Below are 55,312 nucleotides of genomic sequence, written 5' to 3'. Positions count from 1 at the left end.
GGCACCGGCCAGGTGTCGCGGGGCACGGGCGGCGGCTTCTCGCTGACCGACCCCTGCCGGGACTGCAAGGGCCGCGGCCTGATCGCGGAGAACCCCTGCGAGGTCTGCCACGGCAGCGGCCGCGCCAAGTCGTCCCGCACCATGCAGGTCCGCATCCCGGCGGGCGTGTCCGACGGGCAGCGGATCCGGCTGCGCGGCAAGGGCGCACCCGGTGAGCGGGGCGGCCCGGCCGGTGACCTGTACGTGGTGGTGCACGTCGGTGCGCACCCGGTCTTCGGCCGCAAGGGCGACAACCTCACCGTCACGGTGCCGGTGTCGTTCGACGAGGCGGCGCTCGGCGGGGAGATCAGGGTGCCCACCCTGGGCGGGCCGCCGGTCACGCTGAAGATCCCGGCCGGTACGCCCAACGGCCGTACGATGCGCGCCCGGGGCAAGGGCGCGGTGCGCAAGGACGGTACGCGCGGGGACCTGCTCGTCACCGTCGAGGTGGCGGTGCCCGAGGACCTCAACGACAAGGCGCGCGAGGCCCTGGAGACGTACCGTCAGGCGACGGCGGACGAGGATCCGCGAGCTGAGCTGTTCCAGGCCGCGAAGGGGGCTTGAGATGGACGGACGTCGACGCAACCCGTACGAGCTGACCGATGACACGCCGGTCTACGTCATCTCGGTGGCGGCCCAGCTGAGCGGGCTGCACCCGCAGACGCTGCGGCAGTACGACCGGCTCGGCCTGGTCTCGCCGGACCGTACGGCGGGCCGCGGCCGGCGCTACTCGGCCCGCGACATCGAACTGCTCCGCCAGGTGCAGCAGTTGTCGCAGGACGAGGGCATCAACCTGGCCGGCATCAAGCGGATCATCGAGCTGGAGAACCAGGTCGCCGCACTCCAGGCCCGGGTAGCCGAGCTCAGTGCGGCGGTCGAGGGTGCGGCGGCGGCGATGCGCCAGCGCGAGGCCCAGGTGCACGCCTCCTACCGGCGCGACCTCGTGCCGTACCAGGACGTGCAGCAGGCGAGCGCGCTGGTGGTGTGGCGTCCGGCGGCCAAGCGCGGCGAGCAGTGACGTCTTCTTCCCCGGGCCCCCTTCGTCGTACGAAGGGGGCCTTCGGGCTGTGTACGGCGCTGGCGGCCCTGGCGGCCCTCACCACGGCCTGCGACGACGAGACGGGCAGTGCGCCCCTCCCCACCCGTACGAGCGCCTCAGCGGCACTTCCGTCGCCCTCGGCGCCTCCCCCCGGTTCGCGGGCGACCGGGGCCCCGGCGGACGGCGGCGGCGGCGCGCCGTGCCCCGGATCCGGCGTCCGCGTCATGACGGGACCGGTCAGCGCGGCGATGGGGGTGCGCGGCATGGGGGTGTTCCTGCTCAACTGCGGCACGGAGCCCTTCGGGGTGAGCGGTCACCCGGTGCTCGAAGTCCTCGGCGAGGAGCGGGAGGAGCTGGACGTCGCCGTGCGGCTCGGGACCGGCACGGACGGCGGCGCGCGGCGCCCGGCGTTCGTGCTGCGGCCGGGGGAGCGGGCGGAGGCGTCGGTGATCTGGCGGAACACGGTGACCCGTACGGACGTCGTGGCGACGAGCGGCGCGTACCTGCGGGTGACGCCCGCGCCGGGTGTCGCGGCGCAGACGGTCGCGCCGGACGACGGCCCGCTGGATTTGGGGAACACCGGAGCGGTGGAGGTCACGCCTTGGGCGCGGCCGCGTGACTGACCCTCCGGCCGGCCCCGGTCAGTGGTCCCGTTCGAGGAGGCCGGACCGGGCGATCAGGTAACCGAGCTGGGCGCGGCTGCCGCTGCCCAGCGCGGAGGCGAGCTTGGCGATGTGGGCCCGGCAGGTCCGTACGTTCATGCCGAGGCGGCGGGCGATGGCCTCGTCGACGTGGCCCTCGACCAGCAGCTTGGCGATGGAGCGCTGCACGCCGCTGATGCCGTGGGGGTGGGGCTCGTAGGTGACGGGCTCGTCCAGCGGGATGGCCTGGAGCCAGAACTGCTCGAAGACGCCGACCAGGTACTCCACCAGCCCGGGGTGGCGCAGTTCCAGGGCGACCTGCCGGTCGCGGCTGGCGGGCACGAAGGCGACCTTGCGGTCGACGATGATCAGCCGGTCGATGATCTCCTCCAGCGTGCGCACCTCGACCTCGGGGCCGATCCGCTCCAGGTAGGACAGGGTGATGGGCTGGTGGCGCGCCGTGTGCTGGTAGAGGGTGCGCATCCGGATGCCCCGGCCCAGGAGCGGGCGGACCCGGCGCAGCGCCTCGCCGAAGGTGTGCGCGCTGCGGCCGCTGCCGGGCTGGACGGTGAGCAGTTCCACCGAGCAGTCCCCGACGGCGCGGTCCAGGCTCGCGTTGATCCGTTTCAGGCCTTCCAGCACGCTGATCGCGTGGGTGGTGGACGGATCGTGCGCGCTGACCGCCATGAATGGCTCGAAAGCGTCGGCAAGAGCGACGGTGAGCCGCCTGCGCTCCTGTATTTCCTTCTCGATCGGCAGTATCAACTGCGCCAGGGCCGCCGACGGCGGTACGGGCCGCAGCCACTGCGCGTCGTCCGGGTCCGGTCGCAGCAGGTCGAGGTCGAGGAGGCAGGGTGCCGGCGCGACTTCCGCGCGGGAGATGCGCCCGGCCCGTAGAGCATCCGCGTAGAGCTGAGAACCGGTCTCGCAAAGCTCCATGTGGCTATGGGGATGTCCCTGTTCATCCCTATCCGGTTGCATATGTACACCCCCAGGCTTTTCCGATTCAGGAACATGATGCATTGAGCCAGTGGTGGAAGCGTGGGGAGTGAGCCATCGTCATGGCTGCGGGGGAGCGGGATGTATTACCTTCAAGTGAGGTTGCTCGGTCATGGCCAAGAAGCTCATACGCACCGTTGTCGGTGTCGCGCTCTTCGCTGCTGCGGCGGTGGGAACCGTGGCGTCCGCCGGGGATCCTGGCTGGGGCGCGAGGACGCCGCACGTCGCGGAGGCCAAGGATCCGGGCTGGGGTGTGGCGACGCAGAGCGTCACCGCGGTCCAGGACCCGGGCTGGGAGTCGGCTCCCAGCGCCGCCGATCCCGGCTGGGGGTCCGTGGGGGCATGACAGTTCCCGAAGACCCTCGCTTCCGGCGTGAGATGGCATCCGCCTACCGCTCGGGGTGGCACTTCATCGACCTCGTCACGGCTGTGCCGCACAGTGGCGATTCGTTGATGGTCACCCTCTTCGGGGAGCCGATCGTCATCACGCGCGGCGACGACGAGGACATCCGCGCCTACCGGTGTCTGCGCCGTCCCCGGGGAGCCCCGCAGCCCGTCCGGTGCGCCATTCGTTACGGCATGATTTTCGTCAATCTCGACCAGCGCGATCATCAGCTCGTCGAGGTGGAGACCACCACCGCCACCCCCCGCAGCGCCTGAGCGGTTCCCCCGTCGTTGTAGATCGCTCAGGTGCTTCCCCCACACAGCGGCACCATCGCGGACCTGAAACGCGATGGTGCCGCTGTGCTGTGCGCGCACGGGCGCCCGGCGCCGGCGCACCGGGTGGCTACGCCCGCCCCATCGCCCGCGTCAGCGCGATCTCGATGACGACCCGGTCCGGGTTGGGCGCCGGCGTACGGCCGTAGCGCTCCGCGTACCGGGCGACCGCGTCCGCCACGGCGTCCGGTTCCGTGCGGATCCGCGCGACGCCCTCCAGCGTCGCCCAGCGCCCCTTGTCCACCTGGCAGACCGCGACCCGCGCGCCGTCCGCGCCCGCGGCCAGGACGTTGGCCACCTTCCGGCTGTGCCTGTTGGTGATGACCCGGGCGATGCCCTTCTCGCCGCCCTCGGGGTCGTAGGTCACGCCGACCGCGACGACGTGCGGAGTGCCGTCGGGACGGGGCGTCGTCAGGGTGCACATGTGGTACTCGCGCCAGAAGCCGAGGTACGAGTCGCCGGGGTTCCGCAGGTCTATGGCCATGGGCCGGAACCTACCGGGGGCCGCTACCGCCCACCACCTTGAGTGGAATAGACTCAACTTTGTGTACGTTGGATGAGTAAAGGCTTCTCAAGGGCTCAGAAGGAGGAGAAAGCGAACGTGGACGCCGAGCTGACCAACCGGAGCCGGGACGCCCTCAACGCCGCCACCAGCCGCGCCGTGTCCGAGGGACACCCGGACCTGACCCCCGCGCACCTGCTGCTCGCGCTGCTGGAGGGCCAGGACAACGAGAACATCATCGACCTGCTGGCCGCCGTCGAGGCCGACCAGGCCGGCGTGCGCTCCGCGGCCGAGCGGCTGCTCGCCGCCCAGCCCAGCGTCACCGGCTCCACCGTCGCGCCCCCGCAGCCCAACCGCGACCTGCTCGCCGTCGTCGCCGACGCCTCGCAGCGCGCCAAGGAGCTCGGCGACGACTACGTGTCGACCGAGCACCTGCTCATCGGCATCGCGGCCAAGGGCGGCCAGGCCGCGGAGGAACTCGACCGGCAGGGGGCGAGCGCCAGGAAGCTGCTGGACGCCTTCGAGAAGGCAAGGGGAGGACGCCGGGTGACCACACCCGACCCGGAGGGCCAGTACAAGGCCCTGGAGAAGTTCGGCACCGACTTCACCGCCGCCGCGCGCGACGGCAAGCTCGACCCGGTCATCGGCCGGGACCAGGAGATCCGCCGCGTCGTACAGGTGCTGTCCCGCCGCACCAAGAACAACCCGGTGCTCATCGGTGAGCCCGGCGTCGGCAAGACCGCCGTCGTCGAGGGGCTCGCCCAGCGCATCATCAAGGGCGACGTGCCCGAGAGCCTGAAGAACAAGCGGCTGGTCGCGCTCGACCTGGGCGCCATGGTGGCCGGCGCGAAGTACCGCGGCGAGTTCGAGGAACGGCTGAAGACCGTCCTGTCCGAGATCAAGGACAGCGACGGACAGATCATCACCTTCATCGACGAGCTCCACACGGTCGTCGGCGCGGGCGCCGGCGGCGACTCCGCCATGGACGCGGGCAACATGCTCAAGCCGATGCTCGCCCGCGGCGAGCTGCGCATGGTCGGCGCCACCACCCTGGACGAGTACCGCGAGCGCATCGAGAAGGACCCCGCCCTGGAGCGCCGCTTCCAGCAGGTCCTGGTCGCCGAGCCGACCGTCGAGGACACCATCGCCATCCTCCGCGGCCTCAAGGGCCGGTACGAAGCCCACCACAAGGTCCAGATCGCCGACTCCGCGCTCGTCGCGGCCGCCACGCTCTCCGACCGGTACATCACCTCACGGTTCCTGCCCGACAAGGCCATCGACCTCGTCGACGAGGCCGCGTCCCGGCTGCGCATGGAGATCGACTCCTCGCCCGTCGAGATCGACGAGCTCCAGCGCGCCGTCGACCGCCTCCGCATGGAGGAGCTGGCGCTGAAGAACGAGTCCGACCCCGGCTCCGTCCAGCGCCTGGAGAAGCTGCGCCGCGACCTCGCCGACAAGGAGGAGGAGCTGCGCGGCCTGACCGCCCGCTGGGAGAAGGAGAAGCAGGGCCTCAACCGCGTCGGCGAGCTGAAGGAGCGGCTGGACGACCTGCGCGGCCAGGCCGAGCGGGCCCAGCGCGACGGCGACTTCGACACCGCGTCCAAGCTGCTGTACGGCGAGATCCCCGCCCTGGAGCGGGAGCTGGAGGCGGCCAGCGAGGCCGAGCAGGAGGCCGCCAGGGACACGATGGTCAAGGACGAGGTCGGCGCCGACGACATCGCCGACGTCGTCGGCTCCTGGACGGGCATCCCGGCCGGCCGGCTGCTGGAGGGCGAGACGCAGAAGCTGCTGCGCATGGAGGAGGAGATCGGCCGCCGGCTCATCGGCCAGGGCGAGGCCGTACGGGCGGTGTCGGACGCGGTGCGCCGCACCCGCGCCGGCATCTCCGACCCCGACCGGCCCACCGGATCGTTCCTCTTCCTCGGCCCGACCGGCGTCGGCAAGACCGAGCTGGCCAAGGCGCTCGCCGGCTTCCTCTTCGACGACGAGCGGGCCATGGTCCGCATCGACATGAGCGAGTACGGCGAGAAGCACAGCGTCGCCCGGCTCGTCGGCGCGCCCCCCGGCTACGTCGGGTACGAGGAGGGCGGCCAGCTCACCGAAGCGGTCCGTCGCCGCCCGTACAGCGTGGTGCTGCTGGACGAGGTGGAGAAGGCCCACCCGGAGGTCTTCGACATCCTGCTCCAGGTGCTCGACGACGGCCGGCTGACCGACGGCCAGGGCCGCACGGTCGACTTCCGCAACACCATCCTGATCCTCACCTCCAACCTCGGCAGCACCTTCCTGATGGACCCGCTGACCCCCGAGGAGCAGAAGAAGGAGCAGGTGCTGGAGGTGGTCCGGGCCTCCTTCAAGCCGGAGTTCCTCAACCGCCTCGACGACATCGTCGTGTTCACGGCCCTCGACCGGGACCAGCTCGCCCACATCGCGCGGCTCCAGATCGACCGCCTGGCGCGGCGCCTCGCCGAGCGCCGGCTCACCCTGGAGGTCACCCCCGAGGCCCTGGACTGGATCGCCGTGGAGGGCTTCGACCCGGCGTACGGCGCCCGCCCGCTGCGCCGCCTGGTCCAGACGGCCATCGGCGACCGGCTCGCCCGGGAGATCCTCGCCGGCGAGGTGAAGGACGGCGACACGGTCCGGGTGGACCGCGCCGGCACCGAACTGATCGTCGGCGTCACCCGGTAGGCGCAGCGGATCCGCCGGACACCGGCGGATCCCCGCGGCACGGGCTTGCCACCGACGGCCCGGGATGGGAGAGGATGGCCGCAATCGTACGAAGGGAAATTCACGGTGAGCATCGACCCGTCCTCCATTCCGAATTTCGGGGGCCAGCCCCAGCCGCAGCAGGCCGCAGGACCGGCGGGCCCCGTCGTCCCCGACCAGGACCTCGTCAAGCAGCTCCTCGAACAGATGGAGCTGAAGTACGTCGTCGACGACGAGGGCGACCTCGCCGCGCCGTGGGAGGAGTTCCGCACGTACTTCATGTTCCGCGGCGAGGGGGACCAGCAGGTCTTCTCGGTGCGGACGTTCTACGACCGGCCGCACCCGGTCGAGAACAAGGAGCGGATCCTGGAGACGATCGACGACTGGAACCGCCGCACCCTGTGGCCCAAGGTCTACACGCACCTGCACGAGGACGAGCAGGGCGGCGCCACCGTCCGGCTCATCGGCGAGGCGCAGATGCTGATCGGCACGGGCGTCAGCCTGGAGCACTTCGTGCAGTCGACGGTCAGCTGGGTCCGCGCGTCGATCGAGTTCGACAAGTGGCTCGTGGAGCAGTTCGGCCTGGAGGGCGCCGGGGGTTCCGAGGGCCCCGCGGACACCGACGGCGACGGCACCGCCTGAGTCACAGGGCCATGGTGGCGAGCGTCAGCACGTACGCCCCGTAGGCGAACGACAGCCCGGCCAGGGCGGCGATCACCACGACCGCCGCCCCGGGCCGGGCTTTGCGCAGGGCGCACGCCACCGGCAGCAGCAGCGGGAACGCCGGCAGCAGGAAACGCGGCTTCGACTCGAAGAAGCCCGAGCCGCCCACCACGATCGCCACCAGGACCGCCGTGTAGACCAGCAGCGGCAGCGGCGGCCGCTCCAGCAGGAACAGCGCGAACAGCACGACCCCCACCGCCGTCAGCGCCAGCGACATCGTGAAACCGAGGTCCATGGGCCGCGTCACCACGGTCCGCGCGAACCGCCAGGTCCCGGCGCCGAAGTCGAACCGCGACGTCCACCCGGTCTGCACCGCGAAGTAGCCGCCCAGCAGGTCCCCCGTGCGGGCCCCGACCCACAGCACGTACCCCGCCCACCCGGCCGGCGCCAGCGCGGCGCCCGCCCACAGCCGCCAGTCGCCGCGGCCCCGGTTCCCCGCCAGTTCGCACCCCGCCGCCACGACCACCGCCGCCGCCACCGCGACCCCGTTCGGCCGCGCCGCCCCGGCCAGCGCCGCCAGGGCCCCCGCCCACAGCCAGCGGCGGGTGAGCACGGCGTACAGCGACCAGGCCGCGAAGGCGGTCATCACCGGTTCCGTGTACGCCATGGACAGCACGATCGAGTGCGGCAGCAGCCCCCACAGGGCCACCAGCGCCGTCGCCACCGCCCGTCCGTACAGCCGGTCACCGATCCGGAAGACGCCCCACGCGGCCGCCCCCGCCGCCGTCCACGACACCAGCAGCCCCGCCGTGCCGCCCGCCACCGGCAGCACCGTCGTCACCGCCCGCACCAGCCCCGGGTAGAGCGGGAAGAACGCCAGATCGGACTGGACGGAGCCGTCCGGCCAGCGCAGCGTCCGGCCGTAGCCGTGCGCGGCGATCCGCAGGTACCAGTCCGAGTCCCACGACCCGGCCAGCAGCGCGCGCGGTGAGCGGCCGGTGTGCCACGCCCACACCGCCATCACCAGCATCCCGGTCAGCCGGGCGGCGGCGAACACCCCCAGTGCGGGCCCCGCGTGCTGCAGTGCGGCGAGCCGGCGCGGAAACTGCCGGCGCCGTGTCTGGATGCCCGTACAGGTCTCGGCGGACAGGGTGCACCTCCGTGCGCGCGGGAGCGTTCACCCCGACCCTCGGCGGGCCACCGCGGCCACGCGAGCGCAGGGGGCCCGCCCGGGTGGTCGCTCCCCGGGCGGGCCCCGCGCGCGCGTGTCGCCGTGACAGCGGCCCCGTCAGGCGTTAGGGGCGAGCCCCTTGAGCCGGGCGGCGGCCTCCTGGAGGATCTCCGTCCGCTTGCAGAAGGTGAAGCGCACGAACGGCGCGCCCTGGTGGCGGTGGTCGTAGAAGACCGCGTTCGGGATGGCGACGACCCCGCACCGCTCGGGCAGCGCCCGGCAGAAGGCCACGCCGTCCGTCTCGCCGAGGGGGCGGATGTCGGTGGTGACGAAGTACGTCCCGGCCGGCGCGTACACCCCGAAACCGGCCTGGGCCAGCCCCTGGCACAGCACCTCCCGCTTGGCGCGCAGATCGGCCCGCACGCCCTCGTAGAACGCCTCGGGCAGGCGCAGCGCCTCGGCGACCGCGTACTGCAGCGGCCCCCCGGACACGTACGTGAGGTACTGCTTCACCGACCGCACGGCGCCGACCAGCTCCGGCGTCGCGGTGATCCAGCCGATCTTCCAGCCGGTGTACGAGTACGTCTTGCCCGCCGAGGAGATGGTCACGGTCCGCTCGCGCATGCCGGGGAACCCGGCGATGGGCAGGTGCTCGGCGGTGCCGAAGACGAGGTGCTCGTACACCTCGTCGGTGACGACGAGCAGGTCCCGTTCGACGGCGAGCGCGGCGACGGCGGCGAGTTCGTCGCGGGACAGGACGGTGCCGGTGGGGTTGTGCGGGGTGTTGAGCAGGATCAGGCGGGTGCGGTCGGTGACGGCGGCCCGCAGTTCGTCCAGGTCGAGCGTGAAGCGGCCGTCCCGGGGCCGGAGGGTGACCGGGACCCGGGTGCCGCCGGCCATGGCGATGCAGGCCGCGTACGAGTCGTAGTACGGCTCCAGGGCGATCACCTCGTCGCCCGGTTCGACCAGCGCCAGCAGCGAGGCCGCGATGGCCTCGGTGGCGCCCGCGGTGACGAGGACCTCGGTGTCGGGGTCGTACGCCAGGCCGTAGCGCCGCTGCTGGTGCTCGGCGACGGCGGTGCGCAGTTCGGGGATGCCGGGGCCCGGCGGGTACTGGTTGCCGCGGCCGTCGCGCAGGGCCCGCACCGCCGCTTCCCGGATCTCCTCCGGGCCGTCGGTGTCGGGGAAGCCCTGGCCCAGGTTGATGGAGCCGGTCCGCACGGCCAGCGCGGACATCTCCGCGAAGATCGTGGTGCCGAAGCCGGCGAGGCGGCGGTTGAGCAGCGGTCGCAGCGGTCGTGTCATGGCGGCCATCCTGGGGCGAACCTCCGCCCGCCTCAAGTGCGCGCGGCGCCGGGTGCGGCGCGCCCGGGGCGGTGCGGTGCGGTGCGTACGGGCGGTGCGGTGCGTGCGGGTACGGCGAAACCTCTGGACTTCCTCAATTCCGATTAGCGCGTGCGGGGCCATGGGCATTCCCCTGTCACCACCGACACGGGGGAACGGACACGGGGGAAGGTGAGTGCGATGGGGATCGGTCTGGTCTTCGGCGTAGTGCTGATCGTGCTGGGTGTGCTCTTCGCCGGCGGTGTGGCGGGCGGCGGACGCCGGCGCCGGTCGCGCACCCGCGGTGGCGGCGGCTGGTGGGCCGGCGACGGCGGCTCCTCCTCCTGCGGAGGCGCCTCGTCCTGCGGGGGAGGTTCGTCCTGCGGAGGCGGAGGCGGAGGCGGAGGCGGAGGCGGAGGTGGTGGTGGCGGGGGCGGATGCGGTGGCGGAGGCAGCTGACACGGGGCAGCTGGTCCGCGACCACGGACGGCGCCCGGTGCGGGTGAACTCCCCCCGGGCGCCCTTTCGTTGAGCGGTTCCGCGCTCATCACCCCTTTTTTGGTTGAACAGTTGAACCGATAGGCCCCCTGGGGGATGGAAACCACGTCAAGTTGGGTAAAAACGCTGTGAGCCAGCCGCAGTTCGTGATTGCCTCGCTGTCGAGAACATCCAGCCCCCGGACCTCGCGTGTGGATTTCGAGACGGAGATCCCCCAGTCCGCCCCCTGAACGTCTCCCGGGACGCTCCCGGTCCACCCGTCAAACCCTGTTTGCGGAGCCGACCCATGCTCACCACGCTCAAGACCGCCTATACCGACACACGCGCCGCCGACCTGGCCTGGGCGCTGGGTCGCGAGGCACTGCCCGCGCTCGCCGTGCTCGATCTCGAACTGTCCGGTGCCACGCTCCAGCTCAGACTCCTCGGTGCGTCGCACCAGGTGCTGCTGGAGGAGGAGCAGGGCAGCTGTTCGGAGACCGTCGCCTGCATCCCGGGCAGCAACACGCCGCTGCCGCTGGGCGTGGCCAAGCGGATCGGGCCGTGGGAGTACGAGTTCGCCGCGCGCGTCGAGACGCTCTCCGAGGGCTCCTTCGCGGGGCGTGCGCAGGAGCTGCTGGCGCTCGTCGCGGACCACCCGAACGGCCTCGCCGGCACGTTCCCCGGTTCACCGCACGCCTTCACGGCGATGCTGGCGCAGCGGCACGAGGGGCAGGTGCGGTGGCGCACCTGGCATGCCTACCCGCAGGAAGGCCAGCTCGTCGTCACCAGGACGAGTGTGGGCGTCCGTATGCCTGCCGCACTGTAGTTGCACCCGTGTGGGTGACAAGGAGTCACCGAGGAGTGACGTAGCGTTATGGGGTGATCGAAGCGCCGCCCGTGCCCCTTCCCGTGCCGCCGTCCGCGCGGGGCGGGGCGCCGCTGCCGGTGCGGCAGCGCGCGGGGCGGTTCCTGGTGCTGCTGGCGGTCTTCGTCTGCGCCGCCTGCGGTCTGGTGTACGAACTCGAACTGGTGGCGCTCGCCTCGTACCTCATCGGGGACTCGGTCACCCAGGCTTCGGTCGTCCTGTCCGTGATGGTGTTCGCCATGGGCGTCGGCTCGCTGCTCGCCAAGCGGCTGCGCTGCCGGGCCGCGGTCGGCTTCGGGCTGGTGGAGGCCGCGCTCGCGCTGGTCGGGGGCTGCTCCGCGCTGGTGCTGTACGCCGCGTTCGCGTGGGGCGGGGACACCCTGGCGGCCGGTGGGCCGGGCGGAGGGGCGCGGCCCGTGCTGGTGGCGTTCTCGCTCGCCATCGGCGTGCTGATCGGGGCGGAGATACCGCTGCTGATGACGCTCATCCAGCGCGTCTCGCGGCGGCCCGAGCAGGACGCGGGCGGTACGGTCGCCGACCTGTTCGCCGCGGACTACGTGGGCGCGCTCGTCGGCGGACTGGCGTTCCCCTTCCTGCTGCTGCCCTGGCTCGGCCAGCTGACGAGCGCGCTGCTCACCGGGGCCGTCAACGCGGCGGCGGGCGGGGTGCTGGTGCTGTGGCTGTTCGGCCGCGACCTGACGGGCCGGGAGCGCTGGCTGTTGGTGGCCGTCAACGTGGCGGTCCTCGGGCTGCTGGCGACCGCCGCCGCCCTGGTCGACGACTTCGAGCGCGCGGCGCGGCGGGCCGTCTACGGCGAGCAGGTGCGCGTCGCCGTCCGGACCGGCGTCCAGGAGGTGGTGCTGACGGGCGGGGCGGGCGAGTCGCTGGAGCTGTTCCTGGACGGGCGGCTGCGGGTGAGCGGCCGTGACGAGCGGCGGTACCACGAGGCGCTGGTCCACCCGGCGATGCGCGGGCGGCACGCGCGCGTGCTGATCCTGGGCGGCGGTGACGGGCTCGCGCTGCGGGAGGTCCTGCGGTACGCGGACGTGGAGTCGGTGACGGTGGTCGAGCTGGACCCGGGCGTGGTGCGCCTCGCCCGCACGGACCCGGCGCTCGCCCGGCTCAACGGCGGCGCGTACGGCGACGCGCGGGTGCGGGTGGTGCACGGCGACGCCTTCCGCTGGCTGCGCGGGGCGGCGGAGCCCAGGGCGTACGACGTGGTGGTCTCCGACCTGCCGGACCCCGGCATCACCGCCAGCACCAAGCTCTACGCGGAGGAGTTCTACGCCCTGGCCGCGCGGGCGATGGCGGACGGCGGGCGCCTCGTCGTCCACGCGGGGCCGATGGCGTCCCGACCGCACACCTACTGGACGGTGGACGCCACGCTGCGGGCGGCGGGGTTCACCACCCGGCCGTACTGCGCGCAGGGCCGGCTGCCCGGCTTCCCCGCCGGGCCCGACCGCTCCGCGGGCCGCGGGGGCGCTCCCGAGGACCGGGGCTTCCTCCTCGCGGCGGTGTCCGGGCCGCTTCCGCCGCCCGTCGTGCCGCCCGCGACGGCCGGTCGCTGCGCCGTACCGGTCCCGCCGCGGGACCTGCCGTCCTCCACACTGGTGCACCCCCGGTACGCCGAGTGACGTGACGGCCGGGCGTCGGTAGGCTCGGCTCCCATGGAGCATGAGGTGTTCGTTCCGGTCACCGTGCAAGCCGTCCGCGACGTGCTGGCGGATCCCGCCCGCGTCGCCCGCTGCGTCCCAGGGCTCCAACAGGACGCCGACGCGTCGGCCGGCCCCCTGTCGGGCCGGCTCAAGGTGCGGGCCGGCGGGCACTCCATCACCTACCGCGGTGCGCTGCGCCTCGTCGCGCAGCAGGACGGCGCGTACGCCGTCGAGGGCGAGGGCATCGAGGTCCGCGGCTCCGGCTCGGTCAAGCTCGCGCTGACGGTGCGTCCCGCCGAGGCGGAGGGCGGCACCTCCCTCGCCTTCACCGGCTCCCTCCAGGCGGACGGACGCCTCACCGACCTCCCGCCGGAGACGGCGGCCGCCACGGCCCACCGCCTGCTGGACCGTTTCGCCGAGTCGCTGACGGCGACGGCCGCGTCCGCCGGCCCTGCCGTGGACGCGGACGCCGGCGCCGACCGCCCCGACAGGAGCGACCTGGGCGAGAGCCGTCTCGACGAGAGCGACGTCGACGACGACGGCGTGGACCAGGGAGCGGTCACGGGGACGGAAGCAGAAGCGGACACGGGGCTGTACGACACGCCCGTGCCGGCCCCCGGGCTGAGCCCCCTGGAGGACGAGGCCGACGACGACTTCCTCGCCGGCGTGGCTCCGGCCGAGGCCGCCCACGCCCGCCGGACGATGATCGGCCGCAGCGCCGAGGAGGTCGACCACGCCCCGCCGCGCGGGCGTTACGCGCCCACGCCGGGACCGGAGACGGCGTCGGCGACCGCCACCCTGCGCTGGCTCGCCCCCGCGGCGGCGCTCGCGCTGGCTTCCGCCGTCGTGGTGGGGCGGGCCCTGCGGCGGCGCAAGTAGTGTCGGTGCCGTGACGACTAGCAGCGCAGCGAGCGAGAGCGTCCGGCTCCTGGCCGGAGACGTGGAGTTGACCGTCCGTCCGGACAACGGATGCCGTATCGAGAGCCTCCGCATCGGTGGCACGGAGCTGCTCCGCCAGGGGGAGCGGTACGGCTGTTTCCCCATGGTGCCCTGGTGCGGCCGCGTCGCCGACGGCCGGTTCCTCAACGGCGCCACATGGCACCAGCTGCCGCTGAACTCGCCGCCGCACGCCATCCACGGCACCGGACGGGACGTCGCCTGGCACACCGCCCGGGCCGACAAGGCGGAGGCGGTGTTCACCTACGACCTCGCCGAGCCCTGGCCGTACACCGGGCGGGTCACCCAGATCTTCGAGCTGGCCGAGGACGCGCTCACCCTCCGGCTCGGCGTCGAGACGTACGACAACTCCTTTCCGGCGCAGGCCGGCTGGCACCCGTGGTTCAACCGCACGCTGGGCGACGGGGAGGCGGTACGCGTCGACTTCGACGCCGCCTGGCAGGAGGAGCGCGGGGAGGACCACCTGCCGACCGGGCGGCGGATCGACCCCCGTCCGGGCCCCTGGGACGACTGCTTCGGCATGCCCGACGGCGTCGACGTCACCCTGACCTGGCCCGGGCGGATGGAGCTGAAGGTCACCAGCCGGGCCGAGTGGGTCGTGGTCTACGACGAGCAGGAGGAGGCCGTGTGCGTGGAGCCGCAGTCGGGTCCGCCCAACGGTCTCAACACCCACCCCCGCCTGGTCACCCCCATCGAGCCGCTGGAGATCGCCGCCACCTGGACGTGGCGACGGCTCTGATCGGCGGCGCTTAAGCTCGTGGGCATGACTGACGTACGTGCCGAGCTGCTGCAGCAGATCAAGGACAAGGCCGTGGTGCACGGCAAGGTGACCCTCTCCTCGGGTCTGGAGGCCGACTACTACGTCGACCTGCGCCGGATCACCCTGGACGGCGCCGCCGCGCCGCTCGTCGGTCAGGTCATGCTCGATCTGACCGCCGACCTGGACTACGACGCGGTGGGCGGTCTGACCCTCGGTGCGGACCCGGTCGCCACCTCGATGCTGCACGCCTCCGCCGCGCGCGGCCGGCAGCTCGACGCCTTCGTCGTCCGCAAGGCCGCCAAGGCGCACGGCATGCAGCGCCGGGTCGAGGGCCCGGACATCAAGGGCCGGCGCGTCCTCGTGGTGGAGGACACCTCCACCACCGGCGGTTCGCCGCTCACCGCCGTCGAGGCGGTCCGCGAGGCCGGAGCCGAGGTCGTCGCCGTGGCCACCATCGTGGACCGGGCGACCGGCGCGGCGGAGAGGATCAGCGAGACGGCGGGGGTGCCGTACCTCTACGCGTACGCCCTGGACGAGCTGGGCCTGGACTGACCCGCAGGGCGCCAAGGAACTGCCCTGACCTGCGTCTTCCGAGAGGGGCGGACGGTTTCACGTGAAACCGTCCGCCCCTCTCGGCACGTGCCGGTGGAGCCCGCGCGCCGGTCTGGGATGATGAGTGCGACGATGACGTCGCCCCCAGGTCAGGGATAGCAACGAACGCAACCCGCACATCACAAGGAGCGGACACATGCCCATCGCAACCCCCGAGATCTACAACGAGATGCTCGACCGGGCGAAGGCCGGCAAGTTCGCCTACCCCGCCATCAACGTCACCTCGTCGCAGACGCTGCACGCCGCCCTGCGCGGCTTCGCGGAGGCCGAGAGCGACGGCATCATCCAGATCTCGACCGGTGGTGCGGAGTTCCTGGGCGGCCAGCACAACAAGGACATGGTGACCGGCGCGGTCGCCCTGGCCGAGTTCGCGCACATCGTCGCCGCGAAGTACGACGTCACCGTCGCGCTGCACACCGACCACTGCCCGAAGGACAAGCTGGACGGCTACGTACGTCCGCTGCTCGCCGTCTCCGCCGAGCGTGTCGCCAAGGGTGAGAACCCGCTGTTCCAGTCCCACATGTGGGACGGCTCGGCCGAGACCCTCGCCGACAACCTGGCCATCGGCCAGGAGCTGCTCGCGCAGGCCGCCGCCGCCAAGATCATCCTTGAGGTCGAGATCACCCCGACCGGCGGCGAGGAGGACGGCGTCAGCCACGAGATCAACGACGAGCTCTACACGACCGTCGAGGACGCCGTGCGCACCGCCGAGGCGCTGGGCCTGGGCGAGAAGGGCCGCTACCTGCTGGCCGCCTCCTTCGGCAACGTCCACGGCGTGTACAAGCCGGGCAACGTCGTGCTCCGTCCCGAGCTGCTCAAGGACCTCCAGCAGGGCGTCGCCGAGCGCTTCGGCAAGGCCGACCCGTTCGACTTCGTCTTCCACGGCGGCTCCGGCTCCACGGCCGAGGAGATCGCCACCGCGCTGGAGAACGGCGTCGTGAAGATGAACCTCGACACCGACACCCAGTACGCCTTCACCCGTCCGGTCGCGGACCACATGTTCAAGAACTACGACGGTGTTCTGAAGGTCGACGGCGAGGTCGGCTCCAAGAAGACCTACGACCCGCGCACCTGGGGCAAGCTGGCCGAGGCGGGCATGGCCCAGCGGGTGGCCGAGGCCTGCACCGCGCTGCGTTCGGCCGGTACCAAGCTGAAGTAGCACCCCGCCCCGCGGACCCGGGCCCGGCATCGCACTCGCGGTGCCGGGCCTGTGACACTGGGGGCATGGGTATCCACGAAAACCTCCTGGGGGGACCGCCCCCCACCCACCTGCCCGACGACCCCGAGCCGCGCGAGCTGCTGGCGTCGGGCACCGCGCCCGCCGACGTCGCCGCGAAGTACCCGGTGTCCTCGCTGGCCTGGGCCCAGCTCGCCGATGACGCGTTCGAGGGCGGCCGGGTCGTCGAGTCGTACGCCTACGCCCGGACCGGTTACCACCGCGGTCTGGACGCCCTGCGCCGCAACGGCTGGAAGGGCCACGGCCCGGTGCCGTGGGAGCACGAGCCGAACCGCGGCTTCCTGCGCGCCCTGCACGCCCTCGCCCGCGCCGCGCAGGCGATCGGCGAGCAGGAGGAGTACGAGCGCTGCTCGGCGTTCCTGCGCGACTCCTCGGCCACGGCGGCCGAAACCCTGGGCTGACGTCCGGCCCGTTCCGCACGCGCGCCCGCCCGCTGTCCCCGTACGGGGGCGGGCGGGCGCTCGCGTGGGGGCCGGCAGGCCCGTGCGGTGGGGCACAGCAAGCGGAGGGGTTCCCTCCGGGTGGCGTGAAAGTGATCTCAGCGGCAGGGGCCCGAGCCGCCGGTACGATCGCACACACCATCGAACCGGGGGGCATCTGCCGTGGGCAAGCGACGCAAGGACCGCCGCGCCCCGACGGTGCTGCTCGCGCTCGCCCTGGCCACCGCGTGTCTCGGCGGGGGCGCCCTGCTCGCCCACCGGCAGGGCGACGGCGAGCCGGCCGCCGCCGCACCGCCCGCGGCCCCGCCGGCCGGCGCCCGGGACACCGAGCCCGAGCCCGAGCGGTCCGCCTCCGGACCGCCGCCGCGCGGCAGCCGCGGCGCCCCGCCGCGGAGCGCACCCCCGGCCGTACCGTCCTCCGGCGCCGGAACCTTCACCACCGCACGCACCACCGGGGAGCGCACCGGCTCCGGACCACTGCGCCGCTACCAGGTCCAGGTCGAGGACGGCACCGGCGTCCCCGCCGCACAGGCCGCCGGGGAGATCCAGCGGATCCTCGCCCACCCGCGGGGCTGGGCAGCCCACGGCCGCGGCTCCTTCCAGCTGGTGACGGAGGACGCCGACTTCGTCATCCGCATCGCCACCCCCGACACCGCGGACGCGCTGTGCGGAGCCGAGGGGCTGGACACGGGCGGCGAGCTGAACTGCGAGACGCGTGACGGCGTCGTGGTCAACCTCAAGCGCTGGGCGCTCGGCTCGCCGACCTTCAGCGGTCCCCCCGCCGAGTACCGCCACCTGATCATCAACCACGAGGTCGGGCACGAGATCGGCCTGCGCGAGCACCTGGGCTGCTCCGGTCCCGGACGGCCCGCGCCGGTGATGATGCAGCAGATCAAGGGGTTGGACGGGTGCCGGTCCAACGCCTGGCCGTACGCGGAGGACGGCCGGTACATCACCGGGCCCGTCGTGTCATGATGCGTCTGGGGCCGCGCATCCGACGAACACCTGTGCGCGGCTCCGAGGGGACCGGGGCTCTCACCCGGCGCGAGGGGGCCGAAGGGACGCGGCAGGCGGCCCGGAGGCGATCCGAGCGCATGGGCGGAGGGCAGACCGCTACCCGGTAGCACGCATTGATGGAGACAGCGATGTCTACTGCCCCCAATGCCTCCGCGGCCGGTTCGGACACCCCGAACCTGGATTTCGCAGGCACGACACCGTACGAGGACTACGTCCAGGCGGATGTCCTCACCCACCTCCAGCACCCTCTCTCGGACGATCCGGGAGAGATGGTCTTCCTGGTCACCACCCAGGTCATGGAGTTGTGGTTCACCGTCATCGTCCACGAGTGGGAGACCGCGAGCCGCGCGCTGCGCGAGGACGACGTCCGTGTCGCGATGGACGCGCTGAAGCGCTCCGTCCGCGAGCTGGAGGCGCTGAACGCGTCCTGGACACCGCTCGCGCAGCTGACCCCGGCGCAGTTCAACTCGTACCGCAGCGCCCTCGGCGAGGGGTCGGGCTTCCAGTCGGCGATGTACCGGCGCATGGAGTTCCTCCTCGGTGACAAGTCCGCGTCGATGCTGGTGCCGCACCGCGGCGCCCCGCGCGTCCACGCCGAGCTGGAGAAGGCGCTCCACGAGCCGAGCCTGTACGACGAGGTGCTGCGGCTCCTCGCGCGGCGCGGGCTGCCGGTGCCGGCGGAGGTCCTGGAGCGGGACCTGTCGCAGAAGTACGAGCCGTCGCAGGCGGTCGAGGAGATCTGGGCTCAGGTCTACGCCGACCAGGACCAGAACGCCGAGCTGGTACGGCTCGGCGAGGCCCTGACCGACGTCGCCGAGCTGGTGTGGCGCTGGCGCAACGACCACCTGGTGGCGACGCGCCGCGCGATGGGTTCGAAGACGGGCACGGGCGGCTCCGCCGGCGTGGCCTGGCTGGAGAAGCGGGCCCGCAAGAACGTGTTCCCCGAGCTGTGGACGGCGCGCAGCCATGTCTGAGTTCGAGCGCAGGGCGCAGGTGCTGGACGCCAAGGACGTCCTGGCGAAGCAGCGGGAGCTGTTCGCGCTCGACGACGGTGTCGTCTACCTGGACGGCAACTCGCTCGGCGCGCTGCCCCGCCACGTACCCGCCCGGATGGCCGATGTGATCACCCGCGAGTGGGGCGAACTGCGCATCCGCTCCTGGGAGGAGAGCGGCTGGTGGACCGCGCCGGAGCGGATCGGCGACCGGATCGCCCCGCTCGTCGGCGCGGCGCCCGGCCAGGTGGTGGTCGGCGACTCGACCAGCGTCAACGTCTTCAAGGCGCTGGTGGGAGCGGTCCGGCTGGCGGACGAGGGCCGCGACGAGATCGTGGTCGACGCGACGACCTTCCCGACGGACGGGTACATCGCCGAGTCGGCCGCCCGGCTGACCGGCAGCCGTCTGGTGGCCGTCGCCCCCGGTGACGTGCCGGCCGCGGTCGGCCCCCGGACGGCCGCCGCGCTGGTCAACCACGTCGACTACCGCACCGGCCGGCTGCACGACCTGCCCGGCGTCACGGCGGCGGTCCGGGCCGCCGGGGCCCTCGCGGTGTGGGACCTGTGCCACAGCGCGGGCGCCCTGCCCGTGGACCTGGACGCGCACGGCGTGGACCTGGCCGTCGGCTGCACGTACAAGTACCTCAACGGCGGCCCGGGCGCGCCCGCCTACCTGTACGTGGCGGAGCGCCACCAGCGGCGCTTCGACTCGCCGCTGCCGGGCTGGAACTCGCACGCCGACCCCTTCGCCATGACGCCGGGCTACGCGGCCGCCGAGGGTGCGCTGCGCGGGCGCGTCGGCACGCCCGACATCCTCTCCATGCTGGCGCTGGAGGCGGCGCTGGACGTGTGGGACGGGGTGTCGGTCGACACCGTGCGGGTGAAGAGCCTGGCGCTGACGGACTTCTTCCTGGAGTGCGTCGGCGCGTACGTGCCCGAGGGCCGCGTGGCGTGCGTGACGCCACGGGCGCACGCGGAGCGCGGCAGTCAGGTCTCGCTCAGCTGCCCGGACGCGCCGGCCGTGATGAAGGAGCTCGTCGCGCGGGGTGTCGTGGGCGATCTGCGCCGCCCCGACGTCCTGCGTTTCGGCTTCACGCCGCTGTACGTCGGCTTCGCGGACGCCGAGCGCGCGGCGCGCGTCCTGGCGGAGGTACTGGGCTGACGCCGGGCCCGGACCGCGGGGGTGCCGGTCCTGGTACGGTCCCCGCAGTCCGGGCCGACTCGGCCCCGTCACGGAAAGGCTGAGCACCATGCCCGACCCCGCCGCACGCGCCGCGCGCGACGCCGCAGAGGAGGCGTCGGCCCTGTCGCACCCGGCCGTCGAGCCGGACTCCACCGCCGCGTACGGCGACCATCCGGACCAGGTGGTGGACTTCTACGCGCCGCGCGAGGGCGGGCCCGGCGGCCCGGGCGACCGGGTGCCGCTCGTCGTCGTGCTGCACGGCGGGGCGTGGCGCGCGCCGTACGACCGCCGCCACATCACGCCCTTCGCGGACCACCTGGCGCGGCGGGGGTTCGCCGTCGCCAACGTCGAGTACCGGCGGGGCGGAGAGATCCCGGCGCCGCGGACGCCCGAGGGGCCGGGGGCGGCCGCCGGCCCGGTCGCCGGTCGCTGGCCGGAGACGTTCGACGACGTGGCCGCCGCGCTGGACGCGCTGCCCGTTCTCGTCCGCACGCACCTGCCGCAGGCCGATCCGCGCCGCACGGTCGTCACCGGGCACTCGGCGGGCGGGCACCTGGCGCTGTGGGCCGCGGCCCGGCACGTCCTGCCGGCCGGCGGGGGCGGCTCGCGGTGGCGGCTGGACGCGGCGCCCGAGCTGCGCGGGGTCGTCGCCCTCGCGCCCATCGCCCACTTCGGGCGGGCGGTGGAGCTGGACGTGTGCGGTGGCGCGGTGCGCCAGCTGCTCGGCCCGCCGGAGGAGTTCGCGGCGCGGGCGGAGGTGGCCGACCCGTCGGTGCTGCTGCCCACCGGGATCGCCACGACCGTCGTCCAGGGCCGTGACGACACGGTCGTCCCGCAGGCCGTCGCCGAGGCGTACGCGGACGCGGCGGCGCAGGCCGGCGAGATGGTCGGCCTGACGCTGCTGGACGGCGTGGGGCACTTCCCGCTGATCGATCCCGCGGCCGACGCGTCCGCGGTGGTCGCGGAGGAGATCGCCCAGCTCGCCTGGTGACGCGGGAACCCTTGCGGACCGGCCCTGACCGCAAGGGTCCGTAGCGTCGGCCGCATGACGAACCGCAAGCACCCCACCGACCGTGTGAACCTCGTGACCGGAGCGACCGGAACCGTCGGCCGCCAGGTCGTCGCCGAGCTGCTGCGTCTCGGACAGCCCGTCCGGGCGCTCACCAGGGACCCCGCCACCGCCGGCCTCCCGGACGGCGTCGAGGTCGTCCGCGGCGACCTCACCGACCCCGGCACCCTCGCCCCGGCCCTGGACGGGGTCGCGGGCCTGCACCTGATCACCTTCGGCGGCGCGTACTTCGCTCCGCTGGAGACCGGACCGCGCATCGTGGAGCTGGCCCGCGAGGCCGGCGTCCGGCGCGTCACCGTCCTCAACGGCGGTGGCCCCACACCGCTGGAGGACGCCGTGCGGGCGAGCGGCCTGCCGTGGACGGTGGTCATGCCCGTGGAGTTCATGAGCAACGCCCTGGAGTGGGCCGAGCGCATCCGGACGCACGACGAGGTGCGCGAGCCCTTCACCGGCCGGCTCAGCGCCATGGTCCACGAGGGCGACATCGGCGCGGTCGCGGCGGTCGCCCTCACCGAGGACGGGCACGCCGGGCAGGAGTACCTGGTCACCGGTCCCGAGGTGCTGACCCTCCGGGACAAGGCGGACGCCATCGCGGCGGCCCGCGGTCGTGCGGTACGGCTGGTGGAGCTGTCCGAGGCGGAGGCGGTCGCGCAGTGGCGGGCGGAGGGCCGGCCGCAGGACGTCATCGACTTCCTGCTGCACGTCTACGGGAACACCCCCGTGGAGGGCCGTACGGTCCTGGACACCGTGGAGAAGGTCACCGGGCGCCCGGCCCGTACGTTCCGGCAGTGGGCGCGGGAGCACGCGGAGGCGTTCCGCGCCTGATCAGCGGCGTAGTACTCCAGGGGGACGCGGAAGAATCCGCATCCAAGGTGACGACCGCGTCCCCGCGTGTGCCTACCGTTGCCGACGTGACCGACACCAAGACCCGCAGCCCCGAGTACCGGATGGCGCACGGCATGTTCATGGGCATGCGCCGGGAACTGCTCGACGACGCCCTCGCCTACCGGCTCCTGCCGCCCATGAGGACCGACGGACCGGTGACCAGGCGGACGCCGCGGTTCATACGCGGGTACCTGGCCTGGTTCCCGCACGCCCTGGTGGCCGGGGCGGCCCTGATCGTCATGTCGCTGGGCTACACCGAGGGCCAGCCGGTCACCGGGCTCGTCCCGGCCGTCGCCGTCCTGCTGACCCTGGCCCGGCCGGTGGCCGCCTTCTGGCTGTCCCTGGCGACGGCCCCGTTCGTGAGCATCATGTCCGGCTACTGGGACGGCTGGCCCTGGGCCCCGACCAGCTTCGCCGGGCACCTCACCGTGATGACCGTGGTCGCGGCGCGCACCCGCCCCCGCACCGCCGCCTGGATGTGGGCGCTGACCGGTGCGTTCGGCTTCTTCTGCGAGACGGTCCTCAGCCGGGGGGCCGGCGCCCATACCGCGCCGCTGCTCGTCGTCTCCGCGCTGGTGCTGCTGTGCGTGACCGTCTTCCACACGCGGCGCCAGGCGAAGGAGGAGGTCACCGCGCAGCTGACCGTGACCGAGCGGGAGCGCTCCAAGCGCACGCTGCTGGAGGAGCGCACCACCATCGCCCGGGAGCTGCACGACGTGGTCGCCCACCACATGTCGGTCGTCGCCATCCAGGCCGAGGCCGCCCCGTACCGCGTGGAGAACCCGCCGCCGGAGCTGGAGCAGGCCTTCGTCACGATCCGCGAGAACGCGGTGGCCGCGCTGACCGAGCTGCGCCGCATCCTCGGCGTCGTACGGGCCGAGGACTACGAGGCGCCCGACGCGCCCCAGCCCACGCTCGCCGACCTCGACGGGCTCATCGCCAACGTCCGCGACGCGGGCCTGAGCGTGGAGGCCACGGTGACGGGGGCCGTGCGCGAGCTGCCGCAAGGCGTGGAGCTGTCCGCGTACCGGATCATCCAGGAGGCGCTGAGCAACGTGCTGCGGCACGCGCCCGGCGCGCCGGCGAAGGTGGAGGTGTCGTACGTGCTCGGCGGCCTCGGCCTGCGGATCGTGAACGGGCCCGCCAGGGGCCTGGTCAAGCCGTCCCCGGGGGCCGGGCACGGGATCACGGGCATGCGGGAGCGGGTGGCGATGCTGGACGGCGGGATGACGGCGGAGGCGACGGCGGACGGCGGCTACGAGGTGGCCGTGTTCCTGCCGGTGGCGCACGCGGGCCAGGGGGAGTCGTGACCATTCGGGTGCTGATCGTGGACGACCAGATGATGGTCCGGGAGGGTTTCTCCGTCCTGCTGAACGCGATGCCGGACATCGAGGTCGTCGGCGAGGCGGTCGACGGCCGCGAGGCCGTCGCCCAGGTCGCCGCACTGCGGCCGGACGTCGTGCTGATGGACATCCGCATGCCGGAGATGAACGGCATCGACGCCACGCGGGAGATCGTCGCCGCGGACGGCGACGCGAAGGTGCTGGTGCTGACGACGTTCGACCTGGACGAGTACGTGTACCAGGCGCTGCGCGCGGGGGCGTCCGGCTTCCTGCTGAAGGACGCCTCGGCGCGGCAGCTCGCGGAGGGCGTGCGGGTCGTCGCGGCGGGCGAGGCGCTGCTGGCCCCGACCGTGACCAAGCGCCTGATCACCGAGTTCGCGAAGGCCGCCGAGGCGCCGCGCCCGCCGGCGCTGTCGCAGGTGGGCGAGTTGACCGAACGCGAGACGGAGGTGCTGGTGCTGATCGCCCAGGGCCTGTCGAACGCGGAGATCGCCGCGCACCTGGTGGTGGCCGAGTCGACCATCAAGACCCATGTGAGCCGCATCCTGGTGAAGCTGGGGCTGCGGGACCGGACGCAGGCGGCGGTGTTCGCGTACGAGGCCCGGCTGGTGACGCCGGGATAGCGGGAGCGGCGGGGGCCCGGGGCCGGTGACGCGGGGACAACGGGACCGGCGGGGTCCGGGGCCGGTGACGCCGGGCGGGTGCGGCGGCTAGCGTCCGTCCATGGACTTCGACCCGTGGTCGCCCGCCTTCGTCGCCGATCCGTACCCCGTCTACGCCGCCCTGCGGGAGCGGGGCCGGGTGCACTGGTTCGAGCCGACACGGCAGTGGCTGGTGCCGCACCACGCCGATGTGTCCGCGCTGCTGCGGGACCGGCGGCTCGGGCGGACGTACCGGCACCGGTTCACGGACGCGGACTTCGGCCGGACGCCGCCGCCCGCCGCGCACGAGCCGTTCCACACCCTCAACGACCACGGGATGCTGGATCTGGAGCCGCCGGACCACACGCGGATCCGGCGCCTGGTGTCCCAGGCGTTCACCCCGCGGACGGTCGAGCGGCTGGTGCCCTACGTCCACCGGCTGGCCGCCGGGCTCGTCGACGCCCTGGTCGCGCAGGGCGGGGGCGATCTGCTGACCGCCGTCGCCGAGCCGCTGCCGGTGGCGGTCATCGCGGAGATGCTCGGCATCCCGGAGGGGGACCGGGAGCCGCTGCGACCGTGGTCGGCGGACATCTGCGGGATGTACGAGCTGAACCCGGACGAGGAGACGGCCGCCCGCGCGGTCCGGGCGTCGCTGGAGTTCTCCGCGTACCTGCGCGCGCTGATCGCCGAGCGCCGGAGGTCGCCGGGCGAGGACCTGATCAGCGCGCTGATCGCGGCCCATGAGGAGGGGGAGCGGCTCACCGAGCAGGAGATGGTCTCCACCTGCGTCCTGCTGCTGAACGCCGGCCACGAGGCCACGGTGAACGCCACGGTCAACGGCTGGTGGGCGCTGTTCCGGCACCCCGGGCAGCTCGCGGCCCTGCGCGAGGGCCGCGTGGAGTTGTCCACAGCTGTGGACGAGCTGCTGCGTTACGACACCCCGCTCCAGCTCTTCGAGCGCTGGGTGCTGGACGACATCGAGATCGGCGGTACGACCCTCCCGCGCGGCGCGGAGGTCGCCCTGCTCTTCGGGTCGGCCAACCGCGACGCGGCCGTCTTCGACCGCCCCGACAGCCTGGACCTGTCCCGGCGGCGGAACCCGCACATCTCCTTCGGCGCGGGCATCCACTACTGCATCGGCGCCCCGCTGGCCCGCATCGAACTGGCCGCGTCGCTGGAGGCGCTGCTCCGGCGGGCCCCGTCGCTCCGCCCCGTCCCGGAGCCCGAGCGCAAGCCGGGGTTCGTGATGCGGGGGCTCCACGGGCTGCCGGTCGAGGTCTGACCTCAGGTCAGGACGTCCCGGCGCCGCAGCCCCGCCAGGCCGGCCGCGACCAGTGCCGCCGCCAGGGCGGTCAGGAGCAGGACCGGTGCCCAGGCCATCTCCGCGCCGGGCAGCTTCGGCAGGTGCCCGTACGGCGACAGGTCCAGGACCGGCCGTGGCAGGTCCAGCGCCGGGCCGATCCAGCCGAGGGCCACGCACAGCCCGGCGACCCCCCACGCCGCCGGTGCCGCCTTCGGCAGGGCCCCGTGCAGCAGCACCGCCACGCCCCCGAGCACCCAGACGGCCGGCAGCTGGGCCAGCGCGGCGCCCAGGACCGGGGCGCCGTCCCGGCCGTACCCGAGGGCGAGCCCGGCCGCCGCCGCGGCCATGAGGGCGACCGCCCCGCCGAAGGCGACGACCAGGTGGCCCGCCGCCCAGCGCAGGCGCCCGACCGCGGCCGCGAGGACCGGCTCGGCGTGCAGCGAGGTCTCCTCGCCGTACAGCCGGAGCACCGATCCGACGACGTAGAGCGCCGCGACCATGCCGAAGAGGCCGACCAGGGCGGCGAGGAAGGTGTCCTCCGGGTCCGCCTGCCCGCCCATGCGCTCGAGGACCTGCCTCGTCCGCTCGCTCCCGCCGACCAGGTCGCCCGCGCCCTCCACCATGCCGCCGAGGACGACGCCCGCCATGAGGAAGCCGAGCGTCCAGCCGAGGAGGCCGCCGCGCTGGAGCCGCCGGGCGAGGCCGCCCGCCGTGCTGATGCGGCCCGCCGCCGGACCGGGGCGGGCGGGCAGGAAGCCCATCCCGACGTCCCGCCGCCCGGCGAGCGCGTACGCCACCGCGCCCTGGACGGCGACCGCCGCCGCCATCAGCAGGAGCACCCACCAGCGCTCACCGGCGAAGGCGCGCACGTTCTGCGCCCAGCCGACGGGGGAGGCCCAGGTCAGCGTCCGGGAGCCGCCCGTGTCACCGGCCGCCCGCAGGACGAACGCGAGCCCGAGGAGCGCCGCCGTCAGGCCCTTGGCGAGCCGGGCGCTCCCGGTGAACTGCGCGACGACCGCGGCCGTGGTGGCGAAGACCATGCCGGTGCCGCCGACGGCGAGGCCGAGTGCGAGCGCCCCGGCGGCGCCCTCGCCGGACAGCCCGGCGGTGACGACGAGTGCGAGGGCGGCGTCGGCGGCGAACGCGGTGAGCAGCGCCGCCGTCAACGGCGCCCGGCGGCCGACCCGGGCCGAAGACAGCATGTCCTGACGGCCCGTCTCCTCCTCCTCCCGCGTGTGCCGTACGACGACGACCAGGCTCATCACGGCGGCCAGCACCGCCGCGAACGCGGCGAACCGCCACGCCACGAGCGCGCCGGTCGAGTCGCCGAACACCGGCCCGTAGAGCGACCGCATCGAGCGGTTGGCGGTCATCGAGGCGGCGAGTCCGGCCCGCCGCGCGGGCGTGTCGTACAGGGCCTCCAGCGATCCCGCGCCGCTCGCGACCATGCCGCCGACGACCAGGATCCACAGCGGCAGCATCAGCCGGTCGCGGCGCAGCGCGAGCCGGACGAGGGCGCCGGTGCCGGTGAACGGCCCGGTGGGCGCGCTCATCGCCCGGCCTCCTCGTAGTGGCGGAGGAACAGCTCCTCCAGGGTGGGCGGCGTGCTGGTCAGCGACCGGACGCCGGTGGCGGCGAGGGACGTCAGCACGGCGTTCAGCCCGTCGGTGTCGACCTGGAGGCTGACGCTGCGGCCCCGTACGACGAGGTCGTGGACGCCCGGCAGGTGCGCGAGCCCGTCGGGCGGCCCGGCCAGCTCGGCGCGGACGCTCGTCGTGGTCAGGTGGCGCAGCTCGGCGAGCGAGCCGGTCTCCACGGTGCGGCCCTTGCGGATGATGCTCACCCGGTCGCACAGGCTCTCCACCTCGCTGAGGATGTGGGACGAGAGCAGCACCGTCCGGCCGCGCTCGCGCGCCTCGGTGACGCACCTCCGGAAGACCTCCTCCATCAGCGGGTCCAGGCCGCTGGTGGGTTCGTCCAGGATCAGCAGGTCCACGTCCGACGCGAAGGCCGCGACGAGCGCGACCTTCTGGCGGTTGCCCTTGGAGTAGGTGCGGCCCTTCTTGGTGGGGTCGAGCTCGAACCGCTCGACCAGCTCGGCGCGGCGCGCGGGGTCCAGCCCGCCGCGCAGCCGTCCGAACAGGTCGATGACCTCGCCGCCGGAGAGGTTGCGCCACAGCGTGACGTCGCCGGGGACGTACGCCACGCGCCGGTGCAGGGCCACCGCGTCGTGCCAGGGGTCGCGGCCGAGGAGCCGGGCGGTGCCGGAGTCGGCGCGCAGCAGGCCGAGGAGGACCCGGATGGCGGTCGACTTCCCGGCGCCGTTGGGTCCGAGGAAGCCGTGGACCTCGCCCGTCCCGACGGTCAGGTCGAGGCCGTCCAGCGCGTGCGTCCGCCCGAACGACTTATGGAGTCCGGAGACGGTGATGGCGTTCGTCATGCTTCGGAAAGTACGCGAGTTTCACAAAGTTGTGAAGTTAAGGAACCGTATAAAGTCGGGGGGTACGACGGACGAGGGGAGACGAGGGGCCCATGGGCAACGAGGAACAGGTGAGCCGCTTCGTGGAGCGCTTCGCCGCCGAGCTGACCGAGGCCGGCATGCAGCGCATGGCCGCCCGCGTCTTCGCGGCGCTGCTCGCCTCGGAGGGCGCCTCGCTGACCTCCGCGGAGCTCGCGGAGCAGCTGCGGATCAGCCCGGCCGCGGTCTCCGGAGCCGTTCGCTACCTCAACCAGGTCGGCATGGTGAGCCGCGAGCGGGAGCCCGGCTCCCGGCGAGACCGCTACGTCCTGCACAACGAGCTCTGGTACGAGACCTTCACCCGCCGGGACCAGCTCCTCGTCCGCTGGGAGACCGTCCTGCGCGAGGGGGCCCGGACGCTCGGGCCGGATTCGGCGGCGGGCGCGCGGGTGGCGGAGACGGCGGAGTTCTTCGAGTTCCTCCAGGAGGAGATGCACCGGATGCTGGAGCGCTGGCGCGAGCACCGCGCGTCCCGCCCGGGCCCCGGCCGCTCAGGCACCGGGCCCGCCTGAGATCCGCGTCCCGGGGGCTCAGGCCGGCGGGGCCGAGCGCTGGACCGGGACCGGGACCGTGAGCGACCACGCCTCCGCGCGGACCGTCCACGTCCGGTGGCCGACGGGCCCCGTCACGCGGGTGTCCGCGCGGTAGCGGTACGACGGGCCGGAGACGGTCACCGCCGTCGCCCGCGCCCGGACCGGCTGCAGCGGTCCCGCGGGGCGGACGATCACCTCCGCGATCCCGCCGCGCGAGCTCACCGTCACGTCCTCCACCGGCTCGTCCACGTCGCTCAGCAGCCTCCCGTCCGCCTCGACGCGCAGCCGGTGGGTGCGTATCGCCGGGCCGGGCGGGGCGGGGCGCACCAGCGTGCGCACCAGCGACCGGCAGGTGTCCCACACCGTGGGGACCGCCGCCGGCACGGCGGCGGCCGCGGGGATGCGCAGGGCTCCCACGACCACCCCGTCACTGTCGTCGACCAGCAGGTCCAGCCGCCGCGTCACCCCGTCCAGCACCGCCCGCGCGGCGGCCACCGAGCTCAGCGGCACGCCCAGTGACCCGGCCAGCTCCACCGCGCCGCGCGGCCCGACCGGCACCACGGACAGGGCGCCGTCGGCCAGCTCCCGGTATCGGTGCAAATGGGCCACGGCCCGCAGCAGCGCCCGGTCGTCCCCGATCACCACCGGGCGGCGCGATCCGCGCCGGGCCAGCACCCGGGCGAACTCCTCCGGCCCGTCCGGAAGGCAGATTTTCGCATCTGCACCCGCACACAGCACATCTTTCGCGATCCGCACGGACTCGCCGTCACTTCGGCGGGCGACCGGGTCGATGACCACCAGGAGCTGGTCGTGAGCCGACACCTCGGTCCTTCCTCGGGTAGTCTCTTTGTGCAAGAGCCCCTTGCGCTATTGCGCCAGGGGCTTCGTCTATTCCGGGGCACACCAGACAGGCGGCGTTCACGCCCCTGACCTTGGGCATGCCCCGCCCGGAAGGGGTGTACGCCTGTGCCCGCACTTGTGCTGCTCGGTGCTCAGTGGGGTGACGAGGGCAAGGGAAAGGCCACCGACCTGCTCGGTGGATCGGTGGACTATGTGGTGCGCTACCAGGGCGGCAACAACGCCGGCCACACGGTCGTCGTCGGCGACCAGAAGTACGCGCTGCATCTGCTGCCGTCCGGAATCCTCTCCCCGGGTTGCACCCCGGTCATCGGAAACGGCGTCGTCGTCGACCCGGCGGTCCTGCTCTCCGAGCTGAGCGGGCTGAACGAGCGCGGTGTCGACACCTCCAAGCTGCTGATCAGCGGTAACGCGCACCTGATCACTCCGTACAACGTCACGCTCGACAAGGTGACGGAACGGTTCCTCGGCAAGCGCAAGATCGGCACCACCGGCCGCGGCATCGGCCCCACGTACGCCGACAAGATCAACCGCGTCGGCATCCGCGTCCAGGACCTGTACGACGAGTCGATCCTCACCCAGAAGGTCGAGGCGGCGCTGGAGAACAAGAACCAGCTCCTGGCCAAGGTCTTCAACCGCCGCGCGATCGAGACCGACAGGATCGTCGAGGAGATGCTCGGCTACGCGGAGCAGATCAAGCCGTTCGTCGCCGACACCACGCTGATCCTGAACGACGCCATCGACGAGGGCAAGGTCGTCCTCTTCGAGGGCGGCCAGGGCACGCTCCTCGACGTCGACCACGGCACGTACCCCTTCGTCACCTCCAGCAACCCGACCGCGGGCGGCGCCTGCACCGGTGCCGGCGTCGGACCGACGAAGATCAGCCGCGTCATCGGCATCCTCAAGGCGTACACCACCCGCGTCGGCGCCGGCCCGTTCCCCACGGAGCTGTTCGACGAGGACGGCGAGGCGCTGCGCCGCATCGGCGGCGAGCGGGGCGTGACCACCGGCCGCGACCGCCGCTGCGGCTGGTTCGACGCGGTCATCGCGCGCTACGCGACCCGGGTGAACGGTCTGACCGACTTCTTCCTCACCAAGCTCGACGTGCTCACCGGCTGGGAGCAGATCCCGGTCTGCGTCGCGTACGAGATCGACGGCCGGCGCGTCGAGGAGCTGCCGTACTCGCAGACGGACTTCCACCACGCGAAGCCGGTCTACGAGTACCTGCCCGGCTGGTCCGAGGACATCAGCAAGGCGAAGACCTTCTCCGACCTGCCGAAGAACGCGCAGGCGTACGTGAAGGCGCTGGAGGAGATGTCCGGCGCGCCGATCTCGGCGATCGGTGTCGGCCCGGGCCGCACCGAGACGATCGAGATCAACTCCTTCCTGTAGGCGGCCCCGCGGCGGGCCCGGTCAGAACTCCTTGAAGTACTCGCCGGGCTCGCCGTCCGCGGCCATGCCGTACACCAGCAGCCGGTCCTTGCCCTCGAAGCGGTCGACGCGCAGGCTCTGCGACGCGCCCGCGCCGTACTCCTCGCAGCCCGCGTCCGAGCCGGTGTCCAGCGTCGGCGGACCGATGATCACCAGGTTCCCGGCGCCGCCGAGGAGGGCCGTGCTCGCGCAGTTCAGCGAGCCGCCGGCCGGTTCGCCGGTCCCCTCGTCCGTCTTCGGATAGCTGTCCGAGAAGTGCACGAGCGGTGCGCCGACGGGGCCCTGGCTGATGGTGATCTCCGAGGTGTACAGATCCCGCTCCGCTTCCGGCACCTCCGGGTGCGGGGCCTGCTTCCAGGTCCCGAGGAACGCCTTCGGGACGATGTCGGACGCCGTCCGCACCTTGCGGAACGTCGCCGAGACCGCGCCCGAGGTCCACTGGAGGACATCCGGCGTGGTCATGGTCAGGGTCTGATGCGCGGCGGGGGTGCACCGCCCGGCGGGCACGCCGGCCGTCACGTCGCTCTCGCCGAGGACGACCTTGTCCTCGTCGGCCGAGACGAGCGTGGACCGCCCCATGCACAGCCGCTCGCCGGTCACCTGGGCCCAGGTCGCCGCCTTGTCGCCCGGCGCCCCGCCGGTGATCTCGATGCGGGCGGTTTCGTACGGGGCGTCCTGCGTGCCCTTGACCACGCCTTCCCAGGCGCCGCGGAAGGCGGCGGGGACGGTGTCCGGTGCCTTGCGGCCGGTGGTGGAGCCGGCGGCCGGGCCGGCCGGGGTGGTGGGCCGTTCGCCGGGCCACAGGATCATGGCCCCGGCGACGGCGGCGCCCGTCAGCACGGCCGCGGCCCCGATGCCGGCGGCCCGCCGGCGCCGGTTCCGGGCGGGCCGCGGGGGCTCCTGCGGCCGCGGCGTCGGATCGCCGTCCTCGTCCAGCAGCCGGGCCGCGTGACGGCCGAGCCGGGCCAGCAGCCCGGCGGGCAGCCAGGGTTCGGCGGGCTCGACGTGCGCGGCGAGCCACGCGGCGGACGGCCGGTCGGCCGGATCCTTGGCCAGGCAGGCGCGGACCAGCCCGTCCAGCTCCGCGGGCAGCCCGGACAGGTCGGGCTCGTCGTGGGCGATGCGGAACATCATGGCGTGGACGCCGCTGTCGGCCGTACCGAAGGGGGCGCGGCCGGTCGCCGCGTACGCCAGGACCGAGCCCAGGCAGAAGATGTCGGACGCGGCGGTGACCCGCTCGCCGCGCACCTGCTCGGGCGACATGAAGCCCGGTGAGCCGACGACCGCGCCGGTGCTGGTCAGTCCGCCGTCGGTGACGGTGTCGACGGCGCGCGCGATGCCGAAGTCGATCACGCGCGGTCCGTCCACGGTGAGCAGGACGTTGGCGGGCTTCAGGTCGCGGTGGACCAGTCCCGCGGCGTGGATGTGCTCCAGCGCGCGGGCCAGTCCGGCGGCCAGCGACCGCACGGACGCCGCCGGCAGCGGCCCGTACTCCGTGCCGACCACCGTCCGCAGGGACGGCCCGGCGACGTACCCGATGGCCACCCAGGGGGCCTCGGCCGAGGTGTCCGCGCCGAGCACGGGCGCGGTGCCGAGTCCGCCGACCCGCTCCAGCGCGGCGACCTCGCGCGCGAAGCGCCGGCGGAACTCGTCCTGCGCGGCGAGTTCGGGGTGCACGACCTTCACCGCGACGGTACGGCCGCCGGCCGACCGCGCGAGGTAGACGCGCCCCATGCCGCCGGACCCGAGCCTGCCGAGCAGGCGGAACGGGCCCACCTGCGCCGGGTCGTCCGCGCTCAGGGGGTCCAACGCCGTGACGGATTCCAGGGGTTCCACCCGAAGAGCATGCCAGAGCGGCGCCGTGCGGCGAATGCGACGGAGTTTGGTCTAGACCTTGACAGGTACAGACCATTCACGCTTCGGTAGGGGCCGACCCACCCCACGAAAGGGTTGTTCTCCATGGTGCGACGTCTGTTGACCCTGCTCGCCGCTTTCGCCACGGCCTTCGGACTGGCCGTGTTCCTCCTCCCCGCCGCCACTGCCTCGGCAGCCGAGTGCGCGGCGCCCTGGAGCTCCTCCACCGTCTACACGGGCGGCAAGGCCGCCTCGTACAACGGCCGCAACTGGCTGGCGAAGTGGTGGACCCAGAACGAGCGCCCCGGCAGCTCCGACGTCTGGTCGGACCAGGGCGCGTGCGGCGGCGGTTCCGGTGAGCCCGGGCCCTCGCCGTCCGGATTCGTCGTGAGCGAGGCCCAGTTCAACCAGATGTTCCCGAACCGGAACTCGTTCTACACGTACAGCGGCCTGACCGCCGCGCTGAGCGCCTACCCCGGCTTCGCCACCACCGGCAGCGACACGGTGAAGAAGCAGGAGGCCGCCGCCTTCCTCGCCAACGTCAGCCACGAGACGGGCGGTCTGGTCCACATCGTGGAGCAGAACACGGCCAACTACCCCCACTACTGCGACCGCAGCCGGCCCTACGGCTGCCCCGCCGGCACCGCCGCGTACTACGGACGCGGCCCGATCCAGCTGAGCTGGAACTTCAACTACAAGGCGGCGGGCGACGCCCTCGGCATCGACCTCCTCAACAACCCCCACCGTGTCGAGCGCGAGCCGGCCGTCGCCTGGAAGACCGGCCTCTGGTACTGGAACACCCAGAACGGCCCCGGCACCATGACCGGGCACCACGCGATGGTGACCGGCGCGGGCTTCGGCCAGACGATCCGCTCGATCAACGGCGCGCTGGAGTGCGACGGCAAGAACCCGGCGCAGGTGCAGAGCCGCATCAGCAACTACCAGCGCTTCACGCAGATCCTGGGCGTCCCGGCGGGCGCGAACCTGAGCTGCTGAACCGTCCCTCCCTGCGGGGCGGGCCACCGTACGGCCCGCGGGGGCCGGCCACCGGGGGGTGGCCGGCCCTCCCCGCCTCCGCCGGTCCGGGGCACACCCGGCCGGCCGTCAGTGCATGTCCGGGTGCATCGGTTCTCCGGCCGGCTGCAGTCCCGGAAGCAGCCAGTCCTGGAACGGCGCGAGCCCCGCGCACACCAGGAACACCAGCCCGACCACCGTCGAGAACACCGGCCCCAGCCGCCACAGCTTCTCGACGAAGATCACCGCCGCGATCCCGGCCATCGCCGCGATGTTCATGACGCCCAGCGGGATCAGGACCACCATCAGGCCCCAGCAGCAGCCGACGCAGTACAGCCCGTGGTGCGCCCCCACCCGGAGGTCCCGGGCCCCGCGCCGGTACCGCGCGTACCGCATGAGCTGGGCCATCGGGCTGCGGCAGTGCCGCAGGCAGACGTTCTTCAGCGGCCCGAGCTGCTGGAGCCCCGCCAGCAGGAACGCGGCGCAGCCGATCCACCGCCCGGCGCCGGGGTGGTCGTGCACGAGGCCGCCGGTCGCGGCGAGCGCTCCGTACGCGAGCAGCCCGAAGGCCGTCCACACCAGCAGGTAGCCCCCGACGAAGGCGGCCGTCCGCCCCGCCCGGAGGGCGCCCGTCGACCGGCGGGCGATGCCCCGCGCCCAGGTGATCGCCACCGGAGCGACCGACGGCAGCATCATGGCCGCCATCATCGTCAGCCACAGCAGCAGGAACAGGGGGATCGCCATCCCCATGGTCCCCGGCTCGACCCCCATGCCGCGGGCCTGTCCGACCGTGAGCACCCAGGCCAGGGCGGCGAGCAGCACGAGCAGGCTCCAGGCGGTCACCAGCGCCCGGGCCGGGAGCAGATTCCCCCGGCGCAGCGGGGGCTCGGTGGCCATCCGGCGGTGGGAGGCGCGGTGCCGCGCGGGGTCGGTGGTTCTGGAGTGGTGCACGGTGCCCCCTCCGCGGTCGGCGCCGCCCAGGACAGGGTCACTTCCAGGACAGCACGCGCCCGGGGCGCCCGCACCCCTGCGCACGCGCCCGCGGCGCCCGCATCCTGCCCGGCTGCCCTCAGGGGCCTGGCCGGGGGCGCCCCGGCGGGTGCACGCTGGAAGGAGAGGGCCGGCGCGTGGAAGACCAGGGAGGCCCCGACATGACCGACACCGATCCGGCAGCTGCGACCGTTCCCCGCTGGCACGTCGCCGGCGACTGGTTCGACACCTGCAAGTGCAACGTTCCCTGCCCGTGCTCGTTCGCTCAGCCGCCCACCTTCGGCGACTGCGACGGAGTCCTCGTCTGGCACATCCGGGAGGGCCGGTACGGAGACGTCGTCCTGGACGGGCTCAACGTCCTGATGCTCGGGTCCTTCACCGGCAACGTCTGGGGCGAGCACTCCGACGCGTACGGCGCCGTCTTCATCGACGAGCGGGCCGACACCGGGCAGCGGGACGCCCTGGAAACGATCTTCAGCGGCCGGGCGGGCAGCTGGCCCGCCGCCTTCGTCGAGGTCGCCGCCATGGAGATGCGGGGCATGGAGTACGCCCCGATCGAGTTCCGGATCGACGATGACCTCGGTTCCTGGAGCACCTCCGTCCCCGGCCGTGTGGAGGCGCGCGCCGAGGCGCTCACCGGCCCGACCACCCCCGAGGGCGCCCGCGTGACCACCACCAACCTGCCCGGGTGCGAGACCGGACCGGGTCAGGTGGCGACCTGGGGCCGGTCGGCGGTGGACCGCGCCGACGCGTACGGGTTCCGGTGGAGCAGGGAGGGGCAGTCCAGCAAGCACATCACCTTCGACTGGTCGGGGCCCGACTGACCGGGGCTCCTCCCCGGACGGCCCGGAGGCTCGGGGGACGGTTCAGGTCCCCGCCTCCAGCAGCTCCTTGAGGTGCCGTTCGTTCTTCGGCAGCTCCTTCTTGGCGTGCGGGCGGACGACGAGCGGGACGAGGACCTTGCCGATCCCGTGGGCCTCGAAGTCGAGGTCCAGCGTCACGCGCGACCGCTCACCGTCGCCGACCGGGTCGACCGTGCCCCGCACATGACCCCGGACGGGTCCGTCGACGCCGTCCATGCTCCAGCTCCGCGGAGGGTCGAACTCCCGCACCTCCATGGTCATCGGGAACCGCCGGCGGCCGATCCGCCGGACGACCTCGACCCGTGAGCCGACGGCCATGGGCGCGTCGCCGACCGGCCGGGCCGCGACCGCGCTCTCCTGCCAGGCGGGCAGGTGCGAGGCGTCGGTGAGGTAGGAGAAGACGTCCTCGGGACGGCGGGAGATCTCGATGCTCTGCCTGATCGCGGACATGTCGCCCCCTTTCGGGTGATTCCACGGACAACCCTACTCGGCCCGGCCGGCACACTCCGGTGATCGGTCCGTAGGCCAAGAGGCCTATCGGCCGGTGACCTGCGGCCCGCGCGCGCGTTGCGCCCGGCGTGATCCGGATGACGCTGTGGGCCCTGGGGGCCGGACTGATCGCGCTGGCGGGCGGGCTGCACGCACCGGGATCGGCGCGGGCCGCCGACTCGACCGTGACCGTGTTCACCGACGTACTGGAACCGGGCGGGTACCGGGACGTGCCCGGGGCGAGCGTGCGGCTCGCCGCGGCGCCCGGGCAGCGGTACGTCCTGCACGCGGACCGGTTCGCGATGCGGACCGTCGAACCGCTGACGGGGCGGGACTATCTCGGCACGACGACCGGGCTGTTCTGCGCCTCGGACGAGAAGCCCAACGGCGCCCACTACGGCAACAACATCGTGCCCGTGCTCAACGAGACGGTGGAGCCGGCCGTCCGCTGGGTGTTCGAGGCGCCGCACACCTCGGGCGTGCAGGCCTACACGTGCACGGTGGCCGTGGACTTCTACTCCAGCAACGCCCCGGTGGGCACGGATGTTCGGGTCACCTCCCTGACCGGGCGGGTGGTGCTGCACGCGGAGGCCGGCCACGAGGGCGTCGCGCACTGGGTGCTGCCCGCCACGCTGGACCCCGTGCAGCACGCGTGGGACGTGGTGGCGCCGGGCGCGACGGCGGTCGCCCTGGAGCGGACGTACGAGCCCGTGTCGCCGACCCGGCCGGCCGTGGCGGTGCGGCAGGACGCCCAACTGTCCACCTGCAAGCGGCAGACGCCCTACCGGGTCTGCCCCATCGGGTCGCATCAGTACAGCGAGGTGTCCACCTGGGTGCAGGCCCAGCCGGTGGACCCGGCGGGCGGCGTGTGCGGCCCGCCGCTGCGCGGGCCGGTCAGCCACGCCCGGATCTCGGCGGCCGAGCACCACCGGACCATGCCCAACGCGCTGGAGCTGCGCAAGGCGGACCTGCCCGCCGGGTGCGAGCGGCTCGACCTCTCGCTCCAGGTGCAGGTGCGCGCCGGGGACTTCGTGCTGGTGCACGGCGTCTACTCGACCGCGGGCCGGATCGGGACGGCGTACAGCCACGGGTACGCCTACGAGTACCGGCCCGGCTCGTACCTCACCGACCGGCTCCCGTGGGCCGCTCCCGTGACGGCGGCTCCTGTCGGCGTTCCCGCGGCCGCGTCGCGATGACCACCGTGGCGTAGCGGTCCTCGCAGTGCTCCACCCGCGGGGTGAGGCCCCCGGCCGCGGTGATCCGCGTGGCCTCGGCGGCCTGGCGCTCGCTGGTCTCGAACAGCAGACTCCCGCCCGGTGCCAGCCAGGCCGCCGCCCCGGTGGTCACGCGCCGCAGGACGTCCAGCCCGTCCGCGCCCCCGTCGAGCGCGACCCGCGCCTCGTGCACCCGCGCCTCGGCGGGCAGCAGTTCCACTTCCCCGGTGGGGACGTAGGGCACGTTGGCGAGCAGCACGTCGACGCGGCCCCGCAGGTCCCGCGGCAACGGCGCGTACAGGTCGCCCTCGTGGACCCGGCCGCCGGCCGCGGCGACGTTGCGGCGGGCGCACCGCACGGCGGCCGGGTCGATGTCGGCGGCGTGCAGTTCGGCGCCGTCGACCGCCGCGACGAGCGCGGCACCGAGCGCACCGGACCCGCAGCACAGGTCGACGACGACGGCGCCGGGCCGTGCGAGCTCCTCGGCCCGCTCGACGAGGAACTCGGTGCGGCGGCGCGGCACGAAGACGCCGTCGTCGACGGCGATCCGCAGCCCGCGGAACACGGCCCAGCCGACGACGTGCTCCAGCGGGCGGCCGGCGGCCCGCTGCCCGGCCATCGCGTCGAGTTCGCCGGCGGACCGGGCGGCGGACAGCAGCAACTCCGCCTCCTCCTCGGCGAAGACGCAGCCCGCGGCGCGGAGCCGGGCGACGACGGCAGGGGTCACGGAAGGGGTGACGGAGGAGGTGGCGGGAGCGGTGACGGAAGAAGCGGCGGAGGCGGAGGGGGCGGCGGGGTGCGCGGGGCCTGCGGGGCGGGACGCGGAGTGCGGAGCCATGGGAAAGCCTTTCGGGAGCTGCGGGTGCTCCCGAGGGGTCCTGTGTCCCTACGAGCCGTGAGAGGTGAGCACCCGGCCTGACGTGGCGTTGATGGGTCTCACCTCCTGGGTCGTACCGATGCCGAAGTCCCCACCCTACCCCGGGGAGTCGGCGTCGTCCGTGATGGCGTCGAGGGCCTGCGACAGGCGCTCCAGCACCCGCGCGGTCTCGGCGAACGCCTCCTCGCCCAGCTCGGCGGCGAGCCGGGCCGCGAGCTCCGCGTGCCCCGGGTCTATCCGGGCGATGGCGTCCCGCCCCGGCCCGGTGGGCGTGAGGAGTTTCGCCCGCCGGTGCGCGGGGTTGGGGACGTACGCGGCGAGGCCCTCCCGCACCAGCAGGTCGGCGATGCGCTGCACGCTCTGGCGGGTGATGCCCATGGCGCGGGCGATGCCCGCGACGGGCAGCGGTTCGCGCAGGACGGCGCCGAGCACCTGCCACCACGCCGCGGTGAGTCCGGCCGGGCGGGCCAGCTTCTCCGAGACGGCGAGCAACTGGCCGTTGAGCCGGAAGACGGCGAGCGCGGTGCCGGTGAGCAGGTCCTGCCGCGCGCGGTCGGGTCCGGTGAGGGCGCTCACCCGTTCAGCTCCTCGTAGGCGGCGGGGTCCGACGCGTGGAACAGCCGGTACCAGGCGTCCAGCTTGGCGCCCTCGAACACGCCGAGCCGGGCCAGGACCTCGCGGGCGAAGGCGACCGGCTCGGTGGGGCCGGCCGTGATGAGGTCGCCGTCGGTGACGGCGTCCGCCTCCACGTAGTGCTCGCCGCCGCGGTAGCCGGTGACCGAGAGGTAGAAGGGGACGGCGCTGGTGTGGGCGCGGTCGTCGAGCACGCCCTCCCGGGCCAGCCCGGCGGTGGCGCCGCAGATCGCGGCGACGGGCACGCCGGCGTCCAGGAAGGTGCGCGCCGCCGCGGCGAAGGGCGCCAGGTCGTCGCTGGTGTCCCACAGGTCCGCGCCGGTCAGGATGAGCAGGGCGCTGTCCTCGGCGCGCAGGTCGGCCAGCGCGAGGTCCGGGGTGATGCGCAGACCGCCGGTGGTGGTGACCGGTTCGGTGGTCAAACCCACCGTGCGGATGTCGTACCCGCCGCGGGCCAGCCAGGCGGTGGCGTGCCCGGTCTCCCAGTCGGCGTAGGTGTCGTAGACGGCGAGGTGAACGGTCTTCGGTGCGGTGGTGCCGGCCATCGTGGCCTCCTGAGCCTGCGGCTGTCGCCGTGTTCCGTCGTGCGTACCCATCGTTCCAGCTATGACAGAATACTGTCACATCGACAGGATGCTGTCAATGGGAAGGGTGTCCGGCCGTCCGTGCCCCGACACCCTGCCGACCCCCGCGCCTTCCGCCATACAAGATGGCCATACCGCCGCCCACCTGCCCGTCCTTACCCTGGCCCGCATGACCCCTCATGCCGATCACGCCCCCTCCCCCGACCCCCGGGCCGGTGCCGCCGTCAAGGCCGCCGACCGCGCGCACGTGTTCCACTCCTGGTCCGCCCAGGGCCTGATCGACCCGCTCGCCGTCGCCGGCGCCGAGGGGGCGTACTTCTGGGACTACGACGGGAACCGCTACCTCGACTTCACCAGCGGCCTCGTCTACACCAACATCGGCTACCAGCACCCCAGGGTCGTCGCCGCGATCCAGGAGCAGGCCGGGCGGCTCGCCACCTTCGCGCCCGCCTTCGCCGTCGACGTGCGCTCCGAGGCCGCACGCCTCATCGCCGAGCGCACCCCCGGCGACCTCGACAAGATCTTCTTCACCAACGGCGGCGCCGAGGCCGTCGAGAACGCCGCCCGCATGGCCCGGCTGCACACCGGCCGTCCCAAGATCCTGAGCGCCTACCGCTCGTACCACGGCGCCACCTCCACGGCGATCAACCTCACCGGTGATCCGCGCCGCTGGGCCTCCGACACCGCCTCCGCCGGCGTGGTGCGCTTCTGGGCGCCCTTCCTCTACCGCTCGCCGTTCTACGCCGAGAACGAGGCGCAGGAGTGCGAGCGCGCCCTCCAGCACCTGGAGGACACCATCACCTTCGAGGGCCCGCAGACGGTCGCCGCGATCATCCTGGAGACCGTCCCCGGCACCGCCGGCATCATGACGCCGCCGCCCGGCTACCTCGCCGGGGTCCGCGAGATCTGCGACCGGTACGGCATCGTCCTCGTGCTCGACGAGGTCATGGCCGGCTTCGGCCGCACCGGCGCCTGGTTCGCCGCCGAGCACTTCGGCGTCGTACCCGACCTGCTCACCTTCGCCAAGGGCGTCAACTCCGGTTACGTGCCGCTCGGCGGCGTCGCGATCTCCGCCGAGATCGCCGCGACGTTCGACAAGCGGCCCTACCCGGGCGGCCTGACGTACTCGGGCCACCCCCTCGCCTGCGCCGCGGCGGTCGCCACCATCCAGGTGATGGAGGAGGAGAAGGTCGTCGAGCGGGCCGCCCACCTCGGCGAGCACGTCCTCGGCCCCGGCCTGCGGGAGCTCGCCGAGCGCCACCCGTCGGTCGGCGAGGTGCGCGGCCTCGGCGCCTTCTGGGCGCTGGACCTCGTACGCGACCGGGACACGCGCGAGCCGCTCGTCCCCTACAACGCGACCGGCGAGGCCAACGCCCCCATGGCCGCCTTCGCCGCGGCCTGCAAGAAGAACGGCCTGTGGCCCTTCGTCAACATGAACCGCACCCACGCCGTCCCGGCCTGCAACATCACCGAGGCCGAGGCCAAGGAGGGCCTCGCCGCCCTCGACGCGGCGCTCGCCGTGGCCGACGAGCACATCGTGTGACCACCTCCGTGCGCCCCCTCCGGCTGGCTTAAGGTGTCCGGAACCGGACGGAGGGGGCCAGAAGCCATGCCCGCGAGCGGAGCTGTGACCCGCAGCACTCTGCGTCAGCAGATCGCGGACGCGCTGCGTGACGAGGTGCTCGCGGGGCGTCTGCAACCCGGCCAGGAGTTCACCGTCAAACAGATCGCCGAGCAGTACGGGGTGTCGGCGACACCCGTACGCGAAGCGCTCGTCGACCTGGCCGCTCAGGGCCTCCTCGACTCCGACCAGCACAAGGGCTTCCGCGTCCACCGGTTCTCGGTGGACGACTACCGGGGCATGGTCGAGGCCCGCGCCCTCATCGTGGACGGGCTCTTCCAGCGGCTGGCCGACCACGTGAAGGCCGTCCAGGGCGCTCCACTGGTGTCGGTGCGCCGCCGGGCCGAGGAGGCGGCGCGCGCGGCGCGCGCCGGCGACCTCGACGTCCTCATCGGCTACGACCTGCGGTTCTGGCGCGAGCTCAGCGGCTTCGTGGCCAACCGCTACGTCGCCGAGTTCCTCCACCGGCTGCGCGTCCAGGCGTGGGTCTTCGCCGTCCCCCACCTGCGCGCCGACGACCGGGCCGCCACCTGGCTGTGGTGCGGCCACGAGGACCTGGTCGACGCGGTCACGGCCGGGGACCCGGCCGCCGTGACGAAGGCCATCGACGCGCACAACGCGCACGCGCTGGCCTGGGCCGACCACCTGGAGCGGACGGGCCCCGCACACCGGCCGGACGGTCGTCAGCGGTGACCGACCTCAGCGTTGTCGTCCCCGCCTACAACGAGGAGGCGCGGCTGCGCCCCACCCTCGACGCCATCCGCGCCCACCTGTCCGCCGATCCCGGCCGCTGGGGCCACTGGGAGGTCATCGTCGTCGACGACGGCTCCACGGACGACACCGCGCGGGTGGCCCGGGAGTTCGCCGCCGACGAGCCGCGCGTCCACGTCATCACCGCGGGCCCGGCCAACCGCGGCAAGGGCCACGCCCTGCGGCGCGGTGTCCTCGCCTCCTACGGCCGCCGCGTCCTGGTCACCGACGCCGACCTGGCCACACCCGTCGAGGAGTTGGACCGGCTCGACAAGGAGCTCACCGCCGAAGGCGCGGCGGCCGCGATCGGCTCCCGCGCGCACCCCGAGTCCCGCATCGAGATCCACCAGCGGCGGCTGCGCGAGTGGCTCGGCCGCCTCGGCAACCGCCTCATACGGGCCGTCGCCGTCCCCGGGGTGCGCGACACCCAGTGCGGCTTCAAGCTCTTCGACGGCGACAAGGCGCGGGCGGCGTTCGCCGACTCCCGGCTGGACGGGTGGGGCATCGACGTCGAGATCCTGCGCTTCTTCCGGCAGGCCGGCTGGCCGGTGACGGAGGTGCCGGTGCGCTGGGCCCACCAGGAGGGCTCCAAGGTGACGCCGCTGGACTACGCGCGCGTGCTGGGCGAACTGGTGCGGCTCCGGGCGCGCACCGTGCGCCGGACCGACCTGGCCGTCGCCGGGCTGTTCCTCCTCGCCTCCGTGCTCCTCTACCGGGGCCTGTGGGCGGACCTGGACCGGGCGTACCTGGCCGACGCGGGCCAGGACCAGAACCAGTGGGAGTGGTTCTTCGCCGTCACCGCCGACAACGTCACCCACCTGCGCAACCCGCTCTTCACCACCGCCCAGAACCATCCCGACGGCGTGAACCTCATGGCCAACACGGTCATGCTGGGCCTGTCCGTCCCCCTCACGCCCGTGACGCTCGCCTTCGGGCCGACCGTCACCTGGGCGCTGGTGCTGACCCTGGGCCTGGCCGCGACGGCGTGCTCCTGGTACTGGCTCCTCGCCAGGAGGGTGGCGCACAACCGGTGGGCGGCCGCCACCGGCGCCGGGCTGGCGGCCTTCGCGCCGCCGATGATCTCCCACGGCAACGCCCACCCCAACTTCCTGCTGCTCTTCATGATGCCGCTCCTCGTCGACCGGGCCCTGCGGCTGTGCGAAGGCCGCGCGGTGGTGCGCGACGGGGTGCTGCTCGGACTCCTCGCGACGTACCAGATCTTCCTCGGCGAGGAGCCGCTGCTGCTCGCCGCCGTCGGCATGCTGCTCTTCGCCCTGTCGTACGCGCTCGCGCGCCGCGATGTCGCGCGGGCCGCGTGGCGGCCGCTGGCCAAGGGCCTGGGAGTGGCCCTCGCGGTCTGCCTGCCGCTGGTCGCCTTCCCCCTGTACTGGCAGTTCTTCGGCCCGCAGAGCTACCACAGCGTGCTGCACGGCCCGAACGCCGGCAACGGCCCGCTCGCCTTCCTGGAGTTCGCCGGCCGGTCCCTCCTCGGCGACGAGGCCACGGCCGACAAGCTCGCCATGAACCGCACCGAGCAGAACGCCTTCTACGGCTGGCCGCTCGTCGCCCTCGCCTTCGCCGTCGTCGTACGGCTGTGGCACCTGCCCCTGGTGAAGGCGCTGACCGGTACGGCGCTGGGCGCGGCGCTGCTGTCCCTCGGGCCGCGCGTCCGCATCCCGTACACGGACGTGATCGTCCCGGGGCCGTGGCGGCTGCTCGCCGACAAGCCGCTGTTCGAGTCGGTCATCGAGTCGCGGGTCGCCATGATCTGCGCCCCGGTCCTCGGGATGCTGGTGGCGCTGGCCGCCGACCGGCTCGCGGCGTCCCGGTCGCGGACCAACCGCGTCGTGGGCTTCGCGGCGGTGGCGCTCGCGCTGCTGCCGATCCTGCCGACGCCCTACCCGGTGCGGGAGCGGGCGGCGGTCCCCGCCTTCATCGCGTACGGCGCCTGGGAGCACTACGTCGGCCCGGGCGAGACGCTCGTGCCGGTACCGCTGCCCGACCCGGGCAGCGCCGACGCGCTGCACTGGCAGGCGACGACCGGTTTCCGCTTCCCGCTGCCGGGCGGGTACTTCAACGGCCCCTACGGCCCGGAGCGCGTGGGCATCTACGGGCCGGTGCCCCGCCACACCTCCAACCTGCTGCGCGAGGTGCGGTGGAGCGGCCGCGTGCCGGGCATCGGCCCGGAGTGGCGGGCCCAGGCCCGCCGGGACCTGGAGTACTGGCGGGCGGGCGTGGTCGTGCTGCCGCCGCAGTTCAACGACGCGGCGCTTTACGAGACCGTGTCCAAGCTTCTGGGGCAGCCTGGTGAGCGGATCGCCGGTGCGTGGGTATGGGACCTGCACCGAGGCCGTGCGCTCCCGGTGCTCAACTAGGCTTCCCTGACGTTCGCCGTGCCCGACCCTCATGAGGAGAGCGAGTCTCCCTTGGCCTGTGACCTGTGGTTGGTCCCGCTCGTCGACGTGCTGTGCCACAGCCCCGACAACCCCTTCGCGGAGGAGATCGCCGCGTACGACAAGGCGCTGACCGAGGCCGGTCTGCCCACGGTGCCCGTCTTCGCCTACATGCCGGGCCTGTCGGGCGACGTGGCGCCCGTCGCCGGCTTCGACTACGACGCGCTGCACTTCCTGCGCCGCGCCTACCTGCTGCAGATCTGCGGACTCGCCGTCACGCCCGTGGACGAACTGGGCGGCGACTACGAGCAGTTGCTGGAGATGTTCGAGTCGACGGCCCAGCAGTCGCACCTGGTGTGGCACTACGACCACGCGGGAGCGTACGTCCCCGTCGACTTCCCGGCCCCGCTGTCCACCGACGAACTGCTCGCCGGCGGAGGCCCGCTGGGCTCGGCGCAGGGTCTGCTGCGGGAACTGGAGTACGTCGCCCCCTCGATCGGCATCGACCCGGCGAACCCGCCCGCGGCGCCGCTGCCGCCGGCCCGTCCGACGGCCCTGGAGGAACCGGCCGGCCCGATCCCGTACGACGCGAGCCCCTTCGCGCGGGAGCGGCACGTGTGGCTGGGGCTGCACGCGGCGGCCACCCGGAGCCTCGGCCAGGGCTCGATGATCATCTTCAGCTGAGCGGCGGGTGTCCCGGCCGGTCCGGCCGGACCTCTTCAGCCGGGCGTAAGGCCGCGGACACCTGCGCCCGGTAGGACTTCGGGACATGTCCCTTCAGACCCCTGCGCGGTACGAAGACGTCAAGGGCTGGTTCGCCCCCGTGGACCAGCTGCTGTTCGACTGGATCCTGACCGTCCAGCGGGACGCGGGTGTCCGCGGCGACCTGCTGGAGCTCGGGGCCTACCTGGGCAAGAGCGCGATCTACACCGGCTTCTACCGGGGCGAGGGGGAGCGGTTCACGGTGTGCGACCTGTTCGACGCCCCGGCGCCGGACGAGCCGAACGGCGCCGAGATGGCCCGGTCCTACGCCTCGCTGACGCGCCGCGCCTTCGAGACCAACTACCTCGCCTTCCACGACACCCTGCCGACGGTGGTCCAGGGCCCCACGTCCGTGATCACCGACCGGGTGCCTGCGGCGAGCTGCCGCTTCGTCCACGTCGACGCCTCGCACCTCTACGAGCACGTGCGCGGCGACGTCGAGGCGGCCCGGGAGCTGCTGGCCCCGGACGGCATCGTCGCGTTCGACGACTACCGCGCCGAGCACTGCCCCGGCGTCGCCGCGGCGGTCTGGGGCGCGGTCGCCGCGGGCGGCCTGCGCGTGGTGTGCCTGACGGGAACCAAGCTGTACGGCACCTGGGGCGACCCGGCACCGGCGCGGGAGGCCCTGTTGCGCCGGCTGGAGCCCCGTACCGACGTCCGGCACACCGTGGAGTCGGTCGCGGGCGCCCCGCTGGTCCGCCTCAAGCCGCAGGGCGTGGTCCCACCGTGGACACCGCGGCCGCGGCACGCGCCCGCGCCGGCCGCTCGTCCCGCGGCGCCCGCACCGGCCGCCGCCACCACGTCTGCCGCTCGTGCCGCCGCGCCCGCTCCGGCCGCCGCCGCGCCGCCGGCTCCCGGGGCCGCCGCACCGGCCCGGCGCGGGGGGCCTCTGCGCCGTCTGGTCCGCGCGCTGGTGCGCTGAGCCCCGGTCGCGGCGGCTCCGGCCCGAGGACCCGCGGCGGCCGCGGCGGGCGCTACCGCGGCTCCGGGGGCCGCTGCCGGGGCATGTTCGGGCGGGTGCCCGGCGGGAGGGGGAAGCGGCCGGGGGAGGGCGGCGCGTCCGTGCGCGCAGGGGGCGGGAGCGTGGACTGCAGCACCAGCGGGGCCGCGCCCGAGCGGAACTCCACCATCCAGTCCGCCGTCTCGGCGCGCACCAGCTCCGTCACGTCCTCCGCGAACCGCCGCAGCACCCCCAGGCACCGCTCCGCCGCCTCGCTCGCCGTGCCCTCCGCCGGGCCCAGCACCTCCCGCACACTCTCCGACGCCCAGTCGAACTGGAGCGCCTGCAGCCGCCGCTGCACCGCCTGCGCCGTCGCCACGTCGCGCATCCACCCCGAGGTCAGTCCGAAGTACCGGTCGCCGATCACGCACGCCGCCGCGACCAGCAGGGACACGTACCCCCACTCCCACCGACCCAGCAGCGGTAGCGCGGCGCCGACCACCGCGCCCAGCGCCGTACCGACCCGCAGTGCCCGGGCGCAGCGGCGCTTCCAGACGCGGTCCGACAGGTACCACTCGGCCGTGCGCAGCGCATTGCTCTCCACCCACCGGTACAGCTCGTCCAGCCGCTGCGCCGGCTCGCCCCAGTCACCGAGCGGGAACGGCCGTCCGGTCAGGTCGCCGCCGTACCCCTCCGGGCTGTCGCCCTCCCCCCGGGCCGGGCCCCCGGGCTGCATCTCCGGCTGGCTCACCGGGGCACTCCTCTGCGCTCAACGTGACATATCGATGACGTGACGTGCGGTGACCTACGGTGCGCGGGGTGCGCATGCCCCCTTCCTACCGCCGAATGGTGGGTGGGCGGCCTGGATTCCCGGTATTTCCGCCCGCAAGAGGGTCTTGATCGGGTAGAAGGCACGCCCGTTTTTCACCCGGACGAGTGGAGGCCCGTGGATGCGGCACACCGTCCGGCGACCACGTAGGCTCGGCATACCGAATACTCATCGTCGAAGTGCCAGGAGTGCCCGTGATTCCCGGTGGCGGCCAGCCCAACATGCAGCAGATCCTCCAGCAGGCCCAGAAGATGCAGCAGGACCTCGCCCGCGCCCAGGAGGAGCTGGCGCAGACCGAGGTCGACGGCCAGGCCGGCGGCGGCCTGGTCAAGGCCACCGTCACCGGCGCCGGTGAGCTGCGCGCCCTGGTCATCGACCCCAAGGCGGTCGACCCCGAGGACACCGAGACCCTCGCCGACCTCGTCGTCGCCGCCGTCCAGGCCGCGAACGAGAACGCGCAGGCGCTGCAGCAGGCCAAGCTGGGCCCGCTCGCGCAGGGCCTGGGCGGGATGCCGGGCCTGCCCTTCTAACCCGTACGCCGAGCAACTACCGTAAGCATCACAGCACTCCAGGAGAGGCGTCCCGTGTACGAAGGCGTGGTTCAGGACCTCATCGACGAACTGGGCAGACTGCCCGGCGTCGGTCCGAAGAGCGCGCAGCGGATCGCCTTCCACGTCCTGCAGGCCGAGCCCACCGACGTACGCCGCCTCGCCCACGCCCTCCTGGAGGTCAAGGACAAGGTGCGCTTCTGCGCCGTGTGCGGCAACGTCGCGCAGGAGGAGCGGTGCGGCATCTGCCGCGACCCGCGCCGGGACGAGGCGGTCATCTGCGTGGTCGAGGAGCCGAAGGACGTCGTCGCGATCGAGCGGACGCGCGAGTTCCGCGGCAAGTACCACGTGCTCGGCGGCGCGATCAGCCCGATCGAGGGCGTGGGCCCGGACGATCTGCGGATCCGGGAGCTGCTGGCCCGGCTCGCCGACGGCACGGTCACCGAGCTGATTCTGGCGACTGACCCGAACCTGGAAGGGGAGGCCACCGCGACGTACCTGGCGCGGATGGTCAAACCCATGGGTCTGAAGGTCACGCGCCTCGCCAGCGGTCTCCCCGTTGGCGGAGACCTGGAATACGCCGACGAGGTCACGCTCGGGCGAGCGTTCGAAGGGAGACGACTCCTCGATGTCTGACGCCACTCTGCACGCGCACTCGCTGGATCCGGACAGCTTCGCGGTCCAGATCGCCGACTCGATCGAGTCCTTCATCGTCGCCACCACGGAAGTGGCCAAGGGCGACGAGCCGGACAGCGCCGTCCCCTTCCTGCTCCTGGAGGTCTCCCAGCTGCTGCTCGCGGGGGGCCGGCTCGGCGCGCACGAGGACATCGTCCCCGAGGAGCGGTACGAGCCCGACCCGGGCCCCGACATGGACGTGGACGAGCTGCGCATGCGCTTCGCGGCCATGCTCGACCCGGTCGACGTGTTCTCGGAGGTCTTCGACCCGTACGAGCCGCGCAAGGCACCCGTGCCCTTCCGGATCTCCGACAACCTCGCCGACATCATCATGGACCTGCGGCACGGCCTCGCCCACTACCGGGCGGGCCGCACCACCGAGGCCCTGTGGTGGTGGCAGTTCTCGTACTTCTCCAACTGGGGCCCGACGGCCTCGGCGACCCTGCGCGCCCTGCAGTCGCTGGTCTCGCACGTGCGGCTGGACCAGCCGCTGGAGGAGCTCGACGGGCTGGACACGGACGAGGACCTCACGGAGGAGGCGCTCGCGGAGGAGGCCGGCCGGGTCATGGTCCAGGAGATCGCGGGCCCGCTCGGGATCCGCACCCGCAAGTAGCCGGCGGGCCGCCGGCCGGCCCCCGGCGGATCAGGCATTCCAGGTCGTACGGACCCGGTCGCGCAGCCAGCTGTGCGCCGGGTCCGCGTCGTTGCGCGGGTGCCAGGCCATGCCGAGCGCCAGGGGCGGCAGGTCCAGGGGGACCTCGAAGGTGTGCAGGCCGAACGCGGCGGCGGTCCCGGCGGGGGCCAGGCACACCAGGTCGGTCCCGCGGCACAGGTGGAGCGCGGCGGTCCAGCCGGGGACGACGGCGACGACCCGGCGCCGCAGCCCGCGTGCGGCGAGCGCCTCGTCGACCGGGCCCCGCACCCGCCCCTGCCGCGAGACGCCGATGTGGCCGGCGGCGGCGAACGCGCGCGCGGAGACCCTCGTACGGCCGGTGGCCAGCGGATGGTCCGCGCGTACGGCCGCTTGGAGCAGGACCTCGCCGAGCGGCTCCACCAGCGTCTCGGGGTCCGGGTGCCCGATCACACCGAGCTCCAGGTCGAGGCGTCCGTCGCGCAGCGCCGGCGTGCCCTCCAGGCTCTCGGGGAGGAAGCGCAGGGTGACGCCCGGCGCCTCGCGGGCGACGGCGGTGATCAGCCGGGCGGCGAACCCGGCCAGGAGCAGGTCGCTCGACTGGACGGCGAACGCGCGGACCATCGCCGCCGGGTCCGCGGCCGGCGCCGGGGCGAGCAGTCCGCGCGCCTCGCGGACGACGGCGCTCACGCGAGGCCGCAGCCCGACCGCGCGCGGGGTGGGGACGAGGTGCCGCCCGGCGCGCACGAGCACGGGGTCGCCCAGCGCCGCACGGATGCGGCCCAGCGTGCGGCTCATGGCGGGCGCGGACACGTGGAGGCGGGCGGCGGCGCCGGTGACGCTCTCCTCCGCGAGGAGGGCGTCGAGCGCGACGAGCAGGTTCAGATCGAGGGCCCCCACGGTCCCGTCCACCGCATCCATGGCGCGAGTCCCCGCCCGGTCCGCCGCATCCATGGTGTGACTCCCCTCACGGTCGGGCGCGCGCTGCCGCGACACGGTCTCGTTCTTTGCGTCCGGCGCAAGGACACCTTGCCAGGATTGCACTGGAGTCAACCGACCGGCCTCGCGGAAGCTGAGCCCATGACCCGGAACCAGAACGATGTCCTGGCGGTGGCGAGCCAGAGCGGCGCCACCGTGTCCTTCTTCGACGCGGTGACGCACGACCGGCTCGGCGAGGTCGCCGTCCCGCGGGAACCCCACGAGCTGTGCTTCGACGCGGCCCGGCGGCTGCTGTACTGCACGATCACCTACCGCTCGGGCTACTACCACGCCAACGGCGGCCGGGCGCGGGAGCTGGCCGTCATCGACCCCGACGCGCGCCGGCTGGTCGACGTGGTCGACCTCGGGCCCGAGCGGGGTCCGCACGGGATCGCCCTGGACCCGTCGGGCGACCTGCTGTGGGTGAGCGTCGAGGCGTACGGCGACGTCGGCGGGGGCCTGCTCGCACTGGACGCGGACACCCGGGAACCGGTGCGGCGCGTCCCGGCCGGTGCGCCCGGACCGCACTGGTTCGTCATCACCCCGGACGGCCGGCGCGCCTGCACGGCGAACAAGGAGGCGCCCTTCGTCTCGGTCCTCGACCTCGCGTCGGGCGAGCTGCTCGACCGCGTCGCACTCCCGGGCGGCAGCGAGGGCATCGCGGTGTCGGGGGACGGACGGCACCTGTACGTGGCTGGCCCCAAGGGCGATTTCGGCGCCGCCGGCCCGGTGCGGGACGGGGGCGTGCGGATCGTCGACACGGCGACCGGCGCGGTGGCCGGCACCCTGCCCGCGGACGGGTACGTCTTCCCCGTCCACGTGACCGCCACCGGCCTGGTCCTGGCGGGCGAGCTGCGCACGACGGAGGGGGACTCGGCGCTGGGCGGGCAGGCACCGGGCGTCCTGCGCGTGTACGACGGCGCGGACCACGCGGAGACGGCACGCGTGCCGGTGGGCGCCTTCCCGCTGACGATCACCTCCTCGCCGGACGGGCGGTACGGGTACGTGGCCGCGGTCGTGTCGAGCACGGTGACGGTGGTGGACCTCGCGGCGGGGACGGCGGTCGCGACGCTGGAGGTGGGCAGGTCCGGCGAACCGGGCGCGCACGGTCTGGCGTACGTACCCGCGGCGTGACCCGCCCCACATTGCGCGTACCCCGCACGGGGAGGGGCAGGTGCCAGCCCGAGCGGCCGTGAGCCCCCGGGTGCGGATCACGCGTGAGCGGGACATCTCACGATGTGATTCGGGCGAGGCGATTGGCGGGCGCTCGTTAAACTGAGCTGACCGCAAACGGACTGAGCGAGGAGCGCACGTGGGCCTTGTCGTGCAGAAGTACGGAGGCTCCTCCGTTGCCGATGCCGAGGGCATCAAGCGCGTCGCCAAGCGAATCGTCGATGCCAAGAAGAACGGCCACCAGGTGGTCGTCGTGGTTTCGGCGATGGGCGACACGACGGACGAGTTGATCGATCTCGCCGAGCAGGTATCCCCGATCCCTGCCGGGCGTGAGTTCGACATGCTGCTGACCGCCGGAGAGCGCATCTCCATGGCGCTGCTGGCCATGGCGATCAAAAACCTGGGCCACGAGGCCCAGTCGTTCACCGGCAGCCAGGCGGGCGTCATCACCGACTCGGTCCACAACAAAGCGCGCATCATCGATGTCACGCCGGGCCGGATCCGTACGGCGCTGGACGAGGGCAACATCGCCATCGTCGCCGGTTTCCAGGGTGTGTCCCAGGACAAGAAGGACATCACCACCCTCGGCCGCGGCGGGTCGGACACGACCGCCGTCGCCCTGGCCGCCGCGCTGGACGCCGAGGTCTGCGAGATCTACACGGACGTCGACGGCGTCTTCACCGCCGACCCGCGGGTCGTGAAGAAGGCCCGGAAGATCGACTGGATCTCCTTCGAGGACATGCTGGAGCTCGCCAGCTCCGGCTCCAAGGTGCTGCTGCACCGCTGCGTCGAGTACGCACGCCGTTACAACATCCCGATCCACGTCCGGTCCTCCTTCTCGGGGCTCCAGGGCACGTGGGTCAGCAACGAACCGCGAGGGGACCGCAAGGTGGAGCAGGCCATCATCTCCGGTGTCGCCCACGACACCTCCGAGGCGAAGATCACCGTCGTCGGGGTGCCGGACAAGCCGGGCGAGGCCGCCGCGATCTTCCGCACCATCGCGGACAACGAGATCAACATCGACATGGTGGTGCAGAACGTCTCCGCCGCGTCGACCGGTCTGACGGACATCTCCTTCACGCTGCCCAAGGCGGAGGGCCGCAAGGCCATCGACGCCCTGGAGAAGCGCAAGGACGTCATCGGCTTCGAATCGCTGCGCTACGACGACCAGATCGCCAAGATCTCGCTGGTCGGCGCCGGCATGAAGACCAACCCCGGCGTCACGGCCGGCTTCTTCGAGGCGCTGTCCGACGCGGGCGTGAACATCGAGCTCATCTCGACCTCCGAGATCCGCATCTCGGTCGTGACCCGCGCCGACGACGTCAACGAGGCTGTCCGCGCCGTCCACACCGCCTTCGGTCTCGACTCCGACTCCGACGAGGCAGTGGTGTACGGAGGCACCGGGCGGTGACGCGCCGCAAGCCGACGCTCGCGGTCGTGGGAGCGACCGGAGCGGTCGGCTCGGTGCTGCTCCAGATCCTGTCCCAGCGCGCCGATGTCTGGGGCGACATCCGTCTGATCTCCTCCGCGGTCCCCGAGGCCGGGGGCCAGGAGAGCCAGGCCGGCCACAAGCAGGCCGTGCGCGGCGTGGAGACCGAGGTCGTCGCGCTCTCGGCGGAGGCGCTGGCCGGCGCCGACGTGGCGGTCTTCCTGGCACCGGAGGAGATCGCCGCCCACTGGGCACCGGTCGCCGTCGCCGGGGGCGCGGTCGTGGTGGACGCCTCGCCGGCCTTCCGCGGCGACCCGGACGTGCCGCTGGCCGTCCCGGAGATCAACCCGCACTGCGTACGGTCCCGGCCGCGCGGCATCGTGGCCTGCCCGGGCGACACCACGCTGGCGCTGATCGTGGCGGTGGGCGCGCTGCACGCCGAGTTCGGCGTGTGCGAGCTCGTCGTCTCCGCGTACCAGGCCGCCAGCGGCGCGGGCCGCGGCGGTGTCGAGGCCCTGCGCGCCCAGCTGTCGCGCGTGGCGGGCGCAGGTGCGGCCTCCGGCTCCGGCTCCGGCTCCGGTGCCGTCACGGGGCTGGGTACCACCCCCGGCGACGTGCGCCGGGCCGTCGGTGACGACACCGGGCCCTTCCCCGCCCCGCTCGCGCTGAACGTGGTGCCCTGGTCCGGGTCCCCGCGGGAGGGCGGCTGGTCCTCCGAGGAGCTGCGCATCCGCGACGAGGTCCGCAAGGTCCTGGACCTGCCCGGGCTCCAGGTGGCGGCGACCTGCGTCCGCGTGCCGGTGGTGAGCGCCCACTCCGTCTCCGTACACGCGCGCTTCGAGCGCGAGGTGACCGTCGCGCGGGCCCACGAGATCCTGGCGACCTCGCCGGGTGTGGTGCTCTACGACGACCCGGCGGCCGGCGACTTCCCGACGCCCGCCGACGTGGTGGGCACCGATCCGACGTGGGTGGGGCGGGTGCGCCGGTCCCTGGACGACCCCCGCTCCCTGGAGCTGTTCGTGTGCGGGGACAACCTGCGCAAGGGCGCCGCACTGAACGCCGCTCAGGTCGCCGAGGCGATCGCCGCCGAATTGTCGGTGGACTGACCAACGGACTTTGTAGGATCTGTGAACGCCCTGTGAGCAAGTCTTCGGTCAGGACCGCTTGAACTGGGGCGATGGCATGTTCGAGGATGCTCTTCCCCCTTGCTGCAACCGGTAGTTGGGCGGGAAGCGTCTCCGCGGTCGCCCACTGCGTGCTGCCGCGGAAAATGGGGCAATGGGGAAGAGCGGGTACGCATGAGGGCAATCGACGCACCGTCAAAAGCGGTGGCGTGCGCGTACAACCCTGACGGGGGGAAGCGTGTCCAACAGGCGTGGCAGAGGTACTCGACATCACAGCGGCGGCCCCGCTTCGCGGCGCCGTGGCCCCGCTGCGCGGCGGTCCGGCGGCCGGGGCACCGGCGCGGACCGGCGGGCCGGGCACCGGGATCCTGCGGGCCGGCGGCAGTACGGTGCGACCGCTCCGGCGGCCCCGTCAGCCCGGCGGCATGCCGGTGATCGCCCCCATGCCCGCTGCTAGGCGTACCACCCGCATACCGGTCCAGCGCGGCGCCGACGGCGCCGACGGCGTCCAGGACGCCACCGCCGGGACGACGACCGCGGGAACGACCGTCGACCACCTCACCGAGACCTACCGCGCCCACTACCGGTCGCTGCTGGGTCTCGCCGCGCTGCTGCTGGACGACACCGCCTCGTGCGAGGACGTCGTCCAGGAGGCATTCATCCGCGTCCACTCGGCACGGCGTCGCGTACGCGACCCGGAGAAGACCCTCGCGTACCTGCGGCAGACCGTGGTCAACCTGTCCCGGTCCGCGCTGCGCCGCCGCATCCTCGGGCTGAAGCTGCTCTCCAAGCCGATGCCCGACATGGCGAGCGCCGAGGAAGGCGCGTACGACCAGCTGGAGCGCGACGCGCTGATCAAGGCGATGCGCGGGCTGCAGCGCCGGCAGCGCGAAGTACTGGTCCTGCGGTACTTCGCGGACATGACCGAAGCCCAGGTCGCCGAGACCCTGGGCATATCGCTGGGCTCGGTGAAGGCGTACGGCTCCCGTGGCATCGCGGCGCTGCGCGTCGCCATGGAGGCCACGGCATGAGCGAGCGGCACGAGGACAGCTTCGAGCGGTACGGGCCGGACGGACCGATGAACGACCGGACTGGGAACGGAATTGTGAACGACGGCGACGGCGACGACGAGCGCGGCGGCGACCCCCTGGACGGTTTCGGCGGGGACGAGCTGGCGCTGCGGCGCATGTTCCAGGGGGCGGTGGAGGACCTGCGGCCCTCCGACGGTGCCCTCGACCACCTGCGCCGGGCGGTCCCCGCGCGGCGGGCGCGCAAGCGGCAGGCGCTCGTCGGCATGGCCGCGGCGGCGCTGCTCTTCGGTACGGCGGTGCCCGCGTTCGTCCACGTCGCGAGCTCCGACAGCACCTCCGACGACCGCCCCGTCAACGCCGGGCACGGCGAGGAGGCCCAGGGCGGCATGGGCGAGGCGACCGGCGGTGAGGGCGGCGAGGCCGGCCCCGGCGGCGGCCCCGGGGGCAGCGGCCACGGCACGGACGGCGCCGGCAGCGGCGGGCAGGGCCGCGAGGACGAGCCGACGGACTCGGCCTCCGGCGCCTCGGACGGCACGGTCGGCGGCACCGCCGACCCCACCACCTCGGTACCGGCGAGCACGCCGGTGTGCACGGCCGCCCAGCTGGGCGTGGCCGCGACGCAGGCGGACAAGCCGGACGCGGACGGCACGGTGTACGGCTCCTTCCGCGTCGGCAACGTCTCCGGCACCGACTGCGTGGTCGGCGGCGACGGGACGGTCGGCCGCCAGGCGAACGGCGCGGCCGACCCGGCCAGGATCACGGTGGTCCAGCACACGGCGGGCGACGGGGCGCCGGGCCTGCCCGACCCCGCGCAGCAGGCGGCCGAGCCGCTGCTGCTGAAGGCGTCGGCGGCGTACGAGGTGCAGTTCGCCTGGGTGCCGAGCGAGACCTGCCCGGCCCCGACGGGCGGCGGCGCCTCACCGGACCCGACTGCTCCGGGCGACGGCACGGCCTCCGGCGGTTCCGCCGGCACGGCAGCGGAGGGTACGCAGCCGCAGCTCGCCATGGAGGACACCCCGGCGGAGGGCAGCGTCACCCTCTCCTACACCCCGGACGCGGGCGGCCCCGCGGCCGAGACCACGATCCCCCACGCATGCGCGGGCACGGTGTACCACACCGCCCCGCGCCCGGCGGAGTAACGAGAGCCGGGCGAGGACTGGACGACGGCCGGGCGGCCCGCGGCGGCTGAGGCGGCGCGCGGTGCTTGCGGGGTTCCGGGGGCTGCGGGGGCGCGCGGCGCCTGGGAGGTTCCGGGAGCTGCGGGCTCCGGCGGTGGGCGGCGCCTCAGGGTTGCGCAAGGGCATTGCCCCTGTGGCCGGGCCCGCTGGGCCGGAGCG

55 protein-coding genes (1 of these 55 only partly in view) are annotated in these 55,312 nt (G+C 73.5%); 40 read left to right on the top strand and 15 right to left on the bottom strand.

All coding sequences use genetic code 11. From position 1 onward, the window contains the following. The 3 genes in view from dnaJ to ACIA79_RS17585 are tightly spaced (at most 1 nt apart) and all read left to right on the top strand, a layout consistent with a single transcriptional unit that may run on beyond the window. Nucleotides 1-603 carry the 3' portion of a molecular chaperone DnaJ gene (dnaJ, locus tag ACIA79_RS17595; protein ID WP_399429168.1) on the top strand. The gene continues 579 nt to the left of window position 1, outside the view, so 603 of the gene's 1,182 nt are visible here — the last part of the coding sequence; its start codon lies off the left edge, out of view; its stop codon occupies nucleotides 601-603. A gap of 1 nt (nucleotide 604) precedes the next feature. Then, nucleotides 605-1,057, top strand: coding sequence for a heat shock protein transcriptional repressor HspR (locus tag ACIA79_RS17590; RefSeq protein WP_399429167.1), 453 nt, complete (start codon nucleotides 605-607; stop codon nucleotides 1,055-1,057). Continuing rightward, nucleotides 1,024-1,701 (top strand): DUF4232 domain-containing protein, encoded by a 678-nt coding sequence (locus ACIA79_RS17585; RefSeq protein ID WP_399429166.1) that lies wholly within the window; start codon nucleotides 1,024-1,026, stop codon nucleotides 1,699-1,701. Before ACIA79_RS17590 ends, ACIA79_RS17585 begins: the two co-directional genes overlap by 34 nt. 18 nt (nucleotides 1,702-1,719) lie before the next feature. Here the strand turns inward: ACIA79_RS17585 and ACIA79_RS17580 are convergent, their stop codons facing one another. Further along, nucleotides 1,720-2,658: a helix-turn-helix transcriptional regulator gene (locus ACIA79_RS17580; protein WP_234334959.1), complete on the bottom strand. Its 939-nt coding sequence runs from the start codon at nucleotides 2,656-2,658 to the stop codon at nucleotides 1,720-1,722. A gap of 172 nt (nucleotides 2,659-2,830) precedes the next feature. On the opposite strand from ACIA79_RS17580, the gene ACIA79_RS17575 reads away from it, so the two are divergent. After that, on the top strand, nucleotides 2,831-3,064 hold the full coding sequence (locus ACIA79_RS17575; RefSeq protein WP_399429165.1) for a hypothetical protein: 234 nt from the start codon (nucleotides 2,831-2,833) through the stop codon (nucleotides 3,062-3,064). Then, entirely contained in the window at nucleotides 3,061-3,378 is a 318-nt protein-coding gene (locus ACIA79_RS17570) for a (2Fe-2S)-binding protein (protein WP_078887968.1), read from the top strand. The genes ACIA79_RS17575 and ACIA79_RS17570 overlap by 4 nt, the downstream gene beginning before the upstream one ends. A 127-nt stretch (nucleotides 3,379-3,505) precedes the next feature. Here the strand turns inward: ACIA79_RS17570 and ACIA79_RS17565 are convergent, their stop codons facing one another. After that, nucleotides 3,506-3,919, bottom strand: coding sequence for a pyridoxamine 5'-phosphate oxidase family protein (locus ACIA79_RS17565; protein WP_399429164.1), 414 nt, complete (start codon nucleotides 3,917-3,919; stop codon nucleotides 3,506-3,508). Between the two features lie 117 nt (nucleotides 3,920-4,036). Here ACIA79_RS17565 and clpB point away from each other — a divergent pair, with 117 nt between their 5' ends. Together clpB and ACIA79_RS17555 are read left to right on the top strand one after the other, a co-directional pair. Next, a complete protein-coding gene (gene clpB, locus ACIA79_RS17560) occupies nucleotides 4,037-6,622 on the top strand; it encodes an ATP-dependent chaperone ClpB (RefSeq protein ID WP_399429163.1) in 2,586 nt (861 codons plus the stop codon). Nucleotides 6,623-6,727: 105 nt separating this feature from the next. Continuing rightward, complete coding sequence (locus ACIA79_RS17555) at nucleotides 6,728-7,282, top strand: YbjN domain-containing protein (protein WP_399429162.1); 555 nt, start codon at nucleotides 6,728-6,730, stop codon at nucleotides 7,280-7,282. 1 nt (nucleotide 7,283) lies between these two features. Here ACIA79_RS17555 and ACIA79_RS17550 read toward each other — a convergent pair whose 3' ends face one another. Both ACIA79_RS17550 and ACIA79_RS17545 read right to left on the bottom strand, forming a co-directional pair. Next, a complete protein-coding gene (locus ACIA79_RS17550) occupies nucleotides 7,284-8,453 on the bottom strand; it encodes a hypothetical protein (RefSeq protein ID WP_399429183.1) in 1,170 nt (389 codons plus the stop codon). 138 nt (nucleotides 8,454-8,591) lie between these two features. Then, nucleotides 8,592-9,788 (bottom strand): pyridoxal phosphate-dependent aminotransferase, encoded by a 1,197-nt coding sequence (locus ACIA79_RS17545; protein WP_399429161.1) that lies wholly within the window; start codon nucleotides 9,786-9,788, stop codon nucleotides 8,592-8,594. A 793-nt stretch (nucleotides 9,789-10,581) separates the two neighbouring features. On the opposite strand from ACIA79_RS17545, the gene ACIA79_RS17540 reads away from it, so the two are divergent. The 15 genes from ACIA79_RS17540 to ACIA79_RS17470 all read left to right on the top strand — a co-directional run bounded on the left by ACIA79_RS17540 (nucleotide 10,582) and on the right by ACIA79_RS17470 (nucleotide 25,212). Continuing rightward, nucleotides 10,582-11,100 carry a DUF2617 family protein gene (locus tag ACIA79_RS17540; RefSeq protein ID WP_399429160.1) on the top strand — a complete coding sequence of 173 codons (519 nt, stop codon included), beginning with the start codon at nucleotides 10,582-10,584 and terminating at the stop codon, nucleotides 11,098-11,100. A gap of 53 nt (nucleotides 11,101-11,153) precedes the next feature. Further along, nucleotides 11,154-12,773: a polyamine aminopropyltransferase gene (locus ACIA79_RS17535; protein WP_399429159.1), complete on the top strand. Its 1,620-nt coding sequence runs from the start codon at nucleotides 11,154-11,156 to the stop codon at nucleotides 12,771-12,773. A 33-nt stretch (nucleotides 12,774-12,806) separates the two neighbouring features. Then, the gene (locus ACIA79_RS17530) at nucleotides 12,807-13,673 is read left to right on the top strand and encodes an SRPBCC domain-containing protein (RefSeq protein WP_399429158.1); all 867 of its coding nucleotides are present in this window, start codon (nucleotides 12,807-12,809) and stop codon (nucleotides 13,671-13,673) included. 10 nt (nucleotides 13,674-13,683) lie between these two features. Next, the gene (locus tag ACIA79_RS17525) at nucleotides 13,684-14,490 is read left to right on the top strand and encodes an aldose 1-epimerase (RefSeq protein ID WP_399429157.1); all 807 of its coding nucleotides are present in this window, start codon (nucleotides 13,684-13,686) and stop codon (nucleotides 14,488-14,490) included. A 24-nt stretch (nucleotides 14,491-14,514) separates the two neighbouring features. Then, on the top strand, nucleotides 14,515-15,063 hold the full coding sequence (gene pyrE, locus ACIA79_RS17520) for an orotate phosphoribosyltransferase (protein ID WP_399429156.1): 549 nt from the start codon (nucleotides 14,515-14,517) through the stop codon (nucleotides 15,061-15,063). A 196-nt stretch (nucleotides 15,064-15,259) separates the two neighbouring features. Next, nucleotides 15,260-16,282, top strand: a complete 1,023-nt coding sequence (gene fbaA / locus ACIA79_RS17515) for a class II fructose-bisphosphate aldolase (RefSeq protein WP_031077706.1) — start codon at nucleotides 15,260-15,262, stop codon at nucleotides 16,280-16,282. 65 nt (nucleotides 16,283-16,347) lie between these two features. Next, nucleotides 16,348-16,761 (top strand): DUF3151 domain-containing protein, encoded by a 414-nt coding sequence (locus tag ACIA79_RS17510; RefSeq protein WP_399429155.1) that lies wholly within the window; start codon nucleotides 16,348-16,350, stop codon nucleotides 16,759-16,761. A 201-nt stretch (nucleotides 16,762-16,962) separates the two neighbouring features. Next, entirely contained in the window at nucleotides 16,963-17,775 is an 813-nt protein-coding gene (locus ACIA79_RS17505; protein WP_399429154.1) for a DUF3152 domain-containing protein, read from the top strand. A 170-nt stretch (nucleotides 17,776-17,945) separates the two neighbouring features. Beyond that, nucleotides 17,946-18,791, top strand: coding sequence for a tryptophan 2,3-dioxygenase (kynA, locus tag ACIA79_RS17500; protein WP_399429153.1), 846 nt, complete (start codon nucleotides 17,946-17,948; stop codon nucleotides 18,789-18,791). Then, nucleotides 18,784-19,971: a kynureninase gene (kynU, locus tag ACIA79_RS17495; protein WP_399429152.1), complete on the top strand. Its 1,188-nt coding sequence runs from the start codon at nucleotides 18,784-18,786 to the stop codon at nucleotides 19,969-19,971. Before kynA ends, kynU begins: the two co-directional genes overlap by 8 nt. 88 nt (nucleotides 19,972-20,059) lie before the next feature. Beyond that, on the top strand, nucleotides 20,060-20,983 hold the full coding sequence (locus ACIA79_RS17490; RefSeq protein WP_399429151.1) for an alpha/beta hydrolase family protein: 924 nt from the start codon (nucleotides 20,060-20,062) through the stop codon (nucleotides 20,981-20,983). Nucleotides 20,984-21,037: 54 nt separating this feature from the next. After that, a complete protein-coding gene (locus ACIA79_RS17485; protein ID WP_399429150.1) occupies nucleotides 21,038-21,886 on the top strand; it encodes an NmrA family NAD(P)-binding protein in 849 nt (282 codons plus the stop codon). 86 nt (nucleotides 21,887-21,972) lie between these two features. After that, complete coding sequence (locus tag ACIA79_RS17480) at nucleotides 21,973-23,256, top strand: sensor histidine kinase (RefSeq protein ID WP_399429149.1); 1,284 nt, start codon at nucleotides 21,973-21,975, stop codon at nucleotides 23,254-23,256. Next, entirely contained in the window at nucleotides 23,253-23,912 is a 660-nt protein-coding gene (locus ACIA79_RS17475) for a response regulator (RefSeq protein WP_399429148.1), read from the top strand. The genes ACIA79_RS17480 and ACIA79_RS17475 overlap by 4 nt, the downstream gene beginning before the upstream one ends. A 100-nt stretch (nucleotides 23,913-24,012) precedes the next feature. After that, complete coding sequence (locus ACIA79_RS17470) at nucleotides 24,013-25,212, top strand: cytochrome P450 (RefSeq protein WP_399429147.1); 1,200 nt, start codon at nucleotides 24,013-24,015, stop codon at nucleotides 25,210-25,212. 2 nt (nucleotides 25,213-25,214) lie between these two features. On the opposite strand, the gene ACIA79_RS17465 is transcribed toward ACIA79_RS17470, so the two are convergent. Further along, nucleotides 25,215-26,786 carry an ABC transporter permease gene (locus ACIA79_RS17465; protein ID WP_399429146.1) on the bottom strand — a complete coding sequence of 524 codons (1,572 nt, stop codon included), beginning with the start codon at nucleotides 26,784-26,786 and terminating at the stop codon, nucleotides 25,215-25,217. Further along, complete coding sequence (locus tag ACIA79_RS17460) at nucleotides 26,783-27,673, bottom strand: ATP-binding cassette domain-containing protein (protein WP_399429143.1); 891 nt, start codon at nucleotides 27,671-27,673, stop codon at nucleotides 26,783-26,785. The genes ACIA79_RS17465 and ACIA79_RS17460 overlap by 4 nt, the downstream gene beginning before the upstream one ends. A gap of 92 nt (nucleotides 27,674-27,765) precedes the next feature. Here ACIA79_RS17460 and ACIA79_RS17455 point away from each other — a divergent pair, with 92 nt between their 5' ends. Further along, a complete protein-coding gene (locus ACIA79_RS17455; protein WP_399429141.1) occupies nucleotides 27,766-28,263 on the top strand; it encodes a GbsR/MarR family transcriptional regulator in 498 nt (165 codons plus the stop codon). 18 nt (nucleotides 28,264-28,281) lie between these two features. On the opposite strand, the gene ACIA79_RS17450 is transcribed toward ACIA79_RS17455, so the two are convergent. Then, entirely contained in the window at nucleotides 28,282-29,106 is an 825-nt protein-coding gene (locus ACIA79_RS17450) for a diacylglycerol kinase (protein ID WP_399429139.1), read from the bottom strand. A 144-nt stretch (nucleotides 29,107-29,250) separates the two neighbouring features. Here ACIA79_RS17450 and ACIA79_RS17445 point away from each other — a divergent pair, with 144 nt between their 5' ends. Further along, complete coding sequence (locus ACIA79_RS17445) at nucleotides 29,251-30,534, top strand: adenylosuccinate synthase (RefSeq protein WP_399429138.1); 1,284 nt, start codon at nucleotides 29,251-29,253, stop codon at nucleotides 30,532-30,534. Nucleotides 30,535-30,555: 21 nt separating this feature from the next. Here ACIA79_RS17445 and ACIA79_RS17440 read toward each other — a convergent pair whose 3' ends face one another. Then, nucleotides 30,556-32,409: a serine/threonine-protein kinase gene (locus ACIA79_RS17440; protein WP_399429137.1), complete on the bottom strand. Its 1,854-nt coding sequence runs from the start codon at nucleotides 32,407-32,409 to the stop codon at nucleotides 30,556-30,558. A gap of 123 nt (nucleotides 32,410-32,532) precedes the next feature. Between ACIA79_RS17440 and ACIA79_RS17435 the strand changes: the two genes are divergently transcribed. Beyond that, nucleotides 32,533-33,423 carry a glycoside hydrolase family 19 protein gene (locus ACIA79_RS17435; protein ID WP_399429135.1) on the top strand — a complete coding sequence of 297 codons (891 nt, stop codon included), beginning with the start codon at nucleotides 32,533-32,535 and terminating at the stop codon, nucleotides 33,421-33,423. Nucleotides 33,424-33,531: 108 nt separating this feature from the next. Here ACIA79_RS17435 and ACIA79_RS17430 read toward each other — a convergent pair whose 3' ends face one another. Continuing rightward, nucleotides 33,532-34,338: a DUF2182 domain-containing protein gene (locus tag ACIA79_RS17430; RefSeq protein WP_399429182.1), complete on the bottom strand. Its 807-nt coding sequence runs from the start codon at nucleotides 34,336-34,338 to the stop codon at nucleotides 33,532-33,534. A 254-nt stretch (nucleotides 34,339-34,592) separates the two neighbouring features. On the opposite strand from ACIA79_RS17430, the gene ACIA79_RS17425 reads away from it, so the two are divergent. After that, nucleotides 34,593-35,255: a DUF1326 domain-containing protein gene (locus ACIA79_RS17425; protein WP_399429181.1), complete on the top strand. Its 663-nt coding sequence runs from the start codon at nucleotides 34,593-34,595 to the stop codon at nucleotides 35,253-35,255. Nucleotides 35,256-35,297: 42 nt separating this feature from the next. Here the strand turns inward: ACIA79_RS17425 and ACIA79_RS17420 are convergent, their stop codons facing one another. After that, nucleotides 35,298-35,744: an SRPBCC family protein gene (locus ACIA79_RS17420; RefSeq protein ID WP_399429134.1), complete on the bottom strand. Its 447-nt coding sequence runs from the start codon at nucleotides 35,742-35,744 to the stop codon at nucleotides 35,298-35,300. Nucleotides 35,745-35,881: 137 nt separating this feature from the next. Between ACIA79_RS17420 and ACIA79_RS17415 the strand changes: the two genes are divergently transcribed. Beyond that, nucleotides 35,882-36,979, top strand: a complete 1,098-nt coding sequence (locus ACIA79_RS17415; RefSeq protein WP_399429133.1) for a hypothetical protein — start codon at nucleotides 35,882-35,884, stop codon at nucleotides 36,977-36,979. Here ACIA79_RS17415 and ACIA79_RS17410 read toward each other — a convergent pair. The 3 genes from ACIA79_RS17410 to ACIA79_RS17400 all read right to left on the bottom strand — a co-directional run bounded on the left by ACIA79_RS17410 (nucleotide 36,906) and on the right by ACIA79_RS17400 (nucleotide 39,052). Next, nucleotides 36,906-37,835 carry a putative protein N(5)-glutamine methyltransferase gene (locus ACIA79_RS17410; RefSeq protein ID WP_399429132.1) on the bottom strand — a complete coding sequence of 310 codons (930 nt, stop codon included), beginning with the start codon at nucleotides 37,833-37,835 and terminating at the stop codon, nucleotides 36,906-36,908. The two genes, ACIA79_RS17415 and ACIA79_RS17410, sit on opposite strands and share 74 nt — an antisense overlap. A gap of 135 nt (nucleotides 37,836-37,970) precedes the next feature. Then, nucleotides 37,971-38,450 (bottom strand): MarR family winged helix-turn-helix transcriptional regulator, encoded by a 480-nt coding sequence (locus ACIA79_RS17405; protein WP_399429131.1) that lies wholly within the window; start codon nucleotides 38,448-38,450, stop codon nucleotides 37,971-37,973. Further along, complete coding sequence (locus ACIA79_RS17400) at nucleotides 38,447-39,052, bottom strand: DJ-1/PfpI family protein (RefSeq protein WP_399429130.1); 606 nt, start codon at nucleotides 39,050-39,052, stop codon at nucleotides 38,447-38,449. Before ACIA79_RS17400 ends, ACIA79_RS17405 begins: the two co-directional genes overlap by 4 nt. A 208-nt stretch (nucleotides 39,053-39,260) precedes the next feature. On the opposite strand from ACIA79_RS17400, the gene ACIA79_RS17395 reads away from it, so the two are divergent. From ACIA79_RS17395 to ACIA79_RS17375, 5 genes are all read left to right on the top strand, one after another. Further along, nucleotides 39,261-40,634, top strand: coding sequence for an aspartate aminotransferase family protein (locus ACIA79_RS17395; RefSeq protein WP_399429128.1), 1,374 nt, complete (start codon nucleotides 39,261-39,263; stop codon nucleotides 40,632-40,634). A gap of 66 nt (nucleotides 40,635-40,700) precedes the next feature. Continuing rightward, nucleotides 40,701-41,405, top strand: coding sequence for a GntR family transcriptional regulator (locus ACIA79_RS17390; RefSeq protein WP_399429127.1), 705 nt, complete (start codon nucleotides 40,701-40,703; stop codon nucleotides 41,403-41,405). Then, complete coding sequence (locus ACIA79_RS17385) at nucleotides 41,402-43,837, top strand: dolichyl-phosphate beta-glucosyltransferase (RefSeq protein WP_399429126.1); 2,436 nt, start codon at nucleotides 41,402-41,404, stop codon at nucleotides 43,835-43,837. The genes ACIA79_RS17390 and ACIA79_RS17385 overlap by 4 nt, the downstream gene beginning before the upstream one ends. Before the next feature lie 51 nt (nucleotides 43,838-43,888). Continuing rightward, the gene (locus tag ACIA79_RS17380) at nucleotides 43,889-44,539 is read left to right on the top strand and encodes a hypothetical protein (protein ID WP_399429124.1); all 651 of its coding nucleotides are present in this window, start codon (nucleotides 43,889-43,891) and stop codon (nucleotides 44,537-44,539) included. Between the two features lie 85 nt (nucleotides 44,540-44,624). Next, the gene (locus tag ACIA79_RS17375) at nucleotides 44,625-45,539 is read left to right on the top strand and encodes a class I SAM-dependent methyltransferase (RefSeq protein WP_399429123.1); all 915 of its coding nucleotides are present in this window, start codon (nucleotides 44,625-44,627) and stop codon (nucleotides 45,537-45,539) included. 52 nt (nucleotides 45,540-45,591) lie between these two features. Here ACIA79_RS17375 and ACIA79_RS17370 read toward each other — a convergent pair whose 3' ends face one another. Then, entirely contained in the window at nucleotides 45,592-46,308 is a 717-nt protein-coding gene (locus ACIA79_RS17370; protein WP_399429122.1) for an SLATT domain-containing protein, read from the bottom strand. 272 nt (nucleotides 46,309-46,580) lie between these two features. On the opposite strand from ACIA79_RS17370, the gene ACIA79_RS17365 reads away from it, so the two are divergent. From ACIA79_RS17365 to ACIA79_RS17355, 3 genes are read left to right on the top strand one after another with little or no spacing between them, the layout of a single operon-like run. Beyond that, nucleotides 46,581-46,916, top strand: a complete 336-nt coding sequence (locus ACIA79_RS17365; protein ID WP_078887963.1) for a YbaB/EbfC family nucleoid-associated protein — start codon at nucleotides 46,581-46,583, stop codon at nucleotides 46,914-46,916. A 54-nt stretch (nucleotides 46,917-46,970) separates the two neighbouring features. Then, on the top strand, nucleotides 46,971-47,570 hold the full coding sequence (gene recR / locus ACIA79_RS17360; protein ID WP_031077643.1) for a recombination mediator RecR: 600 nt from the start codon (nucleotides 46,971-46,973) through the stop codon (nucleotides 47,568-47,570). Continuing rightward, complete coding sequence (locus ACIA79_RS17355) at nucleotides 47,563-48,222, top strand: DUF5063 domain-containing protein (protein WP_399429121.1); 660 nt, start codon at nucleotides 47,563-47,565, stop codon at nucleotides 48,220-48,222. Before recR ends, ACIA79_RS17355 begins: the two co-directional genes overlap by 8 nt. 30 nt (nucleotides 48,223-48,252) lie before the next feature. Here ACIA79_RS17355 and ACIA79_RS17350 read toward each other — a convergent pair whose 3' ends face one another. Beyond that, entirely contained in the window at nucleotides 48,253-49,161 is a 909-nt protein-coding gene (locus ACIA79_RS17350) for a LysR family transcriptional regulator (protein ID WP_399429120.1), read from the bottom strand. A 159-nt stretch (nucleotides 49,162-49,320) separates the two neighbouring features. On the opposite strand from ACIA79_RS17350, the gene ACIA79_RS17345 reads away from it, so the two are divergent. The 5 genes from ACIA79_RS17345 to ACIA79_RS17325 all read left to right on the top strand — a co-directional run bounded on the left by ACIA79_RS17345 (nucleotide 49,321) and on the right by ACIA79_RS17325 (nucleotide 55,114). Then, nucleotides 49,321-50,352, top strand: coding sequence for a YncE family protein (locus tag ACIA79_RS17345; protein WP_399429119.1), 1,032 nt, complete (start codon nucleotides 49,321-49,323; stop codon nucleotides 50,350-50,352). A 178-nt stretch (nucleotides 50,353-50,530) separates the two neighbouring features. After that, entirely contained in the window at nucleotides 50,531-51,802 is a 1,272-nt protein-coding gene (locus ACIA79_RS17340) for an aspartate kinase (protein ID WP_399429118.1), read from the top strand. Continuing rightward, nucleotides 51,799-52,926 carry an aspartate-semialdehyde dehydrogenase gene (locus tag ACIA79_RS17335; protein WP_399429117.1) on the top strand — a complete coding sequence of 376 codons (1,128 nt, stop codon included), beginning with the start codon at nucleotides 51,799-51,801 and terminating at the stop codon, nucleotides 52,924-52,926. The genes ACIA79_RS17340 and ACIA79_RS17335 overlap by 4 nt, the downstream gene beginning before the upstream one ends. A 269-nt stretch (nucleotides 52,927-53,195) precedes the next feature. Next, complete coding sequence (locus ACIA79_RS17330) at nucleotides 53,196-53,975, top strand: SigE family RNA polymerase sigma factor (protein WP_399429116.1); 780 nt, start codon at nucleotides 53,196-53,198, stop codon at nucleotides 53,973-53,975. After that, nucleotides 53,972-55,114, top strand: coding sequence for a hypothetical protein (locus tag ACIA79_RS17325; protein ID WP_399429115.1), 1,143 nt, complete (start codon nucleotides 53,972-53,974; stop codon nucleotides 55,112-55,114). Before ACIA79_RS17330 ends, ACIA79_RS17325 begins: the two co-directional genes overlap by 4 nt. Nucleotides 55,115-55,312: the final 198 nt, after the last annotated feature.

This window comes from Streptomyces sp. NPDC051310, assembly GCF_044455245.1.
Lineage (GTDB): Bacteria > Actinomycetota > Actinomycetes > Streptomycetales > Streptomycetaceae > Streptomyces.
This window is presented reverse-complemented; position numbering and strand designations above follow the sequence as displayed.

What these genes read in the sequence shown, in the direction of transcription:
- ACIA79_RS17590 (WP_399429167.1), top strand. Translation starts at nt 605, where the DNA reads ATGGACGGACGTCGACGCAACCCGTACGAGCTGACCGATGACACGCCG.
- ACIA79_RS17580 (WP_234334959.1), bottom strand. Translation starts at nt 2,658, where the DNA reads ATGGAGCTTTGCGAGACCGGTTCTCAGCTCTACGCGGATGCTCTACGG.
- ACIA79_RS17575 (WP_399429165.1), top strand. Translation starts at nt 2,831, where the DNA reads ATGGCCAAGAAGCTCATACGCACCGTTGTCGGTGTCGCGCTCTTCGCT.
- ACIA79_RS17570 (WP_078887968.1), top strand. Translation starts at nt 3,061, where the DNA reads ATGACAGTTCCCGAAGACCCTCGCTTCCGGCGTGAGATGGCATCCGCC.
- ACIA79_RS17565 (WP_399429164.1), bottom strand. Translation starts at nt 3,919, where the DNA reads ATGGCCATAGACCTGCGGAACCCCGGCGACTCGTACCTCGGCTTCTGG.
- ACIA79_RS17545 (WP_399429161.1), bottom strand. Translation starts at nt 9,788, where the DNA reads ATGGCCGCCATGACACGACCGCTGCGACCGCTGCTCAACCGCCGCCTC.
- ACIA79_RS17540 (WP_399429160.1), top strand. Translation starts at nt 10,582, where the DNA reads ATGCTCACCACGCTCAAGACCGCCTATACCGACACACGCGCCGCCGAC.
- ACIA79_RS17530 (WP_399429158.1), top strand. Translation starts at nt 12,807, where the DNA reads ATGGAGCATGAGGTGTTCGTTCCGGTCACCGTGCAAGCCGTCCGCGAC.
- pyrE (WP_399429156.1), top strand. Translation starts at nt 14,515, where the DNA reads ATGACTGACGTACGTGCCGAGCTGCTGCAGCAGATCAAGGACAAGGCC.
- fbaA (WP_031077706.1), top strand. Translation starts at nt 15,260, where the DNA reads ATGCCCATCGCAACCCCCGAGATCTACAACGAGATGCTCGACCGGGCG.
- ACIA79_RS17510 (WP_399429155.1), top strand. Translation starts at nt 16,348, where the DNA reads ATGGGTATCCACGAAAACCTCCTGGGGGGACCGCCCCCCACCCACCTG.
- kynA (WP_399429153.1), top strand. Translation starts at nt 17,946, where the DNA reads ATGTCTACTGCCCCCAATGCCTCCGCGGCCGGTTCGGACACCCCGAAC.
- kynU (WP_399429152.1), top strand. Translation starts at nt 18,784, where the DNA reads ATGTCTGAGTTCGAGCGCAGGGCGCAGGTGCTGGACGCCAAGGACGTC.
- ACIA79_RS17490 (WP_399429151.1), top strand. Translation starts at nt 20,060, where the DNA reads ATGCCCGACCCCGCCGCACGCGCCGCGCGCGACGCCGCAGAGGAGGCG.
- ACIA79_RS17485 (WP_399429150.1), top strand. Translation starts at nt 21,038, where the DNA reads ATGACGAACCGCAAGCACCCCACCGACCGTGTGAACCTCGTGACCGGA.
- ACIA79_RS17470 (WP_399429147.1), top strand. Translation starts at nt 24,013, where the DNA reads ATGGACTTCGACCCGTGGTCGCCCGCCTTCGTCGCCGATCCGTACCCC.
- ACIA79_RS17465 (WP_399429146.1), bottom strand. Translation starts at nt 26,786, where the DNA reads ATGAGCGCGCCCACCGGGCCGTTCACCGGCACCGGCGCCCTCGTCCGG.
- ACIA79_RS17460 (WP_399429143.1), bottom strand. Translation starts at nt 27,673, where the DNA reads ATGACGAACGCCATCACCGTCTCCGGACTCCATAAGTCGTTCGGGCGG.
- ACIA79_RS17455 (WP_399429141.1), top strand. Translation starts at nt 27,766, where the DNA reads ATGGGCAACGAGGAACAGGTGAGCCGCTTCGTGGAGCGCTTCGCCGCC.
- ACIA79_RS17435 (WP_399429135.1), top strand. Translation starts at nt 32,533, where the DNA reads ATGGTGCGACGTCTGTTGACCCTGCTCGCCGCTTTCGCCACGGCCTTC.
- ACIA79_RS17430 (WP_399429182.1), bottom strand. Translation starts at nt 34,338, where the DNA reads ATGGCCACCGAGCCCCCGCTGCGCCGGGGGAATCTGCTCCCGGCCCGG.
- ACIA79_RS17425 (WP_399429181.1), top strand. Translation starts at nt 34,593, where the DNA reads ATGACCGACACCGATCCGGCAGCTGCGACCGTTCCCCGCTGGCACGTC.
- ACIA79_RS17420 (WP_399429134.1), bottom strand. Translation starts at nt 35,744, where the DNA reads ATGTCCGCGATCAGGCAGAGCATCGAGATCTCCCGCCGTCCCGAGGAC.
- ACIA79_RS17415 (WP_399429133.1), top strand. Translation starts at nt 35,882, where the DNA reads ATGACGCTGTGGGCCCTGGGGGCCGGACTGATCGCGCTGGCGGGCGGG.
- ACIA79_RS17410 (WP_399429132.1), bottom strand. Translation starts at nt 37,835, where the DNA reads ATGGCTCCGCACTCCGCGTCCCGCCCCGCAGGCCCCGCGCACCCCGCC.
- ACIA79_RS17400 (WP_399429130.1), bottom strand. Translation starts at nt 39,052, where the DNA reads ATGGCCGGCACCACCGCACCGAAGACCGTTCACCTCGCCGTCTACGAC.
- ACIA79_RS17395 (WP_399429128.1), top strand. Translation starts at nt 39,261, where the DNA reads ATGACCCCTCATGCCGATCACGCCCCCTCCCCCGACCCCCGGGCCGGT.
- ACIA79_RS17390 (WP_399429127.1), top strand. Translation starts at nt 40,701, where the DNA reads ATGCCCGCGAGCGGAGCTGTGACCCGCAGCACTCTGCGTCAGCAGATC.
- ACIA79_RS17375 (WP_399429123.1), top strand. Translation starts at nt 44,625, where the DNA reads ATGTCCCTTCAGACCCCTGCGCGGTACGAAGACGTCAAGGGCTGGTTC.
- ACIA79_RS17355 (WP_399429121.1), top strand. Translation starts at nt 47,563, where the DNA reads ATGTCTGACGCCACTCTGCACGCGCACTCGCTGGATCCGGACAGCTTC.
- ACIA79_RS17350 (WP_399429120.1), bottom strand. Translation starts at nt 49,161, where the DNA reads ATGGATGCGGTGGACGGGACCGTGGGGGCCCTCGATCTGAACCTGCTC.
- ACIA79_RS17345 (WP_399429119.1), top strand. Translation starts at nt 49,321, where the DNA reads ATGACCCGGAACCAGAACGATGTCCTGGCGGTGGCGAGCCAGAGCGGC.
- ACIA79_RS17325 (WP_399429115.1), top strand. Translation starts at nt 53,972, where the DNA reads ATGAGCGAGCGGCACGAGGACAGCTTCGAGCGGTACGGGCCGGACGGA.